The sequence below is a fragment of the Mesorhizobium sp. RCC_202 genome (genome assembly GCF_041355295.1).
GTDB lineage: Bacteria > Pseudomonadota > Alphaproteobacteria > Rhizobiales > Rhizobiaceae > Mesorhizobium.
On record NZ_JBFUPO010000022.1, the window covers coordinates 1 to 53,167 of the forward strand.

57 protein-coding genes, 1 tRNA gene and 1 pseudogene are annotated in these 53,167 nt (G+C 63.1%); 34 read left to right on the forward strand and 25 right to left on the reverse strand.

Annotation, left to right across the window (positions count from 1 at the left end):
- Positions 1–466: 466 nt before the first annotated feature.
- The gene (locus tag AB6802_RS29730; RefSeq protein ID WP_371013778.1) at positions 467–607 is read left to right on the forward strand and encodes a DUF1127 domain-containing protein; all 141 of its coding nucleotides are present in this window, start codon (positions 467–469) and stop codon (positions 605–607) included.
- Between the two features lie 361 nt (positions 608–968).
- Complete coding sequence (locus tag AB6802_RS29735; RefSeq protein ID WP_371013779.1) at positions 969–1,661, forward strand: DUF1013 domain-containing protein; 693 nt, start codon at positions 969–971, stop codon at positions 1,659–1,661.
- A gap of 47 nt (positions 1,662–1,708) precedes the next feature.
- Here AB6802_RS29735 and AB6802_RS29740 read toward each other — a convergent pair whose 3' ends face one another.
- The 3 genes from AB6802_RS29740 to AB6802_RS29750 all read right to left on the reverse strand — a co-directional run bounded on the left by AB6802_RS29740 (position 1,709) and on the right by AB6802_RS29750 (position 3,285).
- Complete coding sequence (locus AB6802_RS29740) at positions 1,709–2,428, reverse strand: YafY family protein (RefSeq protein ID WP_127865650.1); 720 nt, start codon at positions 2,426–2,428, stop codon at positions 1,709–1,711.
- A 73-nt stretch (positions 2,429–2,501) separates the two neighbouring features.
- Positions 2,502–2,912: a hypothetical protein gene (locus tag AB6802_RS29745; RefSeq protein WP_371013780.1), complete on the reverse strand. Its 411-nt coding sequence runs from the start codon at positions 2,910–2,912 to the stop codon at positions 2,502–2,504.
- 208 nt (positions 2,913–3,120) lie between these two features.
- Positions 3,121–3,285: a hypothetical protein gene (locus AB6802_RS29750; protein WP_371013781.1), complete on the reverse strand. Its 165-nt coding sequence runs from the start codon at positions 3,283–3,285 to the stop codon at positions 3,121–3,123.
- 202 nt (positions 3,286–3,487) lie between these two features.
- On the opposite strand from AB6802_RS29750, the gene AB6802_RS29755 reads away from it, so the two are divergent.
- Positions 3,488–3,649, forward strand: coding sequence for a hypothetical protein (locus AB6802_RS29755; RefSeq protein ID WP_371013782.1), 162 nt, complete (start codon positions 3,488–3,490; stop codon positions 3,647–3,649).
- Between the two features lie 316 nt (positions 3,650–3,965).
- Here AB6802_RS29755 and AB6802_RS29760 read toward each other — a convergent pair whose 3' ends face one another.
- From AB6802_RS29760 to tkt, 7 genes are all read right to left on the reverse strand, one after another.
- Entirely contained in the window at positions 3,966–4,682 is a 717-nt protein-coding gene (locus AB6802_RS29760) for an SGNH/GDSL hydrolase family protein (RefSeq protein WP_371013783.1), read from the reverse strand.
- A gap of 67 nt (positions 4,683–4,749) precedes the next feature.
- Complete coding sequence (locus tag AB6802_RS29765) at positions 4,750–5,490, reverse strand: DUF899 domain-containing protein (RefSeq protein ID WP_371013784.1); 741 nt, start codon at positions 5,488–5,490, stop codon at positions 4,750–4,752.
- 153 nt (positions 5,491–5,643) lie between these two features.
- Complete coding sequence (locus tag AB6802_RS29770; RefSeq protein ID WP_371013785.1) at positions 5,644–6,669, reverse strand: class I fructose-bisphosphate aldolase; 1,026 nt, start codon at positions 6,667–6,669, stop codon at positions 5,644–5,646.
- 117 nt (positions 6,670–6,786) lie between these two features.
- Positions 6,787–7,983 carry a phosphoglycerate kinase gene (gene pgk / locus AB6802_RS29775; protein ID WP_371013786.1) on the reverse strand — a complete coding sequence of 399 codons (1,197 nt, stop codon included), beginning with the start codon at positions 7,981–7,983 and terminating at the stop codon, positions 6,787–6,789.
- 105 nt (positions 7,984–8,088) lie between these two features.
- Positions 8,089–9,978, reverse strand: a complete 1,890-nt coding sequence (locus AB6802_RS29780; RefSeq protein ID WP_371013787.1) for a potassium/proton antiporter — start codon at positions 9,976–9,978, stop codon at positions 8,089–8,091.
- A gap of 161 nt (positions 9,979–10,139) precedes the next feature.
- Positions 10,140–11,150, reverse strand: a complete 1,011-nt coding sequence (gene gap / locus AB6802_RS29785) for a type I glyceraldehyde-3-phosphate dehydrogenase (protein ID WP_371013788.1) — start codon at positions 11,148–11,150, stop codon at positions 10,140–10,142.
- A 185-nt stretch (positions 11,151–11,335) separates the two neighbouring features.
- Positions 11,336–13,327, reverse strand: coding sequence for a transketolase (gene tkt, locus AB6802_RS29790; protein ID WP_371013789.1), 1,992 nt, complete (start codon positions 13,325–13,327; stop codon positions 11,336–11,338).
- 278 nt (positions 13,328–13,605) lie between these two features.
- Between tkt and AB6802_RS29795 the strand changes: the two genes are divergently transcribed.
- The 3 genes from AB6802_RS29795 (at position 13,606) to AB6802_RS29805 (ending at position 15,091) form a co-directional block, all read left to right on the forward strand.
- Positions 13,606–13,878, forward strand: coding sequence for a DUF4164 domain-containing protein (locus AB6802_RS29795; protein WP_023763725.1), 273 nt, complete (start codon positions 13,606–13,608; stop codon positions 13,876–13,878).
- Between the two features lie 4 nt (positions 13,879–13,882).
- On the forward strand, positions 13,883–14,248 hold the full coding sequence (locus AB6802_RS29800) for a cell division protein ZapA (protein WP_371013790.1): 366 nt from the start codon (positions 13,883–13,885) through the stop codon (positions 14,246–14,248).
- A 183-nt stretch (positions 14,249–14,431) separates the two neighbouring features.
- On the forward strand, positions 14,432–15,091 hold the full coding sequence (locus AB6802_RS29805) for a peroxiredoxin (RefSeq protein ID WP_371013791.1): 660 nt from the start codon (positions 14,432–14,434) through the stop codon (positions 15,089–15,091).
- Between the two features lie 261 nt (positions 15,092–15,352).
- Here AB6802_RS29805 and rpoH read toward each other — a convergent pair whose 3' ends face one another.
- Entirely contained in the window at positions 15,353–16,264 is a 912-nt protein-coding gene (gene rpoH, locus AB6802_RS29810; RefSeq protein WP_371013792.1) for an RNA polymerase sigma factor RpoH, read from the reverse strand.
- A gap of 218 nt (positions 16,265–16,482) precedes the next feature.
- Positions 16,483–17,553, reverse strand: a complete 1,071-nt coding sequence (locus AB6802_RS29815) for an RluA family pseudouridine synthase (RefSeq protein WP_371013793.1) — start codon at positions 17,551–17,553, stop codon at positions 16,483–16,485.
- A gap of 26 nt (positions 17,554–17,579) precedes the next feature.
- On the opposite strand from AB6802_RS29815, the gene AB6802_RS29820 reads away from it, so the two are divergent.
- The 6 genes from AB6802_RS29820 to AB6802_RS29845 all read left to right on the forward strand — a co-directional run bounded on the left by AB6802_RS29820 (position 17,580) and on the right by AB6802_RS29845 (position 21,394).
- Complete coding sequence (locus tag AB6802_RS29820) at positions 17,580–17,963, forward strand: fimbrial protein (protein WP_371013794.1); 384 nt, start codon at positions 17,580–17,582, stop codon at positions 17,961–17,963.
- 11 nt (positions 17,964–17,974) lie between these two features.
- Positions 17,975–18,388 (forward strand): VOC family protein, encoded by a 414-nt coding sequence (locus AB6802_RS29825; RefSeq protein WP_371013795.1) that lies wholly within the window; start codon positions 17,975–17,977, stop codon positions 18,386–18,388.
- 85 nt (positions 18,389–18,473) lie between these two features.
- A tRNA-Glu gene (locus tag AB6802_RS29830) sits at positions 18,474–18,548 on the forward strand.
- 681 nt (positions 18,549–19,229) lie between these two features.
- Entirely contained in the window at positions 19,230–19,811 is a 582-nt protein-coding gene (locus AB6802_RS29835; RefSeq protein ID WP_371013796.1) for a VOC family protein, read from the forward strand.
- Positions 19,812–19,836: 25 nt separating this feature from the next.
- A complete protein-coding gene (locus AB6802_RS29840; RefSeq protein WP_371013797.1) occupies positions 19,837–20,664 on the forward strand; it encodes a glutathione S-transferase family protein in 828 nt (275 codons plus the stop codon).
- 361 nt (positions 20,665–21,025) lie between these two features.
- Positions 21,026–21,394, forward strand: a complete 369-nt coding sequence (locus AB6802_RS29845; protein ID WP_371013798.1) for a hypothetical protein — start codon at positions 21,026–21,028, stop codon at positions 21,392–21,394.
- A gap of 19 nt (positions 21,395–21,413) precedes the next feature.
- Here AB6802_RS29845 and AB6802_RS29850 read toward each other — a convergent pair whose 3' ends face one another.
- Both AB6802_RS29850 and AB6802_RS29855 read right to left on the reverse strand, forming a co-directional pair.
- Entirely contained in the window at positions 21,414–21,635 is a 222-nt protein-coding gene (locus tag AB6802_RS29850) for a hypothetical protein (RefSeq protein WP_371013799.1), read from the reverse strand.
- Positions 21,636–21,746: 111 nt separating this feature from the next.
- Complete coding sequence (locus tag AB6802_RS29855; protein ID WP_371013800.1) at positions 21,747–22,088, reverse strand: hypothetical protein; 342 nt, start codon at positions 22,086–22,088, stop codon at positions 21,747–21,749.
- Between the two features lie 199 nt (positions 22,089–22,287).
- On the opposite strand from AB6802_RS29855, the gene AB6802_RS29860 reads away from it, so the two are divergent.
- The 7 genes from AB6802_RS29860 to phoB all read left to right on the forward strand — a co-directional run bounded on the left by AB6802_RS29860 (position 22,288) and on the right by phoB (position 31,247).
- The gene (locus AB6802_RS29860; RefSeq protein ID WP_371013801.1) at positions 22,288–25,560 is read left to right on the forward strand and encodes a response regulator; all 3,273 of its coding nucleotides are present in this window, start codon (positions 22,288–22,290) and stop codon (positions 25,558–25,560) included.
- A gap of 494 nt (positions 25,561–26,054) precedes the next feature.
- Entirely contained in the window at positions 26,055–27,110 is a 1,056-nt protein-coding gene (gene pstS / locus AB6802_RS29865; protein ID WP_371013802.1) for a phosphate ABC transporter substrate-binding protein PstS, read from the forward strand.
- A gap of 65 nt (positions 27,111–27,175) precedes the next feature.
- A complete protein-coding gene (gene pstC / locus AB6802_RS29870; RefSeq protein WP_371013803.1) occupies positions 27,176–28,159 on the forward strand; it encodes a phosphate ABC transporter permease subunit PstC in 984 nt (327 codons plus the stop codon).
- Positions 28,160–28,162: 3 nt separating this feature from the next.
- On the forward strand, positions 28,163–29,014 hold the full coding sequence (gene pstA, locus AB6802_RS29875) for a phosphate ABC transporter permease PstA (protein WP_371013804.1): 852 nt from the start codon (positions 28,163–28,165) through the stop codon (positions 29,012–29,014).
- A complete protein-coding gene (gene pstB / locus AB6802_RS29880; RefSeq protein WP_371013805.1) occupies positions 29,011–29,814 on the forward strand; it encodes a phosphate ABC transporter ATP-binding protein PstB in 804 nt (267 codons plus the stop codon). The genes pstA and pstB overlap by 4 nt, the downstream gene beginning before the upstream one ends.
- Before the next feature lie 20 nt (positions 29,815–29,834).
- A complete protein-coding gene (gene phoU / locus AB6802_RS29885; protein WP_371013806.1) occupies positions 29,835–30,542 on the forward strand; it encodes a phosphate signaling complex protein PhoU in 708 nt (235 codons plus the stop codon).
- A 15-nt stretch (positions 30,543–30,557) separates the two neighbouring features.
- A complete protein-coding gene (phoB, locus tag AB6802_RS29890) occupies positions 30,558–31,247 on the forward strand; it encodes a phosphate regulon transcriptional regulator PhoB (protein WP_371013807.1) in 690 nt (229 codons plus the stop codon).
- Between the two features lie 162 nt (positions 31,248–31,409).
- On the opposite strand, the gene AB6802_RS29895 is transcribed toward phoB, so the two are convergent.
- Complete coding sequence (locus AB6802_RS29895; protein ID WP_371013808.1) at positions 31,410–32,645, reverse strand: ROK family protein; 1,236 nt, start codon at positions 32,643–32,645, stop codon at positions 31,410–31,412.
- A 267-nt stretch (positions 32,646–32,912) separates the two neighbouring features.
- On the opposite strand from AB6802_RS29895, the gene xylF reads away from it, so the two are divergent.
- From xylF to AB6802_RS29915, 4 genes and pseudogenes are all read left to right on the forward strand, one after another.
- Positions 32,913–33,953, forward strand: a complete 1,041-nt coding sequence (xylF, locus tag AB6802_RS29900) for a D-xylose ABC transporter substrate-binding protein (protein ID WP_371013809.1) — start codon at positions 32,913–32,915, stop codon at positions 33,951–33,953.
- A gap of 145 nt (positions 33,954–34,098) precedes the next feature.
- On the forward strand, positions 34,099–35,451 hold the full coding sequence (locus tag AB6802_RS29905; RefSeq protein ID WP_371013810.1) for a sugar ABC transporter permease: 1,353 nt from the start codon (positions 34,099–34,101) through the stop codon (positions 35,449–35,451).
- A 77-nt stretch (positions 35,452–35,528) separates the two neighbouring features.
- On the forward strand, positions 35,529–36,329 hold the full coding sequence (locus tag AB6802_RS29910; protein WP_371013811.1) for an ATP-binding cassette domain-containing protein: 801 nt from the start codon (positions 35,529–35,531) through the stop codon (positions 36,327–36,329).
- A 166-nt stretch (positions 36,330–36,495) separates the two neighbouring features.
- A pseudogene (locus tag AB6802_RS29915) lies at positions 36,496–38,117 on the forward strand (CHASE domain-containing protein).
- Between the two features lie 151 nt (positions 38,118–38,268).
- Here AB6802_RS29915 and AB6802_RS29920 read toward each other — a convergent pair.
- The 4 genes from AB6802_RS29920 to AB6802_RS29935 all read right to left on the reverse strand — a co-directional run bounded on the left by AB6802_RS29920 (position 38,269) and on the right by AB6802_RS29935 (position 40,364).
- The gene (locus tag AB6802_RS29920; RefSeq protein ID WP_371013812.1) at positions 38,269–38,514 is read right to left on the reverse strand and encodes a YMGG-like glycine zipper-containing protein; all 246 of its coding nucleotides are present in this window, start codon (positions 38,512–38,514) and stop codon (positions 38,269–38,271) included.
- Between the two features lie 83 nt (positions 38,515–38,597).
- Positions 38,598–38,924: a hypothetical protein gene (locus AB6802_RS29925; protein ID WP_371013813.1), complete on the reverse strand. Its 327-nt coding sequence runs from the start codon at positions 38,922–38,924 to the stop codon at positions 38,598–38,600.
- Between the two features lie 90 nt (positions 38,925–39,014).
- Positions 39,015–39,185 carry a hypothetical protein gene (locus AB6802_RS29930; RefSeq protein ID WP_371013814.1) on the reverse strand — a complete coding sequence of 57 codons (171 nt, stop codon included), beginning with the start codon at positions 39,183–39,185 and terminating at the stop codon, positions 39,015–39,017.
- A gap of 129 nt (positions 39,186–39,314) precedes the next feature.
- Complete coding sequence (locus tag AB6802_RS29935) at positions 39,315–40,364, reverse strand: sensor histidine kinase (RefSeq protein WP_371013815.1); 1,050 nt, start codon at positions 40,362–40,364, stop codon at positions 39,315–39,317.
- On the opposite strand from AB6802_RS29935, the gene AB6802_RS29940 reads away from it, so the two are divergent.
- Positions 40,291–40,479: a hypothetical protein gene (locus AB6802_RS29940; protein ID WP_371013831.1), complete on the forward strand. Its 189-nt coding sequence runs from the start codon at positions 40,291–40,293 to the stop codon at positions 40,477–40,479. The two genes, AB6802_RS29935 and AB6802_RS29940, sit on opposite strands and share 74 nt — an antisense overlap.
- A gap of 65 nt (positions 40,480–40,544) precedes the next feature.
- On the opposite strand, the gene AB6802_RS29945 is transcribed toward AB6802_RS29940, so the two are convergent.
- Positions 40,545–40,709 (reverse strand): DUF1328 domain-containing protein, encoded by a 165-nt coding sequence (locus AB6802_RS29945; protein ID WP_018429836.1) that lies wholly within the window; start codon positions 40,707–40,709, stop codon positions 40,545–40,547.
- A gap of 172 nt (positions 40,710–40,881) precedes the next feature.
- Entirely contained in the window at positions 40,882–41,676 is a 795-nt protein-coding gene (locus tag AB6802_RS29950; RefSeq protein ID WP_371013816.1) for a response regulator, read from the reverse strand.
- A 218-nt stretch (positions 41,677–41,894) separates the two neighbouring features.
- Here AB6802_RS29950 and AB6802_RS29955 point away from each other — a divergent pair, with 218 nt between their 5' ends.
- Together AB6802_RS29955 and AB6802_RS29960 are read left to right on the forward strand one after the other, a co-directional pair.
- A complete protein-coding gene (locus AB6802_RS29955; RefSeq protein ID WP_371013817.1) occupies positions 41,895–42,098 on the forward strand; it encodes a NepR family anti-sigma factor in 204 nt (67 codons plus the stop codon).
- A gap of 3 nt (positions 42,099–42,101) precedes the next feature.
- Positions 42,102–42,650 (forward strand): RNA polymerase sigma factor, encoded by a 549-nt coding sequence (locus AB6802_RS29960; RefSeq protein WP_371013818.1) that lies wholly within the window; start codon positions 42,102–42,104, stop codon positions 42,648–42,650.
- Between the two features lie 9 nt (positions 42,651–42,659).
- Here AB6802_RS29960 and AB6802_RS29965 read toward each other — a convergent pair whose 3' ends face one another.
- Entirely contained in the window at positions 42,660–43,040 is a 381-nt protein-coding gene (locus AB6802_RS29965) for a response regulator (protein WP_371013819.1), read from the reverse strand.
- Between the two features lie 153 nt (positions 43,041–43,193).
- Between AB6802_RS29965 and AB6802_RS29970 the strand changes: the two genes are divergently transcribed.
- The 3 genes from AB6802_RS29970 to AB6802_RS29980 all read left to right on the forward strand — a co-directional run bounded on the left by AB6802_RS29970 (position 43,194) and on the right by AB6802_RS29980 (position 44,825).
- Positions 43,194–43,955: a Crp/Fnr family transcriptional regulator gene (locus AB6802_RS29970; protein WP_371013820.1), complete on the forward strand. Its 762-nt coding sequence runs from the start codon at positions 43,194–43,196 to the stop codon at positions 43,953–43,955.
- 75 nt (positions 43,956–44,030) lie between these two features.
- Positions 44,031–44,357, forward strand: coding sequence for a YqjD family protein (locus AB6802_RS29975; RefSeq protein WP_371013821.1), 327 nt, complete (start codon positions 44,031–44,033; stop codon positions 44,355–44,357).
- A gap of 6 nt (positions 44,358–44,363) precedes the next feature.
- Positions 44,364–44,825, forward strand: coding sequence for a phage holin family protein (locus AB6802_RS29980; RefSeq protein ID WP_371013822.1), 462 nt, complete (start codon positions 44,364–44,366; stop codon positions 44,823–44,825).
- Between the two features lie 7 nt (positions 44,826–44,832).
- On the opposite strand, the gene AB6802_RS29985 is transcribed toward AB6802_RS29980, so the two are convergent.
- Positions 44,833–46,356 (reverse strand): sensor histidine kinase, encoded by a 1,524-nt coding sequence (locus AB6802_RS29985; protein ID WP_371013823.1) that lies wholly within the window; start codon positions 46,354–46,356, stop codon positions 44,833–44,835.
- A 142-nt stretch (positions 46,357–46,498) separates the two neighbouring features.
- On the opposite strand from AB6802_RS29985, the gene AB6802_RS29990 reads away from it, so the two are divergent.
- Entirely contained in the window at positions 46,499–46,702 is a 204-nt protein-coding gene (locus AB6802_RS29990) for a hypothetical protein (RefSeq protein ID WP_371013824.1), read from the forward strand.
- Positions 46,703–46,710: 8 nt separating this feature from the next.
- On the opposite strand, the gene AB6802_RS29995 is transcribed toward AB6802_RS29990, so the two are convergent.
- On the reverse strand, positions 46,711–47,631 hold the full coding sequence (locus AB6802_RS29995; RefSeq protein ID WP_371013825.1) for a diacylglycerol kinase family protein: 921 nt from the start codon (positions 47,629–47,631) through the stop codon (positions 46,711–46,713).
- 252 nt (positions 47,632–47,883) lie between these two features.
- On the opposite strand from AB6802_RS29995, the gene AB6802_RS30000 reads away from it, so the two are divergent.
- On the forward strand, positions 47,884–49,254 hold the full coding sequence (locus AB6802_RS30000) for a PRC-barrel domain-containing protein (protein ID WP_371013826.1): 1,371 nt from the start codon (positions 47,884–47,886) through the stop codon (positions 49,252–49,254).
- A gap of 170 nt (positions 49,255–49,424) precedes the next feature.
- On the opposite strand, the gene AB6802_RS30005 is transcribed toward AB6802_RS30000, so the two are convergent.
- Positions 49,425–51,002, reverse strand: coding sequence for an alkaline phosphatase family protein (locus tag AB6802_RS30005; RefSeq protein ID WP_371013830.1), 1,578 nt, complete (start codon positions 51,000–51,002; stop codon positions 49,425–49,427).
- 216 nt (positions 51,003–51,218) lie between these two features.
- On the opposite strand from AB6802_RS30005, the gene AB6802_RS30010 reads away from it, so the two are divergent.
- Genes AB6802_RS30010 through AB6802_RS30020 form a run of 3 tightly spaced genes read left to right on the forward strand, consistent with a single transcriptional unit; the run spans position 51,219 to position 53,083 of the window.
- Positions 51,219–52,151: a ring-cleaving dioxygenase gene (locus AB6802_RS30010; RefSeq protein ID WP_371013827.1), complete on the forward strand. Its 933-nt coding sequence runs from the start codon at positions 51,219–51,221 to the stop codon at positions 52,149–52,151.
- Positions 52,152–52,155: 4 nt separating this feature from the next.
- Positions 52,156–52,791, forward strand: a complete 636-nt coding sequence (locus AB6802_RS30015; protein ID WP_371013828.1) for an alpha/beta hydrolase — start codon at positions 52,156–52,158, stop codon at positions 52,789–52,791.
- Positions 52,784–53,083, forward strand: coding sequence for a GNAT family N-acetyltransferase (locus AB6802_RS30020; protein ID WP_371013829.1), 300 nt, complete (start codon positions 52,784–52,786; stop codon positions 53,081–53,083). Before AB6802_RS30015 ends, AB6802_RS30020 begins: the two co-directional genes overlap by 8 nt.
- Positions 53,084–53,167 lie beyond the last annotated feature (84 nt).

Sequence of the window (53,167 nt, forward strand, 5' to 3'; positions counted from 1 at the left end):
AAGGGAGTAGGGGAGTAAGGGAGTAGGGGAGTAGGGGAGTAGGGAGTAGGGAGTAGGGAGTAGGGAGTAGGGAGTAGGGAGTAGGGAGTAGGGAGTAGGGAGTAGGGAGTAGGGAGTAGGGAGTAGGGAGTAGGGAGTAGGGAGTAGGGAGTAGGGGAGTAGGGAGTAGGGAGTAGGGGAGTAGGGAGTAGGGAGTAGGGAGTAGGGAGTAGGGAGTAGGGAGTAGGGGAGTAGGGAGTAGGGAGTAGGGGAGTAGGGAGTAGGGAGTAGGGAGTAGGGAGTAGGGAGTAGGGGAGGCCGCCTTCGTTCGCCCTACTGCCCTATTCCCTTACTCCCCTACTCCCCTTTCTTTGCTGCAATGCACAAAACGCATTGCGGCCATGCAAAAGCGTCTGTTCATTTCGTGGGCAACACTGCCTATCTAAGCGTCATCGAAACGATTTTATCCAACAAATGGAGGAATACCATGAACCCGATCCGCGCTTTCCGTAACTGGCGTATGTACAACGAGACCGTGCGTGAGCTGAACAAGCTCAATGCGCGTCAGCTGAGCGACCTCGGCATCAGCCGCGCCGACATCGAGCGTATCGCCCGCCAGGCGGTTTAATCAAAAAAGGACAACCCGGCCGTAAGGCCGGGTTGCCCTGTCAAAGCAGAGCCGTCGAGACGCTTGCTTTGTCTCCGGTTCCGAGCCCGCTGGACCTCGTCCAGCGGGTTTTGTCTTTTCTGGACGGTTTAGAGTGCGTCGCGTCGAAGCAACTGCCAGCGCCGCGCTTTACGTCTTTGTTTTAGGCATGTCGTTCTTCCAAAACCGCCGCACGCTTTGGGCGGCATGCATTTTCCGGCTCGTGCCCAAAAATATTGCGAAATCCTGACGGAGCGTTTATACAGGCCGCGAATTTCCCATTTTGGTGGCTCTAAAACCACCGCCCGCGCGGGAACGCGGGCGAACGAGAAGGATTTTTGAAATGGCCAATAGTCTGCTGATGCCCAAGGCGACCGCCGTCTGGCTGGTCGACAACACCGCGCTCTCTTTCGAGCAGATCGCGCAGTTCTGCGGGTTGCATCCGCTGGAAGTCAAGGCGATCGCCGACGGCGAGTCCGCGCAAGGCATCAAGGGCATGGATCCGATCATGACCGGCCAGCTGACGCGCGACGAGATCGCGCGCGGCGAGAAGGACACCAACCACCGTCTGAAACTGTCGGACCCGAAGGTGCGTGTGCCGGAATCGAAGCGCAAGGGTCCGCGCTACACGCCGCTGTCGAAGCGCCAGGACCGCCCCAATGCCATTCTGTGGCTGGTGCGCAACCATCCCGAGCTCAAGGACGCGCAGATCTCGCGGCTCGTCGGCACCACCAAGTCGACGATCGAGCAGATCCGCGAGCGCAAGCACTGGAACTCGGCCAATCTGCAGCCGATGGACCCGGTGACGCTGGGTCTCACCTCGCAGATCGACCTCGACCTCGAAGTCAACCGCGCCTCGCGCGGCCGCGAACAGGCGCAGCCTGTCGGCGACACGCTGCTGCCGGCGGCGCTGACCGAGCGCCTGGTGCCGGCTCCGGAGAAGCCGAAGGACGAGGATGCCGAACTCGACGCCAACGCCGTCTTCGCCAAGCTCTCGGCGCTAAAGTCGAAGGACAAGGACGAAGACGAGGAGTAGGCGCGCCCTCTCCTTCTCCCACAAGGGGAGAAGGGGAAGAGCGGAGCTCACGTCCGCGCGGCGCGGTCGGGGGCCATGCCGTAATCCTCCGAGCGCTCGACCGCGCGGTAGAAATCGGCGAGCTGCTTGCCGCGTTCCGGCTTGAAGACGCGGCCGGCGATGACCACCGAGGCGATGCGGTCGATGCGGAAGGCGCGGAAATCGTCGCGCATCTCGCACCAGGCGACCAGCGTCCAGACCTTGCCCCAGAACCACAGGCCGAGCGGCCTGATGTCGCGCGCGGTGCCGCGGCCTGCCTCGTCGGAATAGTCGATGGTCAGCACCTGGCGCTTTTCGACGGCCCGCTCGATCAGGTCGATCGCCTCACGCGCGGCGTCGCTCACCACCCACATCGGCGTGTGGATCTCGGTGCGGGCGATGCGGTCCTTCTCGGTGTCGGGCAGCACCGCGCCGATCTTGACCAGCGCTTCGTCGGCGGCCCTTGCCATCGCCGCGCCGCCAAAGGCGCGCACCATGCGGGCGCCGGCAACCAGCGCCACGATCTCGTCACGTGTAAACATCAGCGGCGGAAGGTCGAAACCCTCCCTCATCATGTAGCCGACGCCTGCTTCTCCGTCGATCGGCACGCCGGTCGACTGCAGGTCGGCAATGTCGCGGTAAATGGTCCGCTCGGAAACCTCGAGCCAGGTCCCGAGCTTCTGCGCGGTGACCAGCCGGCCACCGCGCAGATGCTGCACGATCTGGAATAGCCTGTCGGCGCGGCGCATGGATTTCTCCCCTGATTCCGGTTCTATGCATGTCGTGACCCCAAAACCGGTTCCCACTTTTGGGCGACATGCATTATGGCTTCAGCCCTTCGCGCTTGCGCTGCGTGGCAACGAATTTGGCGCCGAAGGACAGTCTGCCCGTCGTCGGCGTGCTTGCATCCAGGACGCGCCAGAACGGCGCCACGTCGCTCAGCGCCATGCCGCGTTCGAAATCCTCGTGAGCAGCCTCGGCAATTGTGCGCAGATGATAGCCGATGGTGACCGGACATGTCACTTCCGCGCCGTGTTCCACGGCAAGTGCTGTTCGTAGCGCGCGGACGTCCATCTCCACGCCTTCGGGAATGGAGCGGATGAAATCGTCGACCTGCCGCGCCGTCGGCACCAGCATCGGCTGGCCCTCGACGACATCACCGACCGTCCGCGGCGACGGCTTGATGCCGTTGATGCCGGGCGTGTTCAGCTTGTCGTTCCAGCTTTTCACCATGCCAAAAAAACTCTCAAGGGCGACCAGAAACAGTCGCCATCAGGGTCCGAGCTGCGTTCATTACCGCAGGCCTCCTGACAACATACTGTCAGGAGGCTGCGGCAGGGCGGCCGGGAGGACGGCAGCATTTTCCTGAAACTTGGATTTCCCATCGCCATTACATCTGGGCGCGACATGGTCTCTATCCAAGTCGTGCCCTTGAAAAATTTCAGTGCCTGCTCACGCGGCCATCATAAAGGTCCGGCCAGCCGATGTCCTTGCGGATGTCCGCAGGCAAAGTGTTCAAGAAACGCTGCGTGCGGATTTCGTTGCGCACCGTGCGGATCTTGCCGACATAATTCTGTACGCTGCGCAGGATGGTAGAACCGTTCATGACCTTGCTCCTCTTCTTTGATGAGAGGAGTATCGCACACCCCTCCTGACAGCAGTCTGTCAGGAGGGTGGCAGGTGGTTCCAGAAAGTGTGGCAGGCTTTCTCAGAGGCTCAAGCACCCGGCGTCTGTCAGGAGGGCAGCGTCCGGATGTCAGCGCGACAAACCGCTTTGACAGCCGACCGCGATGCTGGTCAAAGGCGGCATGACGAAACTTCTCGCCCTTGTCATTTGCGGCATCATGCTGATCCAGGTCATCAAGCCGATCGGCTGGCCCGGCTTGAAGCGGCGCGGCGATTTCTGGAAGCTGGCGATCCTGGCCATGGCGGCGATTTCGCTGGCGGCTATCCTCGGACATTGGACCTAGACCGTTTCACCGTTTCACGGAAACGGCGAACCGCTCTATCTCTTTGTTTTGACGCAATTCCGGGCGGAAAACCGATCACACTTTTCCTGGAATTGCTCTAAGGCTCGTTGATATTCAGGTGACGACGGCCTGCAAATGCCGGTTCCCTCCGCCTTCGGTGCTCACGTATTCAAGTACGCTCCGCTCCGGCCTTCGCCGGCCGAAGCTCTCACAAGGTCTCCGCTCTATGAAGGCTATGGCCGGCGTAGGCCGGTTCTCGGTAACCAACATTTTCGGCTCGTCCTGACCTGAATCTCAACGAGCCTTCCCCCGAGCTTCAGTGCCCCAACACAGACTCCAACAGATGCTCGGCCCAGGCGCGATAGCCCGCTTCGGAAGCGTGGAAGCCGTCGGAAGCAAAACCGGCCTCGGGATTGGTGATCGGCAGACGTGGGGCGGGCACGGCGCCGCGCTCATTGCAAAGCCGCACACCCATCTTGTTCATCTCGGCGGCGCGGATTTCGAGGATCTTGCCGAGCAAGGACGGCATGGCCGGCGCGCGGGTGAATTCCAGCACCGGCGACCAGACCACGCGCGCCTCCGGCCACTTGGCGCGCAGCGCATAGAGCAGGCCGCCGAACTCCTTCTTGAAGCGCGGCACGGAATGGAAGTTCTTGGTGTCATTGGTACCGATGGCGAGAACGATATGCGTCCACGGATCGGCCGACAGGTTGGGCAGGACGTAATCGCGGATCTGTCCTGACGTCGCCGAATTGAAGCCGGCGGCGCGCCAGCGCACGGCTTGGCCGGTACGTTCGGCAATCAGCCCGGCGAGTTGCGCGGCAAGCCCATATTCGGATTGCTCGATGCCGACGGAGGCGGCTGAAGAATCGCCCAGGACCAGCAGTGAGACCGCGGGCGCCGTGCCGGCGATCTCATGCATGACCGGGCCTTGCGCCGGCAGCATGCGGCTGGTGCGGCGGCGCACGCCAAGGCCCTGCCAGACATAGACCGGGAAGGCGAGCCAGGTGAGAAGGGCAAGCAGGCGCTGCATGGCGTTTCCGTACGAGTATCGCAAAATCCATTAGCGCATGTTTGAACCGGCGTGAACGACCCGCCGTCTACGCGCAGCAGTCCTGCCGATCCTTGCCTTTGTCCTGATATTCGTCGTGGAGGCGAACCCAGTCCATCAGCCCATGATAGGGGCCGGTCTCGTCGCGGCCCTTCGGCGTCATGTCGAGATAATGATAGGCGCCGATCAGTGCGTCGCCGCCGCGGGCGCGCGACAGGAAGGTGAGGAAGATGTCGCCGCACTCATTGCGATAGAAAATGCTGGTGCCCGGCAAGTCCTTCGAGCGCAGCGGACGCTTCTCGAAATTGTAGGTCGTGTCGCCCGCCGCGATCTGCTTGTCGGTGAAGGAGACCTGCAAGTCGAAGTTGAAGTCGGACGCGTAGGACGACAGCCAGTCGAACTTCCAGCCCATGCGCTGCTTGTAGGGCAGGATCTCGGCCAATGGCGCGCGCGCGATGACGACCAGCGAAACGTCATGATGCTTCAGATGCTGGTTGGCGCCGTCGATATGGTCGGCCAGGAACGAGCAGCCCTCGCAGCGGTGATCGGAGCCCGGCGTCATCATGAAGTGGTAGACGATGAGCTGGCTCTTGCCGGCAAACAGCTCGGCAAGGCGCTTCGGACCCTGCTCGCTGTCGAAGACATAGTCCTTGCGGAGCTTGAACCAGGGCAATTGCCGCCGCTCGGCGGCAACGCAATCGCGCAGCCGCGTCAGTTCCTTTTCGCGTTCGAGATGCTTCCGGTGGGCCTCGAACCAGTCCTCGCGCGAAACCACGGCGTTGCGATGCATGATCATCTCCTGTCCTCTCCTGCCAAGGACGTTCGACATGGGCGCGATCCGACATCATCGCCGCCGTTTCGATGCTTCAAGTGGGAATGTCGTCGGCAAAAAGCAAAACCCGGGCTTCAGGCCCGGGTTTTCAGGTCCAGAAGAACGATGGCTTCAGGCCGCCTTTTCCAGCGCCGGCTTCCATTGCCCGAGCGCCGCGAGATGGTTCATGTAGGCGCGGTGGGTGAAGGCGGCCTGGCCAGCGGCGACGTTCGACGCCTTGCCGCTCCACGCCTTCTGCGGGGCTGCCTGCAGCGCGCGGCCATAGGAGAAGGTCAGCTTCCAGGGATGCGGGCCGATGGCGTTGATGGCGTTGAGATTGGCGGTCGCCTCCTCGTCTTCCTGGCCGCCGGAGAGGAAAGCAATGCCCGGCACCGCCGACGGCACCACTTGGCGGAACAGCTTGATCGTCTTTTCGGCGATTTCTTCGGGGCTGTCGGTCTTGCCCGACTTCTTGCCCGAGATCACCATGTTCGGTTTCAGGATCGAGCCTTCCAGCACGACGCGCGCGGCGTAAAGCTCGTCATAGAGCTTGACCAGCGTCGCCTTGGAGACCTCGTAGCAGGTGTCGATCGAATGGGCGCCGTCCATCAGCACTTCCGGCTCGACGATCGGCACGATGCCGGCCTCCTGGCAAAGCGCGGCATAGCGCGCCAGGGCATGGGTGTTGGAGGCAATCGAATTGGCCGAGGGCACGCCCTTGGCGGTGTCGATGTCGATCACCGCGCGCCACTTGGCGAAACGGGCGCCGAGCTTGTAATAGTCCGCCAGCCGCTCGCGCAGGCCGTCGAGGCCTTCGGTGATGGTGTCGCCGGGAAAGCCGGCCAGCGGCTTCGCGCCGACGTCGACCTTGATGCCCGGAATGGAACCGGACGCCTTGATGATGTCGACGAGCGACGTGCCGTCGGCGGCCTTCTGGCGGATCGTCTCGTCATAGAGGATGACGCCGGAGATGTACTTGGACATCGCGTCCTTGGCGCGGAACATCATCTCGCGATAGTCGCGCCGGCTGTCGGCGGTCGATTCGACGCCGATGACGTCGAAGCGCTTCTTGATGGTGCCGGAGCTTTCATCGGCTGCCAACAGGCCTTTGCCGCCGGCCACGATCGCGGCGGCAATATCTTCGAGACGTTCGCTCATGGGTGCTCTCCTTGACGGGGTTGGTTCCGCGCTTGGCGGAACTCTACCGCCAAAGGAATGGCGTCGAAAAGCGCGAATCGATGGAAAGCCGACCTGGCTTGTCCGTTCTCGAACTCTTTACCGCTTCAGCACCTCGACGCCGGGCAGCGGCTTGCCTTCCATCCATTCGAGGAAGGCGCCGCCGGCGGTCGAGACATACGTGAAGTCGTCGGCGACGCCGGCATGGTTGAGCGCGGCCACCGTGTCGCCGCCGCCGGCGACGGAGACCAGCTTGCCTGCCTTGGTGCGGGCCGCCGCGTGCCTGGCCGCCGCCACCGTCGCGCGGTCGAAGGGCTCGATCTCGAACGCGCCGAGCGGGCCGTTCCAGACCAATGTCGCGGCGCGGTCGATCCAGTCGTTGACGCTCTGCACGGTCTTCTCGCCGACATCGAGGATCATGCCGTCGGCGGGCACGTCGGCGATGGCGACGGTCTGGCTCGCCGCGCCCGCCTTGAATTCCTTGGCCACGACGCCGTCGGTGGGCAGGATGATGGCGCAACCGGCTTCGGCCGCCTCGATCATGATCTGCTTGGCGGTGCCGGCAAGGTCATGCTCACAGAGCGACTTGCCGACATCGGTGCCGCGCGCGGCAAGGAAGGTGTTGGCCATGCCGCCGCCGATGACCAGCGCGTCGACCTTCTTCACCAGGTTCATCAACAGGTCGATCTTGCTCGACACCTTGGCGCCGCCGACAATGGCGACCACCGGCCGCGCCGGATTGCCGAGGCCCTTTTCCAGCGCGTCGAGCTCGGCCTGCATGGTGCGGCCGGCATAGGCGGGCAGGTGACGCGCCAGGCCTTCGGTCGAGGCATGCGCGCGGTGCGCGGCGGAAAACGCGTCGTTGACATAGATATCGCCATTGGCGGCGAGCTTTTCTGTGAAGGCCGGCTCGTTCTTCTCCTCGGCCTTATAGAAGCGGGTGTTTTCCAGAAGCAGGACGTCGCCGTCCTGCATGGCGGAAACCGCCTCGGCTGCTTTGTCACCGACGCAGTCGGCGGCGAAGCCGACCGGGCGGCCAAGCACCTCGGCCGTGGCTTTGGCGATCGGCGCCAGCGAGAACTCGGCTGAAGGCCCGTCCTTCGGGCGGCCGAAATGCGCCAGCAGGATAACCTTGGCGCCCTTGCCGGAGAGCTCTGCGATGGTCGGCGCGATGCGCTCGATGCGGGTGGCGTCGGTGACCTTGCCGTCGGCGACGGGAACGTTGAGGTCGACGCGCACCAGGACACGCTTGCCCGCGACGGCGCCGATATCGTCGAGTGTCTTGAAGCCGGCCATGCGCTGATCCCTTTCCATAGAAAATCGCGGGGACCATACCCGGCACCGGCAACGATGCAAGACCCGTGCTGTTCGCACGCGCAAAAATGATGCGCCCGTGCTCGTTCAGCCTTCGCCGGCCGCCTTTGGCGCAATCGGCTCCGGCACCGGGTCGTCAGGCATCCCGGCCCCGGGCGTGGGCTCGTTCGCCGGCTTGCGCCAGTTGCGGATGAGGGCAGCGATGCGGTCGCCGATTTCGCCGGCGCTGAGGAAGACCGGCACGCGGGCTACCGGCGCGGTCGGCTCGAAGGACAGGCCCAGACCAATGATCTTGCCCTTGTCGTCGACGTCGCGCACGATCAGTTCGATCGGGCCGATCATGACGCGATCGGCGTATTCGGCGTGGCCGCCGAGCCGCTCGGCAACCAGCGCGCCGACGCTGAGCTTGCGTTCAGCCTCGGTGAGGCCTGGCGCGTAGGCGGCCTCCAGCTCTTCGGCCGAGCGGGCCGGATCGACGGCGAAGGCGCCGAAGAAGTCGGCGTCCTCGGGATCGACCACGGCGCGGCTGGCAAACAGCTTGTCGAGCAGGCGTGGGTAGCGGTCGGGAACGAAGATGTAGACCTGGTCGCCGGCGGCGAGCCGGCCCATGTCCTGGAAGCGCATCGAGCGGCCGTCGCGCAGCACCAGTGAAGGCCTCGCCCAGCGCGGAATGCGCTCGCCGCGCGCCACCGGACTGCCGGGCGCGACGCGATAGGCAAGCAGCTCGTGATGGGCCGAACCCGGCAATTCGAGCTCGACCTTGTCGAGCGGCCCGAGGCGAGCCGGCACGATCAGGCCAAGACGGCGCGCCAGCGGGCCGACCGTCCAACCCTGCACCACCAGCGATACCAGCACGATGATGAAGGCGACGTTGAAGATCAGGCGGCCGTGTTCGAGGCCGCCGAGCAGGGGCGTGATGGCGAGCAGGATCGAGACCGCGCCGCGCAAGCCGACCCAGGAGATAAAGGCGATCTCCGGGCGCGGCAGGCGAAACGGGATCAGGCAGAGCCAGACGGCGAGCGGCCGCGCCACGAAGATCAGGAACAGGCCAAGCAGGATAGCCGGCACCAGGATCACCGGAAACTGCGACGGCGTGGCGAACAGGCCGAGGATCAGGAACATGATGATCTGCGCCAGCCACGACATGCCGTCTTGGAAGCGCTTCAGGATGGTGACGGCGCGGATGTCGGAATTGCCGGCCACGAGGCCGGCGAGATAGACGGCGAGGAAGCCCGAGCCGCCAATGGCGCCAGCCGCCGCGAACACCATCAGCGAGAGCGTCAGCACGAAGATCGGCAGCAGGCCGTGGTCGAGGTTGAGCCGCTCGACCAGGCGCACGATGGCGAGGCCGCCGAGCAGGCCGACGACGGCGCCGACCCCCATGTTGATGAGGAAGCCGATGACCAGACTGGTGGCCAGCACATCGGCCTCCGGATTGGCGTGCGCGGCGATGATCTCGACCAAGGTGATGGTCAGGAAGATGGCGATCGGGTCGTTGGTGCCGGACTCCACTTCCAGTGTGGCGCGCACGCGCTCGCGCAGATTGATCTCGCCGGCGCGCAGCAGGAAGAACACAGCCGCGGCGTCGGTCGAGGCGACGGCGGCACCGAGCAGCGCGGATTCCAGCCAGCTGAGATTGAGCAGGTAGTAGGCAGCGACGCCGAACACGGCGGTGGTGAGGATCACGCCAACGGTCGCCAGCGACAGCGCCGGCCCGGCTGCCTGGCGGAGTGCGTTGAGCGGCGTGCCGAAACCGGAATCGAACAGGATGACGGCCAGAGCCAGTGAGCCGGCAAAATAAGCCAGCCGCGCATTGTCGAATTCGATGCCGAGGCCATCGACGCCTGTGGCCAGACCGATGCACAGAAAGAGGAGCAGCAAGGGAGCGCCGAAGCGGAAGGCGATCAGGCTCGAAAACGCGGCGGCGACTATGAGCGCCGTGCCGACCAGCGTCACGAGATAGATCGCATGCTCCATCCGCTCTTGCCCCTCCAAATCCCTCTGTCTGTCGCTTGACCAGAGAGTGGGGCGAAGACATGACCAGTGCAAGGCAACGGCGTGGTTTTTGGCCGAAGCCGGCCAATAAAAAACGCCCGGCCGGAGCCGGGCGTTTCCGATACTAGGAAGACAGGTCTGCGTCAGGCGATGGTCTTGCCGAAGGCGACGGCGGTGTCGCCCATGCGGTTGGAGAAGCCCCACTCATTGTCGTACCAGGACAGCACCGAGACGAAATTGCCGTCCATGACCTTGGTCTGGTCGAGCGCCACGATCGAGGAATGCGGGTCGTGGTTGAAGTCGATCGAGACATTCGGGTGGTGGGTGACCGAGAGCACGCCCTTGAGCTTGCCGTTGGAAGCGGCGATCAAGGCTTCGTTAATCTCTTGCGGGGTGGTCGAGCGCTTGGCGATGAACTTCAGGTCGACGACCGAGACGTTCGGCGTCGGCACGCGGATCGAGATGCCGTCGAGCTTGCCCTTGAGCTCGGGCAGCACCAGGCCGATCGCCTTGGCAGCACCCGTCGAGGTCGGGATCTGCGAGAGCGCCGCGGCGCGGGCGCGGTAGAGATCCTTGTGCATGGTGTCCAGCGTCGGCTGGTCGCCGGTGTAGGAATGGATCGTCGTCATCATGCCTTTTTCGATACCCACCGTTTCGTGCAACACGGCGGCGAGCGGCGCCAGGCAGTTGGTAGTGCAGGACGCGTTCGAGATGACGATGTGGTCCTTGGTCAGCTTGTCGTGGTTGATGCCGTAGACGACGGTGAGGTCGGCGCCTTCGGCAGGCGCCGAGACGATGACGCGCTTGGCGCCGGCGGTCAGGTGCGCGGCAGCCTTGTCGCGGGCGGTGAAGATGCCGGTGCATTCGAGCGCGATGTCGACGCCGAGCTCCTTCCACGGCAGCTGGGTTGGATCCTTGATCGCGGTGACCTTGAACTTTTCCTTGCCGACGGTGATCTGGTCGCCATCGACGCTCACCTCATGCGGAAAGCGGCCATGGACGCTGTCGTAGCGCAAAAGATGCGCGTTGGTCTCGACCGGGCCGAGATCGTTGACGGCGACGACGTCGATGTCCTTGCGGCCGGATTCATGGATGGCGCGCAGGATGTTGCGGCCGATGCGGCCAAATCCGTTGATGGCAACTCTGACGGTCATTGTTTTCTCCCTAGGGACTGGGGGCGATGGGGTCCGCTGCTTCATAGCGGCGGACGGCGCAAGAATCCAGCCGCAGAAGGCCGAATTTAAATCGATTAGTTTGGTCCAGCAAGGCGGAACCGCACGAGCGGTTCCGCAAAGTTGTCTTGTTTGAGGCATGTGGCCAAAGCGATATGCCCAAGGCCTTACTTGGCGTGCAAGCGGGCTTCCACGGCCTTGGCCGTCGCATCTGCGGTGATGCCGAAATGCGGATAGAGCTGGTCGATGGTGCCGGAAGCGCCGAAGCCGTGCATGCCGATGAAGATGCCGTCGGTGCCGATCAGGTGGTCCCAGCCCTGGCGGATGCCGGCCTCGATGGCGACCTTGATCTTGGCATTGCCGATGGTCTTTGCGCGGTAATCCTCGCTCTGCTGGTCGAACAACTCGAAACAGGGCACCGAGACGACGCGCGTCGGGTGGCCGTGTTTTTCGATCAGCTCGCGGGCAGCGAGCGCAATCTCGACCTCGGAGCCGGTGGCGAAGATCGTCACCGCCGCCTCGCCATTTGCCGCGGCGAGCTCGTAAGCGCCCTGGCTGCTCAGGTTCTTGGCCGAATACTCGGTGCGCACGGTCGGCAGGTTCTGGCGGGTCAGCGCCAGGGTCGACGGCGTCTTTTCGGATTCGAGAGCGATCTGCCAGCATTCGGCGGTCTCGACCGCGTCGGCCGGCCGGAAGACATTGTGGTTCGGGATGGCTCGCAGCGCCGCCAGATGCTCGACCGGCTGGTGGGTCGGGCCGTCCTCGCCGAGGCCGATCGAGTCATGCGTCATGACGAAGATCGAGCGGATGCCCATGAGCGAGGCCAGCCGCATCGACGGGCGGGCATAGTCGGAGAAGCACAGGAAGGTGCCGCCATAGGCGATCAGGCCGCCATGCAGCGTCAGGCCGTTGATCGCCGCCGCCATGCCGTGCTCGCGGATGCCGTAATGGACATAGCGCTGGCCGTAATCGTCGGGCGTGATGTTCTTGGTCTGGCTGGTCTTGGTGTTGTTGGAGCCGGTCAAGTCGGCCGAGCCGCCGATGGTTTCCGGCACGATGCCGTTGATGACTTCCAGCGCCATTTCCGACGATTTACGGGTGGCGACCTTCGGCTTGTCGACCGAGAGCTTCTTCTTGTAGTCGGCGATGACGGCGTCGAAGTTGGACGGCAGCTTGCCAGCGATGCGGCGTTCGAACTCGGCCTTCAGCTTCGGCTCGGCCTTGGCCAAACGGCCTTCCCAATCGGCGCGCGCCTTGGCGCCGCCCTTGCCGATGGCGCGCCATGCATCGAGGATGTCAGCGGGAATCTCGAAGGGGGGCGAGCCCCAATTGAAGAATTTGCGCGCGCCGGCAATCTCCTCCGCGCCGAGCGCCGAACCATGTGCCTTGTTGGTGCCGGCCTTGGTCGGGGCGCCGAAGCCGATGGTGGTCTTGCAGGCGATCATCGTCGGCTTGTCGGAATGGCGCGCCGCCTCGATGGCGTAGGCGATCGCTTCCGGATCCATGCCGTCAATGTGGCTGGCGTTCCAGCCCGAGGCCTGGAAGCGGGCGACCTGGTCGGTGTTGTCGGACAGCGAGACCGGGCCGTCGATCGAGATATTGTTGTTGTCCCAGAAGACGATCAGCTTGTTGAGCTTCAAATGCCCGGCAAGCGCGATGGCTTCCTGGGAGACGCCTTCCATCAGGCAGCCGTCGCCCGCCAGCACATAGGTGTAGTGGCTGACGAGGTCGTTGCCGAAGGCGGCGTTCATGATGCGCTCGCCGAGCGCAAAGCCGACCGAGTTGGCAAGGCCCTGGCCGAGCGGACCGGTGGTGGTCTCGATGCCGGTGGCATGGCCGTATTCGGGATGCCCCGCGGTCTTGGAACCGAGCTGGCGGAAATGTTTGATCTGGTCGATCGTCATGTCCTCATATCCGGTCAAATAGAGGAGCGAGTAGAGCAGCATCGAGCCGTGGCCGGCCGACAGGATGAAACGGTCGCGGTCGGGCCAGTGCGGGGCCTTGGCGTCGAATTTCAGGAACTGGCTGAACAACACCGTGGCGATGTCGGCGCAGCCCATCGGCAGGCCGGGGTGGCCGGAGTTTGCCTTCTCGACGGCGTCCATGGCGAGAAAACGGATCGCATTGGCCATCCGGTCATGTTGTTCGCGCGAGCTCATGTTTCCTCCGGGAAAATCGGGTTGAGGGCCTTGGGAAAAGCCTAGGAAAGGGTTGCGCGACACATAGCAGGCACGGGCTTTTAGTCAACAAATCGGGGCGGCTTTTGCCGGGCTTGTGATGCAGTCTTTTCCACGTGTCGGGCGGTTTACATTAGCGATAGCGGGGGACAGTCGCGAGAGCTTTGTTGACGCGCGCTTCACCCGGTGCCTAATCTTTCCAAGGTAACGCGTTCTGAACGCGAGCGATTCGGTGATGGGCAGGGCATAGGACGAAGGCCATGACCGGGGAAACGACCCTCAAGGAAGTCATTGCCAGGCTGGGCAAGGCCATGGAAGGCCTGGAAAACGCCGTGGCGGCGAAGCTTGAGCACGAGCGCGACTATTCGGAAGCCGAGGCCGAGGTGCAGCGCATGAATGCCGACCGCTCGCGGCTGGCGCAGGAGCTCGACAATTCCGAAGCGCGGGCCGAGCGGCTGGAAGACGCCAACAAGGAAGTCTCGCGCCGGCTGGTGACCGCCATGGAAACCATCCGGGCGGTGTTGGACAGGTAAGCCAATGGCACAGGTCACGGTCTCCATCGACGGCAAGCAGTACCGCATGGCCTGCGACGAAGGCCAGGAAGAGCATCTGATCGATCTTGCGGAGCGCTTCGATCGCTATGTCTCGCATCTGAAGGATTCCTTCGGCGAGATCGGCGACCAGCGGCTGACGGTGATGGCCGGCATCATGGTGATGGACGAGCTCTCCGAACTCACCAAGCGCGTCAAAGGCATGGAGAGCGAGGTGCTTACGCTGCGCAAGACGCGCGACGAGGCGCTGACCAAGGCCGACAAGAGCGATAATGTGCTGACCACGGCGCTCGACGCGCTGGCGCAGCGCATGGAAGACCTCGCCATAACGCTGGCGATAAAGAAAGCCTGACCGGCTTTCGTTTCCCGCAATCGGAAAATCCAGTTCCGAATTGCCCCCACTTGCGGAAAAATTTGGCTCGGTGGCGGCCCGGACCGTGGTTCGCGGCGTTTGACCGCCAGGGCGATGGTGCTAGCTTAGCATTGCGGCCGGCCGTACCGGCCACAGTCTCACAAAAAGGGGTAGGGACAGGTCATGAGTCTTCGTATCAACGACGTCGCGCCGGATTTCACGGCCGAGACCACGCAAGGCACCATCAACTTCCACGAATGGATCGGCGACGGCTGGGCGGTGCTGTTCAGCCACCCCAAGAACTTCACGCCGGTCTGCACCACCGAGCTCGGCACCATGGCCGGCCTTGAGGGCGAATTCAAAAAGCGCAACGTCAAGGTCGTCGGCATTTCGGTCGACCCGGTGGCGAGCCACGACAAATGGCAGGCCGACATCAAGACGGCCACCGGCCACACCGTGAACTATCCGCTGATCGGCGACAAAGACCTCAAGGTCGCCAAGCTCTATGAAATGCTGCCGGCAGGCGCCGGCGAGAGCTCGGAAGGCCGCACGCCGGCCGACAACGCCACGGTGCGCTCGGTTTATGTGATTGGCCCGGACAAGAAGATCAAGCTGGTGCTGACCTATCCGATGACCACCGGTCGCAACTTCGACGAGATCCTGCGCGTCATCGATTCCATCCAGCTGACCGCCAAGCACCAGGTGGCGACGCCGGCCAACTGGAAGCAGGGCGACGACGTCATCATCACCGCCGCCGTCTCCAACGAGGACGCGATCAAACGCTTCGGCGCCTACGAGACGGTGTTGCCGTATCTGAGGAAGACGAAACAGCCGACGGCGTGAGCTTTCCTTCGCCCCGTTTGCGGGGAGAAGGTGCCCGAAGGGCGGATGAGGGGCGGCGCGGCGTTCGAGGAAAATAACGCCCCGGCTCTATCCGGTGATTGTTGCCTCGAACGATAACCTTGCGGCGCCGGCGCTGCCCCTCATTGCCCTGCCGGGCATTTCTCCCCGTACAGAGACGGGGAGAAATCGCTGGCTCGCCGCCTTCGCCCAATAAAAAAGGCGGCGCCGAAGCGCCGCCTTTTCATGTCTCTGCCTTGAAGCTTAAGCTGCAGGCTGCGCGTCGATGGTGCGCAGCGCCTGGTTCTGGCGCCTGGCCGCGGCCTTGACCGCGTCCTGCACCTTCTCGAAGGCGCGCACCTCGATCTGCCGCACGCGCTCGCGGCTGATGTCGAACTCGGCCGACAGCTCTTCCAGCGTCAGCGGCTCTTCGGCGAGGCGACGGGCCTCGAAGATGCGCCGCTCGCGATCGTTGAGCACCGAAAGCGCGCCCGACAGCATGCCGCGCCGGTTCTCCAGCTCGTCCTGCTCGATCAGCATGTCTTCCTGGCTTTCGTGATCGTCGACCAGCCAATCCTGCCATTCTCCGGACTCGCCTTCGCTCGCCCGGATCGGGGCGTTGAGCGACGCGTCGCCCGACAGGCGGCGGTTCATCGATACCACTTCGGCCTCGGACACATTCAGGCGGGTGGCGATCTCGGCGATCTGGTCGGGCTTGAGGTCGCCGTCATCCAAAGCCTGGATCTTGCCCTTCACCTTGCGCAGGTTGAAGAACAGGCGCTTCTGGTTGGCGGTGGTACCCATCTTGACCAGGCTCCACGAGCGCAGGATGTACTCCTGGATCGAGGCCTTGATCCACCACATGGCGTAAGTGGCAAGGCGGAAGCCACGCTCGGGTTCGAATTTCTTGACGGCCTGCATGAGGCCGACATTGCCTTCCGAGATCACTTCGCCGATCGGCAAGCCGTAGCCGCGATAGCCCATGGCGATCTTGGCGACGAGCCGCAAATGGCTGGTGACGAGCTTGTGCGCAGCCGTGGTGTCTTCATGCTCGGCATAACGCTTGGCGAGCATATACTCTTCCTGCGGCTGAAGCATCGGAAAGCGACGGATTTCTTCCAGGTAACGGCTGAGGCCGCCTTCACCGGAAACGATACTGGGTAATGATTGGGCCATGATAGCGCCCCCTCTCTATTGGAGTGATGCATGTCCCCTGAACGCGGCGGACATGTATTGCGGATGCCAAAGGCTCATCCGCTACAACCGGTATATATAGGAACAAAACCAGAAAAGACAGGCAATTGTTCAACACGAAACAGTGTGTCACTCATAAGTGAACAACGCCAGTCAGGTTTTTTGAAGGCTGGTTTGAAGCGTCTTGATGGCAGGTCTTTTCAGAGCTTGCGGAAGCCGCCGACGATTTCCTCCATGTCCCTTGGTATCGGCGCCTCGAACCTCATCGTTAGATGGGTGGTCGGGTGCCGGAATTCAAGGAGCCAGGCATGCAGGGCCTGCCTGGGAAATGCATTGACCCGGCTTTTCAAGGGTTCCGCCAGCCGGTTGGCCTTGGTGCGGAAGGCAAGGCCGTAATCCGGGTCACCGATGACCGGATGGCCGATATGGGCCATGTGGACGCGGATCTGGTGGGTTCGGCCGGTTTCCAGCCGGCATTCGACCAGGCTGGCGGTGGCGAATTCTCTCTGCGCCTCGCCGAAGCGCTCGACGACCGTGAAATGCGTGATGGCATGGCGGGCATCGTCGCGGCCCTCGGGGACGACGGCGCGGCGCACACGGTCGGCGGCGCGGCCAAGCGACGTTTCGATGGTGCCGGTCGGGCGGGTCGGAATGCCCCAGACCAGCGCCAGATAGGCGCGCTCGAGATCGCCGGTGCGGCCGTGGTCGGCGAAGGCTTCCGACAGCGTCTTGTGGGCGCGGTCGGTCTTGGCCACCACCATGACGCCGCTGGTTTCCTTGTCGAGCCGATGGACGATGCCGGGACGCCTGACGCCGCCGATGCCGGAGAGGCTGTCGCCGCAATGGTGGATCAGCGCGTTGACCAACGTGCCGGTCCAGTTGCCGGCGCCGGGGTGCACGACCAGCCCGGCCGGCTTGTTGATGACGATCAGCTCGTCGTCCTCATAGAGGATGTCGAGCGGGATGTTCTCGCCCTGCGGTTCGGCAGGCTCCGGCGCTGGAACGACGACCGAGACGCGTTCGCCGGCCGCCAGCTTGCGCTTGGCCTCCAGCACCGCCTTGCCGGCGATGGTGACGGCGCCTTGTTTGATCAGCGCCTGGACGCGGCTGCGTGAGAGCTCCGGCCCGAGCTTTGCGGCAAGCCATTGGTCGAGGCGTTGGCCGGCCGCGTCCGCGCCGGTTTCCAGCACGGTGGCTTCGCTGGCGGTCGATTCCTCGTCCGCCAATTCGTCCTCTATCAATATCGGGGTCTCTTCGTTATGAGCGCTCATCGAAACCCGTTGCGGATTGTTTAGCCATGGCCCGGCCCGTCGCCGAAGAAGAAGAGGAAAAGCCGCTGGACCCGGCTGCCGAAAATGTGCGCCGGAAGCTCGTCCGCTTCATGATGATCAATCTCGGCATTCTGTTTCTCGCGGTTATGGTGGTGATCGCGGCGCTTGTCTACAAAATGAACAGGTTGCCGGGCACGGCATCCGCGCCGGTCGCCGACCTACAGGTGCCGGCCGGCGTTGCCTTGAGCGGCGATATCGTGCTGCCGGTCGGCGCCAAGGTGATCAGCCAGTCGCTCTCCGGCAATCGCCTGTCGATCGACGCCGAGCTCGCCGACGGCAGTCGCGCCATCTTCCTCTACGACATCGCCGAACGCCGCGTTATCGGGCAGTTCCCAATCCGCAACAAATGAGCACGCAACAAATGAGCGGCTTTGCCGGGCATCGCAGCGTTGCCACCGTCGCGCTCGTCGTCGGCAACTATGACGAGGCGATTGCCTGGTATGTCTGTCGTCTCGGCTTTGTGCTGACCGACGACGTCGACCTCGGCGGCGGCAAGCGCTGGGTCACGGTCACGCCGGCGGCAGGGCAGGGTGCGCGGCTGCTTCTGGCCGAAGCTTCCGGCGAAGAGCAGTCAAGCCGCATCGGCAATCAGACCGGCGGCCGCGTGTTCCTCTTCCTCGAAACCGACGATTTTGCCCGCGACCATCACGCGATGCTGGCAAACGGCATCGAATTTCGCGAAGCGCCACGCCAAGAGCCCTATGGCACGGTGGCGGTGTTCGCCGACCTCTACGGCAATCTCTGGGACCTGATCGAGCCTAAACGGCAGGCTTGAGGACATGCCTTCGGCAAAGTCGGCGCGGCGTCCAAAACCCCGTTGCTTTTTGCCGGCCGCCAGCCTATGTAGCGCCTTCTTGAGCGCGCCCATCGTCTAGCGGTCAGGACACCGCCCTCTCACGGCGGGAACAGGGGTTCGATTCCCCTTGGGCGTACCAAGCATAGGCTCCTCCCACATTATCGGCAATTTTCAGGCAGCCGCCGTGTGGATTGCGTTTGATTGCGAGCGGCGGCGGCATCGGCGAAAACCCTGCAGATCCGTGTACCCCGATACACCCAATTTAAGTCAGGCCGCCACGCTTGAAAGCGTAGCAATCTCTGTTACTTGCGGTGCGGGGATAGCATCTGCGGCAACGCGGATTTGGGTCGGGTAGAGTAGGTAATGACCTCAGTGAAAATGACGTGCCCGCACTGCCACGGCAGCGGGAAAGTTTTCGATTGCTCCAGGTGGTGTGCGTCAAAAGGCCATTGCTGCCCGCAAGGAACACACCGGGCCGGTTGCCCGGGACAGACCATGGCGTGCGCCGAATGCGCGGGCCTGGGCACGATGGCCGACGCCGAGTTTAGAGCCGTTGCGTAGCAGACAGCTGCAGCCTTAAACGCCACCGATCTTTCACAGCCTTGTACCGGCGTCGCTTCTGGCGCGTCGCTGCCAATTGCACTAACATCCTGGTACGAAAGCCTTCCAAAGGGCTCGTTACGGCGCTGAGAACGCTGGGGAACAGACTGGGAAAAGCCGCCAGGCGTGCACATCCGCCGCGCACATGACGTGGGGCGATGGCATGACGTGGCAGCATCCAGGCTCGCCGAGATGGCGAGGGGTCGGCGAGGAGAGATCGATGCAGAAACTGCAGTCGCAGGGCGTCCATCACATCACGCTGGTCGGCGCGGGGCGCCAGACCTCCATCGATTTCTGGGAAGGCGTGCTCGGCATGCCGTTCATCTTCGAGCAGCCCAATCTCGACAAGGCGAGCGAAAGCCATCTCTATTTCGATCCGGGTGACGGAAGGCTGATCACCGTCTTCACCGATGAGAGCCGTGACTCGGTCAAGCGGCGCACGCCGACCGAAACGGGCTGCGTGCACCACATCGCGTTTTCGGTGTCGCGGGTGACCTTCCTGCAGGCTGTCGCCCGGCTCGACGAGCGCGGCATCAAACATAGCGGCGTCAAGGATCGCGGCTTCATGGATTCGATCTATTTCGAGGACCCGCTCGGGCTGCTGATCGAGCTCGCTTCGTATCGTTTCGAGCCGCCCGCCGGCTTTACCCATGCCGATGTCTTGATGGAGGCGCACAAGATCCGTGTCGCGCGCGGCGATTACAACATCGCCGAAGCGCACCTTGCCGACGCGATCCAGACGCTTGTCGAGCGTTCACGCGAGACATTGTCGCAGAGCAGGGCGCCGAGGAATCCATACTGACGGCAACAAAAAGGGGAGGACGACAATGGCAAAGACAGTGAAGAGCGCAAAGAAACCCGCGGCCAAGGCAATGCCGAAAGCTGCCGCAAAGCCAGCCGCGAAAGCCGCGGCAAAGCCCGCCGCCAAAAAGCTGGCGCCGAAGGCCAAGGCCACGAAAAAGCCGGCGCTGAAGCTCAGCATGCTGAAGCCCAGCGTCAACAACATGACCGTTCGCGTGTTTGCCCGCGCGGCCGGCTTCGACGCCGCCGAGACCGACGCCTGGGGAAGCACGCGTTCGCCCGAATATATGGCGCGCAACCCCGCGCATCTGACGCCGATGATCGAAGACAAGGGGCTGCCGCGCGGCGTGCTGTGGGAAAGCTGCGCCATCATGCAGTATCTCGCCAACAAGCACGGGCTGGAAAAATTCTATCCCAAGGCGCCGGCCAAGCGGGCGATGGTCGACAGCGCCATGTTCTACCTGATCGGCACGCTCTATCCCTATGTCGCTCGAGCCACCTATCCGGCGCTCGGCTTTCCGCATTATGCCGGCGAGGTCGGCCACAGCGACGCCCATCCGGACAAGAAGTCGGAAGCCCAGAAGGCAGCCATGGCGGCGATCGCCGAGCCGCTCGAGGTGTTCCACTCCTTCTTCAGGGATGGCAAACCGTTCATCGGCGGCAAGCATCCGTCGATCGCCGACATACGCCTGGCGTCGACACTCGAATTCCTGGCCGTCATCGACTACCCGCTGCCCAAATGGGCGAAGGAGTATGTGGCGGCGATCGAGAAGAAACTCGGCAAGGCCTACGCCGAGCCGGCCGGCGATGTGCGCGGCTACATCGCGTATGTGAGGTCGCAAGCCAAAGCCTGAGAAGCCGCCGTTAGGGATTCGTTTACCCAAACTCTGTCTACTGGTCCCAGTCCTCGCCGCGACCACGGATGTACTGGCGCCATGACGAGGCAAGGGAAAGGTCGGCTCCGTGCCGGCCTTTTGCTTTTCCAATGCATGTCGCCCAAAAGCGCACAGGGGTTTTGGGAGAACGACATGCATCAAACAAAGATTAAAGCGCGTCGCCTGAATGCGTTTTAACGCGACGCGCTTTCAGCCATCGCGCGGCAATCACGACAGTATGAATTTTGCCGACGCCGAACCGACTGAAATGCTATTGTCATACGCGTCGGCGATCGTACCATTGTTTTCGGTCGACGGGGAGAAAAGCGACGAGGACGCGATGACGAAAGCAATGAAATTCCCGGCGATCGCAGCAGCCGTGCTGACGATGTCCTTTCCCGCCGGAGCGGCAACGCTCAACACCATGAACGAGGTCGGCGCCGCCCTGCAGACCTGCTGGACACCGCCGGCCAATTCCGACAAATCCTCGGTGACGCTGAGCTTCAGCTTCAAGCGCGACGGCACGCTGATCGGGCCTCCGAAAGCTACCGCTATCCATGTCACGGGTGACGACAAGGCGCGCAAGGCCTATGTCGATGCGGCCACCAAAGCGCTAAACGACTGCCTGCCGGTCAGCTTTTCGCCTTCCCTGGCGCAGGGCGTTGCGGGCACCGTCTTTACCTTGCAGTTCAATTCGCCGAAGACATAACGAGCAACCGGCGCCTCGTTCACGTCACGGCGCGGCCGCGCCGTGCGCTGAGATGTTTTCCCAGTTCCGGCATCTCGAACACATAGTCGCTCCACGCCGATTCCGGGATTTGTCCGGCCAGATAGCATTCGAGCAGCAAGTTTTGTTCGGGTGTCAAATGCCTCGGCGCCCAGTCGTGGTCCAGCCCAAGCGAATGGATCAGGTTCCTGGTCAGGCCAGAGACAGTGAAGTGAATGGACATCTTCAGTCTCCCCTTGCACTGCGCTGGTTACGTCAGCCTCAACAACGCCGGGAATAGGCAAAAGGTTTCATGAACAGCGATCGATCACGCGGGCTTACCGCCTAAGGGCGATCAGTCGCACACGACGCGGAAACGCCGGCCCTGTTCGCCGACATTGCGGCAGGCAAGCGACTTTTCCGGTTCGGACGGATCCCCGGACAGTTGCGAGGCCATCGACGGCGTTGCCGGCCGGGAATACCTGCGAGCCGCTGGTCCAGGCGGCATATGCGGCGGCGGGGGAAAGACTTCCGATTCCAGTTGCCGGGAGGACGCCGTTCCCGGTGGAGTTTTGTCCCACACACGCCTGACGTCCATGCGACTGGGCACGATCACCGTGCCGTCGTCGCTGCGCACGCAGCCCGCCGCCGCAAGCAGCGCCGGACACAGGACAAAAGCCGCGATTCGACCAAACATTAGCAACCCCCAATACGTCTTATAGTACCTGATGTCCCGATCGCCAACGGACGGATTACCGCAGCCGGTGCCAGGACCGGAATTGCATTCAACGGCACCGGCTGCGCGTGGTTGCAAATCGTTAAGGTTAGCGGATCATTAATGCTTGTCGGGCACATTCCGCCGACGAACCCCGCGCGGTTCGGCGTAGGGGGTAGGGATGGCGGATACGGACGGGACTTCCGAAGCGCTCGGCAATCTTCGGATGATGGTCGATTCGATGCCGATCGGCGTCATCGTTCTCGATGCCGATCTGCGGACCGAGGTTGTCAACCGCGCCTTCTATGATTTCTGGAGCATTGATCCGCGCCGCGCCGCGGTGGGTTGCTCGTTCCGTGAGCTGATGGAGGCCAGCCGCGGCGCCGATCCCTACGGCGCCGACGAGGCGAACTGGCAACGTCACATCGCCCAGCGCGAAGCTGAAATCATCGTTGGCATCGCCAGTTCCAGGCAATTGCCACGCAGTGACGGCCGCACGCTTATCGCCTCGCTGGCGTCGCTTCCAGGCGGTAAACGGCTGATCTCCTATGTCGACATCACCGACATGAAACAGCGCGAGATGGAGGCGGAGGACGCGCGCAAGAACCTCGCCACCGTGTTGGAGTCGCTGCCGGCGGGCGTCATCATCTACGACCGCGACGACAAGTTCCTCTTCGCCAACCGCAAGCTGCAGGACACGCTGCCTGCGCTGAAGCCAGCCTGGCAGCCGGGCTGCAGCTTCCGCGAGGCGCTCGCTCTAGGCCATTCCGTGGGCTACTTCCGGTCGAGCGGCGACCCCGGAATCGACAAGCTGTACGGCGCCGATACCGAACGCTGGCTCGATGCCATGCTGGAACGCTACCGTCTGCCCAACTCGTCCTATGAGCGGGTCAACCCCGACGGCAGCTGGCACCAGGTCTATGACATGCGCACCAGCGACGGCACGTTCATCGGCGTGCGTGTCGACATCACCGGCATCAAGGCGCGCGAGAAGGCGCTGCGCGATTCCATGCGCCAGATCGACCTCTATCGCCACGTCATGGACGAACTGCCGGTGGCCGCGTTCATCAAGGCCGACGACCTCACCATCGAATTCGTCAATAAGGCCTGGTCCACGCTGACCGGCCTTGCCAAGGAAGATGTCATCGGCAAGACGGATCGCGAGCTGTTCGCCACCGACGAGGCCGACGGCTTCAGCAGCGACGACACCGAGGTGGTGGCGACCGGCGCCGGGCGCGAGGTCGAGGAGGCCGTCACCAGCCGCGACGGCACGGTGCGGCAATTGATGACGCGTAAAAGCCGGCTGGTGGCCATCGACGGCTCGGTCCATCTGGTCGGCTCCAGCACCGACATCACCGAGGTCAAGGCGCGCGAGCAGGCGCTCAAGGTAAGCATGAGCGAGAACGAGGTGTTTCGCAGCCTCATCGACAACGTGCCGGTGTCGATCTACGCCAAACGCTCGGATCTCAGGCAATTCTACGTCAACAAGGGCTGGTGCGATCTTACCGGCTTCAGCAAGGAAGAGGCGGTCGGCAAGACCGATGTCGAGATCTTCGGCGCCGACGGCGAAGCCTTTGTCGCCGGTGACCTTGCCGTGCTGCGCACCGGCGAGACGCAGGAGATCGAAGAGACCGTGACGATGCCCGACGGCAGCGTGCGGCACCAGTTCGCGCGCAAGGGCGCGATGATCGCCTCCGATGGCTCGCTCTATCTGATCGGCTCGACCACCGACATCACAGAGCTCAAGCAGCGCGAGGCCGAGCTTTCCGAAGCGCGCCAGCGCGCCGTTCTTGCCGATCGGGCCAAGTCGGAATTCCTGGCCAATATGAGCCACGAGATCCGCACGCCGATGAACGGGGTTCTTGGGATGGCCGAACTGCTCGCCAAATCCGAGCTCGACCCGAAGCAAAAGACGTTCACCGACATCATCGTGAAGTCGGGCAACGCGCTGCTCACCATCATCAACGACATCCTCGACTTCTCCAAGATCGACGCTGGTCAGCTCGTGCTCGACCCGGCGCCCTTCAACCTCGCCGAGGCGATCGAGGACGTGGCGACCCTGGTGTCGACGCGCGCCAAGGAAAAGGATCTCGAGCTCATCGTGCGCGTGCAGCCGGGGCTCGACGGTCAGTTCGTCGGCGACGTCGGCCGCATAAGGCAGATCGTCACCAACCTGCTCGGCAATGCGGTGAAATTCACCGATGAAGGCCACGTCCTGGTCGACGTCACCGGCGAGCGGGTCCCCGCGGGCACCAGGCTCACCATTTCGGTGACCGACACAGGCATCGGCATTGCGGAAGAGAAGCTGAAGCTGGTGTTCGAGAAGTTCAGCCAGGTCGACACCTCTTCGACAAGACGCCACGAAGGCACCGGGCTCGGCCTGGCCATCACCTCGCGGCTGGTCGAGCTGATGAAGGGCGAGATCGGTGTCGACAGCGCCGAGGGCAAAGGCTCTACCTTCTGGTTCAGCGTGACGCTGCCCAAGGCCGAACAGGGCGGACAGCGCATCATGCCGGTCGACGTCACCGGCGCGCGTGTGCTGATCGTCGACGACAATGCGGTCAACCGCTCGATCCTGAGCGAGCAGATGGCGTCGTGGACGTTCGATTCCTGCGCGGCCGAAAGCGGCGCCGAAGGGTTGAAGGTGCTGATTGCCGCCGCCGCCTATGGCGTGCCGGTCGATTGTGTGGTTCTCGACTATCAGATGCCCGGCATGACCGGGGCCGAGATGGCGCGCATCGTGCGCAACACGGCGGGCCTGGCGCATACCCCGATCATCATGCTGACGTCGGTCGACCAGTCGCTCTCCAACACCGGCTATCGCGACCTCGGCATCGACGCGCAGCTGATCAAGCCGGCGCGCTCCTCCATCCTGCTCGAGACGCTGGTCGCCACCATCCAGCGCCACCGTCACAGCGCGGCGGTTCAGCCGCCGGTGACCGTCAGCGCCGATGCCGGCGTGGCGGCGCCGGCCGTCCGGTCCTCAGTCTCGGATCGCGCCATGCTGCAGCCGCCGCCGGCGCGCGCGCGCCCAAGGCCGGCCGGTGACGAGCGCGGGCTCGACATCCTCGTTGCCGAGGACAACGAAGTGAACCAGCTGGTGTTCACCCAGATCCTCGGCGAGACCGGCTACCGCTTCGAAATCGTCGGCAATGGCCGCAAGGCGCTCGATGCCTTCGGCAAGCTCAATCCGCGCATGATCCTGATGGATGTGTCGATGCCGGAAATGAACGGATTGGAGGCGACGGGCGCCATTCGCCGGCTGGAAGAGGAGATGGGCACCCATGTGCCGATCGTCGGCGTCACCGCGCATGCGCTGAAAGGCGACCGCGAACGCTGTATCGAGGCCGGCATGGACGATTACCTGCCGAAGCCGATCAGCCCGCGGGCACTGCTCGAAAAGCTCGAGCGCTGGTTGGGCACGGACGCCGAAATCCGGCGCAACGCCGGCTGACAGGATGCTTTTTAAAGGTCGGCGTTGCACTCGAAGTTGACGTATACGTATGGTGCGATCGCACCATATCAAACATGCGCCAAGTCCGGACAATGGTCGTAATTGATTCCGCCCTTCGGTTACGGGCGGGGGCAGCGACCGCCAAACAAGAAACAGCGTCAAATCTACCCCAACGGACCTGTTTTCGGCGATGGCCATGCCATGATCCGCTCTGGCATTCAGGCAACGCACTCTCGTCCGGATTTTATTTCCCGGCGGCCGCAACCAGGCCGCCGGGATAAATTTTGGCCCAAAAGTCAGACAAGTCGCTGATTCCGGCGACAAACTCCCGCCGCCCGTCAAAGGCCGCGAAAGGCTTGTTCGGACAGGCCTGTCCAGCCGTTACCGGGCTGACATGAAACTGTCATGCGACTGTTATAATCGAAGGCTATGCCCCTCCCGGGCGCCGACAGAAATGGTGCCGAGAGACCATCTTCCGAACAGGAGCAGGCCATATGAGACATTTCATCCGCTCGGCGGCCGTTGCGATTGCAATGGCTGCGGCATCCACCGTTACGCTCACCGCGGCCATGGCCGCTGATCTTTCCGGCGCCGGCTCGACCTTCATCTATCCGGTGTTCGCCAAATGGGCCGACACCTACAAGAAGGACACCGGCACCGGCCTCAACTATCAGTCGATCGGCTCCGGCGGCGGCATCAAGCAGGTCATAGCCAAGACCGTGACCTTCGGCGCCACCGACAAGCCGATGTCCGACGCCGACCTCGAAAAGAACGGCCTCGTGCAGTTCCCGATGGTGATGGGCGGCATCGTGCCGATCGTCAACCTCCAGGGCGTGAAGCCGGGCGAACTCGTGCTCGACGGCAAGACGCTGGCCCAGATCTATCTCGGCGCCATCACCACCTGGGATGACGCCGCGATCAAGGCGCTGAACCCGAACCTCACCCTGCCGTCGACCGCGATTGCCGTCGTCCACCGTTCGGATGGCTCGGGCACCACCTTCAACTTCACCAACTATCTGGTGAAGCTCTCGCCGGACTGGAAGGACAAGGTCGGTTCGGACACCGCCGTCGAATGGCCCACGGGCGTCGGCGCCAAGGGTTCGGAAGGCGTCGCCAACACCGTCAAGCAGACCGACGGCGGCATCGGCTACGTCGAATACGCCTACGCCAAGCAGAACAGCCTTTCCTACTCCAAGCTGGTGAATGCCGCCGGCAAGGTGGTCGAGCCGTCGCTCGAGTCGTTTGGCGCGGCTGCTTCGAATGCCGATTTCAAGAATGCCAAGAACTTCAACGTCATCATCACCAACGAGCCCGGCGACACCACCTGGCCGATCGCCGCCTCGACCTGGGTGCTGATCCATAAGACCCCGGATGACGCCGCCGCCACCGGCGAGGCACTTAAGTTCTTCGCCTGGGCCTACAAGGACGGCAAGGAAACCGCCAAGGCGCTCGACTATGTGTCGATCCCCGACAGCGTTGTCGATCTGATCAAGACCTCGTGGAAGGCCGACATCCAGGCCGACGGCAAGCCCGTCTACGCTGGCGAGTAAGACCATCGAAGGAGCGCCGTACCCGCGGCGCTCCTTTCCTCCTCGAGCCAAAGAGCAGACTTGACATGAGTGCTGTCCAGGAAGCCATGCCGGCCGGCCGCGGTTCGCGCGATGCCACGGTCAGGCGCTTCGCCCTCACCGATGCGATCTTCAGCGGGTTGACCAAGGCCGCAGCGATACTGGTCCTGGTGCTGCTCGGCGGCGTCGCCGTGTCGCTGGTTGCCGGCTCGTGGCCGGCGCTTTCCACTTTCGGCTTCTCCTTCGTGACCTCGGAGTCCTGGAACCCGGTCACGGAGAAATTCGGCGCGCTCGCGCCTATCTACGGCACCATCGTCACGTCGGCGATCGCCATCATCGTCGCAGTGCCGCTCGGCATCGGCATCGCCATTTTTCTCACCGAACTTTGCCCACGTCCGCTGCGGCGCCCGATCGGCATGGCGGTGGAACTGCTGGCCGGTATTCCCTCGATCATCTACGGCATCTGGGGCCTGTTCGTGCTGGCGCCGTTCCTGCAGACGACGGTGCAGCCCTTTATCATCTGGCTGTTCCACGGCGTTCCCGGCCTCAACAGCCTGTTTGCCGGTCCGCCTTACGGCATCGGCCTGCTGACGTCCTCGCTTATCCTGGCCATCATGGTGCTGCCCTTCATCACCTCGATCACCAAGGACGTGTTCGACACGGTGCCGGCGGTTCTCAAGGAATCGGCCTATGGCATCGGCTGCACGACCTGGGAAGTGACGCGGCGCGTGGTTATTCCCTATACCCGCGTCGGCATCATGGGCGGCGTCATGCTCGGCCTCGGCCGCGCGCTCGGCGAAACCATGGCTGTCACCTTTGTCATCGGCAATGCGCACCGCATCAGCGCCTCGCTGTTTGCGCCGGCAACGACCATCTCGGCGACCATCGCCAACGAATTCACCGAAGCTGTCGGCGACCTCTACACCTCGTCGCTGGTGGCGCTCGGCCTTCTCCTCTTCCTCATCACCTTCGTCATCCTTGCCATCGCACGCTACATGCTGCTGCGTATCGATAGCCGCGCGGGAGCCTGATCCATGTCGACAGCCTCGTCCCTCCACCAGAGCCGCAAGCGCAGGAACGGCGTGATGATGGCGCTGTGCGTCATCGCCGCCGGCATCGGTCTCGCCTGGCTGGCGCTGATCCTCGGCGCGCTGCTCTACAAGGGCCTGTCCGGCGTATCGCTGGCGGTGTTCACCGAGATGACACCGCCGCCCGGCGATGCCGGCGGCCTGCTCAACGCCATCTACGGCAGCATCGTGATGACCATCATCGGCATTCTCGTCGGCACGCCGATCGGCGTTCTGGCCGGCACCTACATGGCCGAGTATGGGCGGTTCTCGAAGCTGACCACCGTGGTGCGTTTCATCAACGACATCCTTTTGTCGGCGCCTTCGATCATCGTCGGCCTGTTCGTCTATGAGCTGATGGTGCGGCCGATGGGCCATTTCTCGGCGATCGCCGGCGCCGTCGCGCTGTCGATCCTGGTGATCCCCGTCGTGGTGCGCACCACCGAGGACATGCTGAACCTTGTGCCCAACGCGCTGCGCGAGGCAGGCACCGCCATCGGCGCGCCGCGCTGGGTGGTCATCCGCTCGGTCGCCTATCGCGCGGCAATGTCGGGTATCGTCACCGGCATCCTGCTGGCGATCGCCCGCATCTCCGGCGAGACAGCACCCCTGCTCTTCACCGCGCTCAACAACCAGTTCTGGTCGAGCAATCTCAATGCCCCGATGGCCAGCCTGCCGGTGACCATCTTCCAGTTCGCGCTCAGCCCCTATGAGGAATGGCAGCAACTGGCCTGGACGGGCGCACTCATAATCACCCTGACGGTTCTCGCGCTGAGCATTGTTGCCCGCAGCCTGACCGGACGCAGAGAGGACAGATGAAACCGATGTTGTCCACCGATCTGAACGCAGTCGACACGACCGTCGAGAAGGCCAAGATCGAGGTCAAGGACCTCAACTTCTACTATGGCCAGTCGAAGGCGCTGAAGAACATCAACCTGTCGTTGCCCGAGCGCAGCGTCACCGCCTTCATCGGCCCGTCGGGCTGCGGCAAGTCGACGCTGCTGCGCGTCTTGAACCGCATCTACGAGCTCTATCCGAAGCAGAGCGCGGAAGGGCAGGTGCTGCTCGACGGCAAGAACATCCTCGATCGCTCGCAGGACTTGAACCTGCTTCGCACCAAGATCGGCATGGTGTTCCAGAAACCGACGCCGTTCCCCATGTCGATCTATGAGAACATCGCCTTCGGCGTCAGGCTGTATGAGAAGATCAGCAAGGCCGAGATGGACAACCGCGTCGAGCTGGCGCTGAAGCGCGCGGCGCTGTGGAACGAGGTCAAGGACAAGCTCAACGCGAGCGGCCTCAGCCTCTCCGGCGGCCAGCAGCAGCGCCTGTGCATCGCCCGCACGGTGGCGGTGAAGCCCGAGGTCATCCTGCTCGACGAGCCGGCCTCGGCGCTCGACCCGCTGTCGACCGCCAAGATCGAGGAACTGATCGACGAGTTGCAGGCCGAGTATACGATCGTCATCGTCACCCACAACATGCAGCAGGCGGCGCGCGTGTCGCGGCAGACGGCGTTCATGTATCTGGGCGAGCTGATCGAGTTCGACCGTACCGAGAAGATCTTCACCTCGCCGCGTGAGAAGCGCACGCAGGATTACATCACCGGCCGCTTCGGCTGAGTTCATACGAGGACATCATTATGGCCGAACATACCGTCGCTTCCTTCGACGAGGATCTGAGGCAGATAAGCCGGCTGATCATCGATATGGGCGATCTTGCCGGTTCCATGGTCGGTGCTTCGACCAGGGCCCTGCTTGAATCCGACAACGCGATGGCGCAGCGTGTCGTCTCCGACGATGCGATCATGGACGCGCGGCAGCGCGAACTGGACGACCGCGCCATAACGCTGATTGCCAAGCGCCAGCCGATGGCCGACGACCTGCGCAGCGTTGTCGGCGCTATCCGCATGGCCGGCGACCTCGAGCGCATCGGCGATCTCGCCAAGAACATCGCCAAGCGAGTCGGCTCCGTCGGCGTCAGCGCCGCGCCACGCGACCTCTCGCATTCGATCGACGGCATGGCGCAGATGGTGCTGATCCAGGTCCAGGCCGTTATCCAGGAATATACGGCTGGCGATGCCACTGCGCTCGCCAAGCTTCGCAACGACGACGAGCGCATCGACGTCAAATACACCTCCGTCTTCCGCGAGCTCCTGACCTATATGATGGAAGATCCGCGCAACATCACCGCTTGCACGCACCTCTTGTTCTGCGCCAAGAACCTGGAGCGTATCGGCGACCACGTGACCAACATCGCCGAAAACGCTTATTATGTCCTGACCGGCACGCAATTGCCCGCCAACCGTCCGAAGCAGGACGAGACGGCGATGCCAGCACCGGCGGCCTGACGAAAAGGTTACCCAATGATCGCGCCACGCATCATGGTGGTGGAGGATGAGGAGCCGCTAGGGGTGCTGCTCCGCTACAACCTCGAATCCGAAGGTTATCACGTCGAGGTGGTGAGCCGCGGCGACGAGGCCGAGATCCGCCTGCAAGAGAATGTGCCAGACCTGCTCGTCCTCGACTGGATGGTGCCGGCGGTTTCCGGCATCGAGCTTTGCCGCCGGCTCAGGATGCGGCCGGAGACCGAGCGGCTGCCGATCATCATGCTGACCGCGCGCGGCGAGGAAAGCGACCGCGTGCGGGGCCTCTCCACCGGCGCCGACGATTATCTGGTCAAGCCGTTCTCGACGCCGGAATTCATGGCCCGTGTGAAGGCGTTGCTGCGGCGCGCCAAGCCGGAAGTGCTGTCCAGCGTGCTCAAGGTCGGCGACATCGTGCTCGATCGTGAATCGCACCGCGTCTATCGCAAGAAGAGCGAGATCCGGCTCGGGCCGACCGAGTTCCGGCTGCTCGAATTCATGATGCGTCACCCCGGCCGCGTGTTCTCGCGCAGCCAGTTGCTCGACAATGTCTGGGGCGAGACGATCTACATCGACGAACGCACGGTCGACGTGCATGTCGGCCGCCTGCGCAAGGCGGTCAACAATGGCCGCATGCCGGACGTCATTAGAACCATACGCGGGGCGGGCTACGCGATCAGGGAAGACTAGGGGATATGCTGATATTCAGGTGAGGCCGGCCTGCGAATGGCAGCTTCCTGCGCTTCCGGTACTCACGTACCTAAAGTACGCTCCGTTCCGGTTCTCGGAACCTACCATTCTCGACTCGGCCTGACCTGAATCTCAGCATATCCCCGCGCCTGCACTCGCGCCCTATGCGACGTGCTTGCCTGCCCGCGCCTGCCCGCCCGGCGCGAAGATCTCCTGGTCGACGAAGGTCAGCGCGCGCATGGCGCAGCCTTCGCGGATCAGCGGCAATTCGTTGGGCTCGGTGTCGAAGGAAATCGACCTGGAATGCTGGCCGCCGGCGGTCTGGGCGATCGTCTCACGCAGGGCGGGCTCGATCAGGTCGAAAGCGGCGGCGCTGACGCCGACCATGGCGACAGGCGCCGGATCGATCAGCGCGAACAGGCTGCCGAGACCGAAGCCAAGCGCTTCGCCGGCGCGCCGGTAGGCTTCACGTTCCGGACCGTCCTCGAGCCGCGCCTTTGCCGCGAGCGCCCGCATTTCGGGGTCGCCGACATCGGTCGGCTCGGCGTCTTCGCTCGCTCCCATGGCGGCGCGCCAGATGGCATAGTTGCCGGCATAGGCTTCGACGCAACCGCGCCGGCCGCAGCGGCAGAGCGCGCCGCCGGGACGGTGGATCATGTGGCCGAACTCGCCGCCGGAGGAATGCGTGCCGGTGAACAATTCACCCTTCAGCACCAAGCCCATGCCGATGCCATGCGATAAAAGGATAGCGATGAAATTGTCGCGGTAGCGGGCCGGGTCACGCCACTGCAGGGCGATGGCCATCATGTTGCAGTCGTTCTCCATGGTCGCGGGAATGCCGAATTCCTTTTCCAGAATGTCGGCAAAGGCAATGTCGGTCAGCGGCGTGATCGGCGACCACAGCATGGCGCGGGCGTGGGAATCGGTGATGCCTTGAATGCCCATGGCGATGCGGGCGACGCTGCCGACATCAAGGTCGGGGTCTTCCAGCCTGCGCCGCACGATTGCCACGCATTCGCCGACCAGCTCGTCGCGCGGCATGGTCAGCGTGTCGACCCGCCGCTGTTCCTCGGCAACGACATGGCCGGAATAGTCGATGACGGCGACGGAGAGGAAATTCAGCGACAGCACCACCGTTACCACGGCCGCCGCCTCGGGGCTCAGCGCCAGGCCGATCTGTGGCCGGCCGCGTTTCAGCGATGTGGTTTCGCTGGCCTTGCTTTCGGTCAGGATGCCTTCGCCGATCAGGTCGGAGGAGATCGCCGAAATGGTGGAGTGGCTCAGCCCGGTGGTGGCGGCGATCTCGGTTCGTGACGGCTGGCCGGCCCTGCGCACAGCCGAGATCACCATGGCGCGGTTGCGCCGGCGCAGGTCGTCGTGGCGGATCCCGACCGACATCGTTCTCTCAATCCTCCCGGTCATCGCGGCCTTGTGATCATGCCATGGGCCGTCGTTGACGCGCTAGGGATAGTGGCAGAAGCGCGAAGTCGTGTCATTATTTATTGCGGGCCTCGAAAAAATTAGCATGCGCCATCAGATCCCATCAGAATCGCTGTTGACAGCACCTCATCGCTGCATCAGTATTTTTTTGAGGCTCGAAAAAAAGGGCCTTTGTGCCGGCCTTCGGGCTAGTCTGGTCGCGCCGCACGGCGCAGGGAGGATATTATGAAGAAATTCACAGCCGCCATTCTGGCGGGTGTCGCCATGTCGCTGACGCTGGCGTCGGTCGCCGAGGCGAAGGACAAGGTGATCGGCGTTTCGTGGTCCAACTTCCAGGAAGAGCGCTGGAAGACCGACGAAGCCGCGATGAAGGCAGCGATCGAAGCCGCCGGCGACAAGTACATTTCGGCCGACGCGCAGTCCAATCCGGGCAAGCAGCTGACCGACGTCGAAAGCCTGATCTCGCAGGGTGCCAACTCGCTGATCATCCTGGCGCAGGATGCCTCCGCCATCGGCCCGGCGGTGCAGAAGGCTCTGGACGAAGGCATTCCGGTCGTCGGCTACGACCGCCTGATCGAGAACAAGGACGTCTTCTACCTGACCTTCGACAACAAGGAAGTGGGCCGCATGCAGGCTCGCGAAGTGTTCAAGGCGAAGCCCGAAGGCAATTATGTCTTCATCAAGGGCTCGGGCTCCGACCCGAACGCCGACTTCCTGTTCTCGGGTTCGATGGAAGTGCTGAAGGCGGCTATCGACTCGGGCAAGATCAAGAATGTCGGCGAAGCCTATACGGACGGCTGGCTGCCGGCCAACGCGCAGAAGAACATGGAACAGTTCCTGACCGCCAACGACAACAAGGTCGACGCGGTCGTCGCGGCCAATGACGGCACTGCCGGCGGCGTCGTCGCGGCGCTGACGGCGCAGGGTCTCGCCGGCACCGTGCCGGTCTCGGGCCAGGATGGCGACCACGCCGCGCTGAACCGCATCGCGCTCGGCACGCAGACCGTGTCGGTGTGGAAGGACGCGCGCGAACTCGGCAAGAACGCCGCCGAGATCGCGTCGCAGCTGGCCGGCGGCAAGAAGATGACCGACATCGCCGGTGTGAAGGACTTCACGACGCCCGGCGGCAACACCGTCAAGTCGCTGTTCCTGACCCCGGTCGCCATCACCAAGGACAATCTCAACGTCGTCATCGACGCCGGCTGGATCAAGAAGGACGAAGTCTGCGCGGGCGTCGCCGCCGGCAGCGTCGCGGCCTGCAAGTAAGTTTGCCGACGTTCGATCAAATCCTGGCGCCGCGGCCTGAAAGCCGCGGCGTTTTCTCAAAGATTTGTGTTTCCGCTTCACGCGGATAGCTTCTAGGCTCGGTTCCGGCATCCGCGTCAGACGGGCAAGCCGGCGGGAGGAAATCATGACCGACACGACGTCCAACCCCCAGGCGGACACGGCGCGCGCGTCGGAACTCGGCATGCTTGCCCGGTTCCTCAAGGCGACCGAGATCGACACCCGCATGCTCGGCATGGTCGGTGCCCTTTTGATCATCTGGATCGGGCTGCATGTCATTTCCAGCCTGCGCCTCGGCGTCAATCCGCTCGATTTCGACAGCCGCACTTTTCTCACGCCACGCAATCTGTGGAACCTGTCGGTGCAGACATCCGCCGTCGCCATCATGGCGTCGGGCATGGTGCTGGTCATCGTCATGCGCAACATCGACCTGTCCGTCGGCTCCGCCGAAGGCGTGATCGGCATGATCATGGGCTTTGCGCAAGTGCATTTCCTGGTCCGGTTCGTCGGGCTCGGACTCGGCAATCCGTGGATATGGGTCCTGGCGCTGCTCATCGGCCTTGCGCTCGGGCTGCTGATCGGAGCCTTCCAGGGTTTCATCATCGCCTATCTCGAAGTGCCGGCTTTCATCGTCACGCTGGGCGGCCTGCTGATCTGGCGCGGCGCCGCGTGGTGGGTCACCAGCGGCCAGACCGTTGCGCCGCTCGATGCGACATTCCAGCTGATGGGCGGCGGGCCGGCCGGATCGATCGGCGCAACATGGAGCTGGGTCGTCGGCATCGTCGCTTGCCTCGCCGTGGTGTTCGCGCTGTCCAACGGCCGCGTGCAGCGCAAGCGTTTCCGCTTCCCGCTGCGTCCGATCTGGGCCGAGACGCTGCTCGGCGCGGTCACCTGCGCGGTTATCATGGGCGCGGTGTGGCTCGCCAATTCCTACCCCTGGCCGGTCGGCATCGTGAACCGCTATGCCGCCGCCAACAACATCACCGTGCCCGAGGGCGGCCTGTTCATCGCGCATGGCATCGCGATCCCGGTGCTGATGGCGATCGCCGTCGGACTGATCATGACCTTCGTCAGCAACCGAACCCGTTTCGGCCGCTATGTCTTTGCCATCGGCGGCAATCCGGAGGCCGCCAACCTTGCCGGCATCAACACGCGCTGGATCACCATGAAAGTGTTCATGATCATGGGCGTGCTGGCCACAATCGCGGCGGCGATCTCGTCGGCCCGGCAGAACTCGTCCACCAACGTGCTTGGAACGCTCGATGAGCTGCTGGTCATAGCCGCGGCCGTCATCGGCGGCACGTCGCTCGCCGGCGGCTCGGGAACGATCATCGGCGCCATGCTCGGCGCCCTTTTGATGCAATCGCTGCAGTCCGGCATGGTGCTGCTCGGTGTCGACTCGCCGCTGCAAAGCATCGTCGTCGGCGCCGTGCTGGTCATCGCGGTGTGGCTCGACACCATGTATCGCAAGCGCGTCTGAGCATGATCCCGAAAAGTGGACCCCGGTTTTCGGACAAGATCATGCTCGAGCATAATTTTTAGGGAGGAGAACGTCTCATGGCTGAACAAACCGCTCCCGCAGGCGTGCCGCTGGTCGACATGCGCAACGTCTCGATCGCCTTCGGCGGCATCCGCGCCGTCGACGACGCGTCCGTCGATCTCTTTCCCGGGGAAGTGATGGCGCTGCTCGGTCACAACGGCGCCGGCAAGTCGACGCTGATCAAGATCCTGTCCGGCGCCTACAAACGCGATGCTGGCCAGATCTTCATCAACGGCGAGGAGGCTTCGATCTCCAATCCGCGTGACGCCAAGAAATACGGCGTCGAGACGATCTACCAGACGCTGGCGCTGGCCGACAACGTCGATGCCGCAGCCAACCTCTTCCTCGGGCGTGAGCTGATGACGGCCTGGGGGACGCTCGATGACGTCGCCATGGAGGCCGAGGCACGCAAGGTCATGGGCCGGCTCAACCCGCGCTTCCAGCGCTTCAAGGAGCCGGTGGTGAAGCTGTCGGGCGGCCAGCGGCAATCCGTGGCGATCGCGCGCGCCATCCTGTTCAATGCCCGCATCCTGATCATGGACGAGCCGACCGCTGCGCTCGGGCCGCAAGAGACGGCGCAGGTCGGCGAGCTGGTCAAGCAGCTCAAGGCCGACGGCATCGGCATCTTCCTGATCAGCCACGACATCCATGACGTGTTCGAGCTCGCCGACCGGGTCTGCGTGATGAAGAACGGTCAGGTGGTCGGCACCGCCCGCACCAGCGACGTCACTCAGGACGAGGTGCTTGGCATGATCATCCTCGGCAAAGTTCCGCCTGGCGCCATTCCTGGTCCCGGCGCGCTGAAAATCGCCGCGTAGCGAGCTGAAGACAGCCGCATTAGCGAGCTGAAGGCAGCCGCATAGCGATAAGTTAGCCGGCTACTTTTCAGCGTGCAGATAGGCCAGGCGCCGAGATGGTTTGACCCCGCCATTGTGTTGTTGGCCGGACTTGCCCATAAAGGCCCGACCTTTCTGGACTCGGCTGTTGAAAAGATTCTTCCCTATCGTCGCGTTCATCGCCGTCGCGCTGATCAGCCTCACGATGGCGGGGTTTGCCTATTTCGCGACGCAGGAAGCGGCGCGGATCAAGTTCGAGGGCACCGCCGACGACGCGCTCAACCGCATCGAAAGCCGCATCGACCTGCATCTGTCGCTGCTGCGTTCGACGCAGGCGCTGTTCGATGCCCGCAATGGCGATATCACGCGCGGCGAATTCAAGGCCTTCTTCACCGCGCTCGATATCGAAGACAATTTCGCGGGCCTGCGCGGCATCGGCTTCCTCAGGCTCGCCAAGACCGGCGACGAGGCGGCGGTCGAACGCGACATCCTGCACGATCATGGCTCCGCCCACCCGATCTTTCCCGCCACCACCGAACAATGGCGCACGCCGATCGTGCTGTTCGAGCCGCTCGATACGTCCAACCAGTCGATCCTCGGCTTTGACATGTTCAGCGAGCCGGTCCGGCGGGCGGCGATCGAAAAGGCAATGGGCGACGACCAGCAGCATGCGAGCGGCCTGGTCCAGCTTGGCCAGGGCGTCGGCGTGACGCAAACTTTCACGGGATTCCTGGTTTTCGTGCGGCTGAACGTGGAGACCGCTCCCGACGTCATCAACGCAAGCCGCTCCTCCACCGCCGGCTTTCTTTATGCTGCGTTCCGGGCCAGCGACCTGTTCCAGGTCGCGCTCAGCCGATCACCCCTGCTGCCGGTCAATGTCGAGGTTTATGACGGCAAACCAGAGGCGGGTAAGCTGCTGTTCCGGTCGGAGGCACCACCGGTCGAAGCCATCGGCGGAAAGCTTGTGGCGCGGCGCGATATTGTCGTGGCCGGTCGGCCGTGGACCCTGCTTTTCCGGCCAACAAGCGCCTTCTCTGCGCCGTCCTCGCGCTTCATCCCTGTGATGCTCGGGCTGCTGGGCCTGCTGCTTGCTGGCACCATCGCCCTGGTGGCGCGCTATCAGGAGCGCGCCTATGACGCAAAATCGGCGCTGCACGAGGCGACCGAGAAGAGCCTGCTGGAAAAGGACCTGATCCTGCAGGAGATGAAGCATCGTATCAAGAATTCGATCACGCGCGTGCTGGCGATCGCGCGCCAGACGGCCTCCCATGCCACCGATGTGAAGGAGTTTTCAGGTCATTCTCGGCGCGTCTCCAGGCGATGGCGGCCTCGCAGGACATGCTGACGCGCTCGCGCTGGCAGAAGGCGGACCTGGGCGATCTGCTGCGCATCGAGCTCGGGCAGGTGTTCGGCAAGGATCTTCCAGAAGGGGTATTGTCCGGGGCGCAGGTACTGCTCGACGAGACGACGACGCAGGCGCTCGGACTGACCTTCCATGAACTCGCGACCAACGCGCTGAAATACGGCGAAGCCGGTAACGCCGTCGGTGCGCTCAAGGTGGACTGGCGGGTTGAAGGCCGGGACAAAGAGCGCCTATTGGTGCTCAACTGGCGCGAGGCAGGGCAGAAAAACCTTGAGGCGCCGACCAAGACCGGTTTCGGCACCAAGCTGATCGACCTCAACGTCACGCGCGAATTGCGCGGCACGATCAAGCGCGATTTTCAGGCCGACGGGCTGACAGTGGAGATCAGAATTCCGCTGAGCGGCTGAGCTCTAACTCTTTGACGCAATTCTGGACGGAAAACCGATCACACTTTTCCTGGAATTGCTCTGGAGAACCCGATGGTGGGCGAAAAGGCTCGAATCAAAAGGAAAGGCTCGAGGGTCGGCAACCGTCCCTCGAGCCTTTCCCGATGCTGAATTAATTGCAGCGAGCCCAGTGGATCGTACCGTCACGGCGGCGATACTTGCAGCGGCCAGTCTGCACGTTACGGTACAACAAACCAGAGCCGGCTCCGACAGCCGCGCCGACCAGCGCACCCTTGCCGCCGCCGACCAGGCCGCCGATGCCGGCGCCGATCAGGCCGCCGCCGACGACGTCCTGCTCGGTGCTGGTGCAGCCGCTGACAGCGACCACGGCAACCATCGCAATCATCATTTTCCGCATAGAATTGCTCCTCACTTTTGTCCTCACTTTTGGCAACGCCAGCAACCATTTAGCATGAAAAAGCGGCCTTTGCCCAACCTATCTTATTGTTGACTAAGATAGTCTTTTTCGGGGCGCATGCTTGCAGAAGCGAGCAGCGTTCCGGAAACCTCAAGCGACGCGTCGAGCATGCCATCTGGCCGCACGTTCCAGACGATCTGGTCGTAGTCGTCTTCAAGCGCGGGGTCGACAGCAAGGCACTCGCCCACGATGCGGGGCGCCCGACCTTGCAGATCGCCCAGCGCGAAGGGTCTTTCGGCTGTGCAGGCTTCCTGGGTCTCGAAGACGCTCACAGGCACGTTGAGCTCGCGACAATCGGTCATGGCATTTGAGCAGCCGACGACAAACAGCAGTGCGGCGATATGTTCCATGGCGGCAGTCCTCTCGCCGCCAACAACGAGCCGTGCCTGCTAAAAGTTCCTCTGCCGAACTTTAGTCGAAACAAAGCAGGATGGCAGGGATCAAAACAGCTGCCAGACGGCCGTCAGCGCTACGGCCGCAAGAAGCGCCACCGCCGCCAGACGAAGCGAAAGATGAGATGATCGCGGCGCCGGCGGTGGCTCGGGATCCTGGAAGCCGCTCATCGAGACGCGGGCAGCCTGCTCCAGCCTGTTCATGTCGGCAACCATCATCTTCAGCTCCCAGGTCGCGCAGCGGGGCGCGGATGGGTTTCCGGCGCACCGTTGTCAGCCGGGAACATAGGATCGGACTTTATGGTGAACAGCCGGTTAAAGGCCTTCGCCGGCAAGCCTGGCAAGGGATCAATCGGTCTCGAAATTGCCGCGTGGGACGGTCAGGCGATACTGCAGACGGCTTGCGCCGATTTCGAGCGTCGCGGAGCCATTCAGCGATAGCGGCACGACCCGCTCCAGCGCCACGCTGCCAAAGCGCTTTTCGTGGGGTGGCGCGTCGCCGATCGCTTCGGTCCAGGTCAGCAAAAGGCTGGGCGAAATCACGCCATCGGCCTCAAGCTTCGCGCTGACCTCGACATGGCCATCGGGCTGTGACAGCGCCCCGTAGGCCACGGAGTTCACGGCCAACTCATGCATCGCCAGACCGACATGCAAGGCGGCGTTGGGATTGAGATAGGGATTTTCGCCGGCAAGCCGCAGGCTGCGCGCCGGGTCGCTACTATAGCGACCGACCTGACCGGATACGAGTTCCTGGAACGCTGCTCCCCGCCAGTTGGAAGAAGTGACGAGATCCTGCGAGGATGCCAGCGACTGCAGCCGACCTCGAAACCGCGCCAGGAACTCATCGAGCGTTTCGGTGTAGCGTCCAGTCTGGGTGGCAATGCTTTGGATGATCGCCAGCAGATTCTTCGACCGGTGGCTGACTTCGCGCAGCAAGGTCTTGAGTGTCTGCTCGCGGCGCTTCTGCTCCGTCGTCTCGACCATGGTGGTGACAACGCCAAGCACGTCTCCCGCATCGCCGCGATCGGCGTCGACCCATAGCTGGAACCAGCGCACGCCATGGCTGCCTGGAATGCTGAGTTCGAGCTGCTCGGCATTGCCGGATTCGACCACCTGGCGTTTGACGGCGCTTATGCGTTGGAACTGCGCCGGCGCAAGCAGGTCGTCGCGGTCGGCGGTTTCGGCCGCCCAGCGCGCGCGCATGTTGCGCGCCCAGACAGTCTTCAACTCCCGGTCCTGATAGAGAACGGAAATTCCAGCGTTGTGAAGCGCATGAAGCAACGCCCGTCCGACTTGCATTCCATTTTCAGCCGGATGCATTGCGATGACGTCGCCGTCGGGGACGGTGTCGCCATCCTTCTTTTCGGATTCATCTTCCTTTGAGGCCTTGGAACGCATCGAACACTTCCTGCACTCAGGCTGGAACGGCTCTCTCCAGAAGAAGTTCCTGATCCGGTTCGACGGCTCGGAATTGCAAGCCCTAAAAACGGTCCGCCGGACGGCGCCCTTTTGAGGCACCGCCCGGCGGTGGCTGGAAACCGTTTGAGGGGTGCGGCTTCCAGTGTTCGATGTCTGATGTCAGGCTCTCCTGAAGAGGCCGGCGATCAGAGAGATGACCAGGAAGGCCAGGAAGATGAAGAACAATATCTGCGCGATGCCGGCCGAGGTGCCGGCTATGCCGCCGAAGCCAAGCGCGCCGGCAATGATCGCGACTACGAGAAATACGAGCGCCCAGTACAGCATGATGCGTCTCCTTCTTCTGTCCGGAAAAGAACGTGGCTCGGTGGCGTTTGTTCCACCATTCGCCGAAAAAGACGATCCCCCGGAAGCAGGCTTTTTCAGGGTAGGGGTACGCATGACGTCGTGCGAGGCACAAGGCCTCGCACCGGATTTTCAATGGTAGTGGCGGGACCGATCAGGCTGCGGCCTTGGCTTGCCGATCAAAGAAAAGCGCCTGGCTGATCAGGGCCTTGACCATGTCGGGATTGAACGGCTTGGTCACCAGAAAGGCCGGTTCCGGCCGCTCGCCCGTCAAAAGGCGCTCGGGGAAGGCGGTGATGAAGATCACCGGCACCGGCGTCGAGGACAGGATCTCGTTCACGGCCTCGATGCCGGAACTGCCATCGGCCAGCTGGATGTCGGCCAGAACCATTTTTGGACGCGTCTTGCCGAACATGGCTACCGCTTCGGCGTGCGTGCGCGCCGTGCCGACCACACGGTGACCGAGGCTTTCGACCATCTCCTCGATGTCCATGGCAATCAGCGGCTCGTCCTCGATGATCAGGACATCGGTCGCGACCTGGCGGGAAATCTCGTTGCTCGCCTGGGCAAGCAGCTCGGAGAACTCATCCTCTTCGACATCGAGGATTTCAGCCGCCTCGTCCTCGCTGAAGCCCTCGACGGCGACCAGGAGGAAGGCCTGCCGGGGCTGCGGCGCGATCGCATTGAGATTGGCGGCCGCGCGCTGTTCCCACGCGGTCTGCGCGTGTTCCTGTGGCACGCGGATGGCTACGGACGTGAACAGCTTGGCGAACACCTTATACAGCGCGATGCGGTCACTGGAGGCAGTGGGGAAAATATCGATATCGGCGATGATGGCTTCCAGCATTGCGGCGACCAGCGCGTCACCGCTCTCCTGGGACCCTGACACGGCGCGCGAGAAGCGGCGCAGGAATGGCAGGTGCGGAGCGATGGTTGCGGACAAACTCATATTTTACGTCTCCCTCAGATGACGTTGTTGCTCTGACAGGCCAGACTGATTGCAAGCCCCTGCAAACCAACGCCGGCTTTCAGAAAAAGTTCCGCCGGCTGTGGAACTAAATTAGCAGGCGAGCGTTTCGGGGGTCGGGATGGGCAACCAGACGAAGGTTCCGCTTGCGTTGTGGTTTGAAGTCGAAGAGCGGTTCGATGCTGGAAACTAGGGCGACTATGAAAGAAATGTCAAAAGATACCACGGCTGGCGCCGCAAACAGGCACCGGATCGCCGAAGGCAATCCGCTCGGCGCGAATTCAGAAATCGCCCGCAAGCTCAAGCAATATTATGACGAACTGGTCTCGGACAATGTGCCGGACCGTTTCGCTCAGTTGCTCAGTCAGCTGGAGCAGACCGAACCTGCCCAGAAAAAGGATTGAGGCATGGCGGTTTCCCAGAGCTTCAAGACCGAGTTGCTCGGCGCGATACCGAGCCTGCGCGCTTTCGCGGTGTCGCTGACCCAGAATGCCGACAAGGCCGACGACCTCGTCCAGGAGACGCTGGTCAAGGCCTGGGACAAGCACGAGAGCTTCCAGCCGGGCACCAACCTCAAGGCCTGGCTGTTCACCATCCTGCGCAACGAATTCTATTCGCAGATGCGCAAGCGCGGCCGCGAGGTGCAGGACAGCGACGGCATCATGACCGCCCGGCTCGCTGTTCACCCGGCACAGCACGGCCAGCTCGACCTCAAGGATTTTCGCGGCGCGCTCGAGCAACTGCCCGAGGATCAGCGCGAAGCTATCATCCTGATCGGCGCGTCCGGCTTCTCCTATGAAGAGGCAGCTGAAATCTGCGGCTGCGCAGTCGGCACGATCAAGAGCCGGGTCAGCCGGGCGCGCAGCAGGCTGCAGGAGATCCTCAAGATTTCGGGGGAGGACGAATTCGGGCCGGACGCGATTTCGGCGCAGGTGACCGGGTCGAACGCCGCCTGAGCCGGCCTGTCAGGCCGCCTTCGCGCGCCCGCAGGCTATGGCCACCGCTTCGATCAGATCGTCGCCCGAGTAGGGCTTGGTCACTAGCCTGACGTCCGGGAACGAAACGTTGACTTCGTCGGAATCCGAATAACCCGATGCGAACACAAACGGCACGGCTTCGCTGCGCAACCGCGCGGCGAAGTCCAATGTCGAGACGCCGCCGAGCATCAGATCGACAACGGCCGCATCGAAGCGTGATGACAGCGCCTGGCCATCGACCTCGCCGATCTCGCGCGCGATCGTCACGTCGCTGGCGCCATGGTCGCGGCAAAGCTGCTCGACATCCATCGCGATCAGAAATTCGTCTTCCAGGACGAGGATGCGCAGTCCGTCAAGCAATGCTGGCAATTTGTTGGTGTCTCCGCGGCGGGCCGCACTCATGCGCGGAATCTGGCGCCGTGTCATTTAAAAAAGACATGGGCTCCCTGCCTTGCGGAACCTGGATCGGTCTCGAACGTTCCTGTGCGCCCAGAAGGGCAGGGATTTCGAAGAGGGGTCGAAATGTCCAGTCAAAACGCACGTTCCGTCGCCACTCGTCAATACCCCTGCGAAAAGTGCCCGCTTCGGCCTTTGCCGGCTTTTCGCGCGTTTGAAAAGCAGGAATTGTCGTTCGTCAGCACCTTCAAGAAAGGCGAGCTTGCCGTCGACAAGGGCGCGACGGTGCTGGTCGAAGGCAGTCATAGCGCTCACCTCTACACCGTGCTTTCCGGCTGGGCTTTCCGCTACAAGCTTTTGTCCGACGGGCGCCGGCAGATCCTCAATTATTCCATGCCTGGCGATCTCATCGGCCTGCAAGGCAGCCTGATGGGCGAGATGCAGCACTCGGTCGAAGCCCTGTCGCCGATGCTATTGTGCGTGTTCGAACGCGAGCAGTTGCCCGAACTCTATCGCAATCATCCCGGGCTCGCCTACGACATCACATGGCTGGCATCCCGCGAGGAACGCATGCTGGACGAGAATCTGCTCAGCATCGGCCGGCGCACAGCGCTGGAGCGTGCCGCGTACCTCATCGCCTTCATCGTCAGCCGTGCCCGCAGCGCCGGCCTCAACGGCAAGACGCCAGTGCAAATCCCGATCACGCAGCAGCATATTGCCGACACGCTCGGCCTGTCGCTCGTCCACACCAACAAGACGATCCGCAAGCTGATGGACCGCAAGCTGCTTGTCTGGCGCGATGGCGGCTGCGAGGTCATTAATTATGATGGGCTCAAGGCTCTCGCCCGATGGGAAGGCATGGGCGAGGACCGCAGGCCGCTGATCTAGGCATTAGACTTGGGCGTACCGGAACCTTGGCATGGGTCCGGCGTTGAAATTGAAGCAAACGCAAGGAGTTAGAGAATGGCAACCGCTGCTGGCAAATCCGCGACCGCAGACCCCAACACCGCCGACCTCGAGGCCGACATCCAGCAATTGAAGGCCGATATCGAAAAGCTGACCAAGCAGCTCGCCAAGACCGGCGAGCATGGCTATGGCGCGGCGCGACGCGCGGCAGCCGAGGGTGTCGAGCAGTTGCGTGCCCAAGGCGAAGCGGCTTTCGAGAATGTGCGCGGCAGCGCCGAGGATATCGAAGCGCAGATCATCGCAAGAGTGCGCGAAAAGCCGGTGACGTCGTTGGCGATCGCGGCGGGCGTGGGCTTCCTTTTCGCGCTTCTTACCCGACGCTGATCTGAGATGGGGTCGCTGATTTCGCTGATTTCGGGCCTTGCATCGGGGGAGGCCATGGCTGCCGTGCAAAGAGCGCGGACAACAGCAATCCTCTACGGACTTGCCGGCCTGTTCGCGCTGTGCGGTGTCGGTTTCCTCATCGGCGCTGCCTATATCTGGCTGACGGCGCGCTATGGACCGTTGGCGACCAGCCTCGGCTTCGGCGTCGGTTTCCTGGTAATTGCCGGGCTGATCCTTGTTATCCGCAAGCTGGTGGTCAGCATGCGCAGCAGGCGCCGGGCACGACGGCGACAGGCCGATATGACGGCAATGGGGATTACCGCGGCGCTTGCGCTGCTTCCGGTCCTTGCCAAAAGCAAAGGCGGGCTCGGCGTTCTCGCCGCGCCGGCGCTGGCGGCGCTCGCCTACGCCGTCTATCGCGAGAATACCAAACCCAGGCCGCCTAAGCGCGATCCTGACGAAACGTAAAAGCGCCTTACTTCAAGGCGTGTTCGAGCGACATCGATATTTCGGCAAAGACACCGCCTGGCCGAAATTCGTGCGTGACCTCGCTGTCGATGACCTTGGCCAGGCTGCGGCGGATCAGGATCGAGCCGAAGCCGTGACGGTCGGGGGGCGCGACCTGTGGCCCGCCGCTTTCGCGCCAGGTGAGCACCAGCCGCCGCGCCCCTTTGCGGCTCTGCGTCTTCCAGTCGAGATCGACCTTGCCGGATGGCGACGTCAGCGAGCCGTATTTCAGCGCATTGCTGGCAAGCTCGTGCAGGATCAGGCCAAGCCCTACCGCTTGATCCGGCGAGAGCAGGAGATCGGGGCCTGAAATCGCGATGCGCGGCTTGTCGCCGGTTTCGAAAGGTTTCACCTCTGTGCGCGCCAGCTCGCTGATGCCGATGCCGCGCCATTCGCGGTCGGAAAGCATGCTGTGGGCGGCGCCAAGCGCCTGCAGCCTGGCGCTGAAGGCCTCGAGGAATTCGCTTGGCTGGCGGGCGTGGCGCACCGTCTGTGTCGCCAGCGCCTGCACGGTCGCGAGTGTATTCTTGACGCGATGGTTGAGCTCGCGAAGCAGCAGACGCTGCCGCTCGTCGCCCAGCTTGCGCTCGGTAATGTCGTAGTTGACGCCGAAGATCAGGGTCGGCTTGCCATCGCTGTCGCGTTCGACGACACGTCCGCGCGTGGCGATCCAGCGCGGAGGGTCGAATCCCGTCACCCGATATTCGCCAAAGTAATCGTCGCTGCCGCTCAGTGCATCGCGGAAGCGCGTCTCGGTCTGGTAGACGTCGCGCGGATCGATGGCGCGCAGGATGTCGCGCGCCTTGAGCCGGTTCGACGGCGGCAGGTTGAAAAGCTCGGCCATCAGCACGTCGCAGTCGATGATATCGGTGCGGACATCCCACACCCAGCTCGCCAGCGAAGCGGCATCGAGCGCGATGGCGCGACGCTTTTCCTCGCGCGCCAGCTCGGCCTTGGCGATGGCGCCGTTGCGGTTGGCGTCCTTGAGGGTGAACAGGCTGGCCGCCAGGTCGGCGAGTGTCTTCAACTGCGCGAGCCTGTCGGCGGGCGGGGCCGCCTTCATCTCCCGATCGAGCACGCAAAGCGTGCCGATCCTGGCGCCAGCGACCACTATCGGCACGCCGGCGTAGAAACGGATATGCTCCGGGCCGGTCACCAACGGACTGCGGACAAAACGGGGGTCCAGCGTCGCGTCGGTCACCACCATCGCGTCGTCGCCGGCGGCGATGGCATGGGCGCAGAACGAGATGTCGGTTGCGGTTTCCTTGGCGTCGAGGCCGATCCGCGATTTGAACCACTGCCGATCGGTATCGAGCAAGGTCACCAGGGCGACAGGCGCTTCGATGATGGCCGCCGCAAGCGCGGTGATGCGGTCGAAATCGGCATCGGCCGCCGTATCAATGGCATCGAGGCCGCGCAGCACGGCAAGCCGGTCCGCATCCTCGACAACCTGACTGACATCGGCCGGCAGTCTTTGCGCCTTGCTGCTCACTGTTCCCTCAAACGCCACGTTCCCCGATCGCGGACGACCGCTTGAACGTCGCCAGCCGGGTCCGGAACCTTCGCGGACAGGATCCGTTACCCCAACGTGTCGGGTTCAAATCGCCCACCGCGCCGCAGTATAGAGGCCAAGAATGACCAAGATCGTACCTGAAGACAAAGCCCGCCAGGGGCATTGGGGCTGGCATGCGCTCAGGATACTCATTGCCGGGCTGTTGCTGGCCTTCATTGCATGGGGCGGGGTGGAGATTTACGGCGAACTCATCAAATCCCCGAGGACCCAGCAGACCATGCCGCAAGCGCCGCCTGCCGAACAAAAACCCACCCAGGGCGGCTGATCGTTGCATCATGCCGCCTTTGCCTGCGTATTGCTTGCGGGAACGAGCACGTTCAGAGCGCCGGGGTGAATTTCTATCGTCGTTTCGCGCTCCAGCCGGATCAGTTCGCCATCCATGACGGCACTGAACTTCCTGGTCGGCGAATGGATCTTCAACACCACCTTGTCGGCTTGATGAACTTCAATATGGGCGCTTTGGCGCCAACGGCCGCGCAGCATGTCAAGCAACAGCTGCGCGAGGTGGTGGCGTTTGCGCGCGACGCTGACATAGATGCCAAGCACGCCGCCGGCGGGGTTGTCGGCATAAGGCAGGTGGCCTTCGCCGAACAGATTGTTGGAGATGCCGATGCCGGTCGTGCGGGTGACGATCTCGGCCTTGCCGACGGTGAGGCTCACTCTAAGCGCCGGCGGACGCTTGATCGTCGCCCATGCGGCGCGAACCGACGCATGAATCTTGCCGAGGCGGGAGGCGAAGTCCATTTTCTCGCGCAGTTGAACCATCCTGGCATGCATGCCGATCGAAAACTGATGCACGAAGGGCTGGCCGTTGGCGGTCGCCATGTCTACGGCCATCACTTGGCCGTCGGCGAAAGATTTCAGAGCTGCGTCAAGCGTCTGCGGGATACTCAAGCCGCGCGCGAAGAGATTCATCGTACCGGCAGGCAATATGGCCAAGGCCTTCTTCTTGTTCATTAGAAGCGCTGCCGCAGTGGAAATCGTACCATCGCCGCCTCCGGCGAGAACCACGTCGACGTTGCGCCTGGCGATCGCTTTTTCCAACGCTGCCGCAACCTCACGGCCAGCAACTATGTCGACCTGGACGGAATGTCCGGTCGCTTCAAGCGTCTGGCGGATCCGTTCGGAAAAGGCGGCGATATCGATCGTGCGCAACGTGCCGCCGTCCTGGTTCAGCACCGCAGCAAACCGCATGCCCACCCGCCTTCCTTCTCAATCCCTTTGGGCTTTGAGACAAAATACCGCTCAGCCGCAGGCTGCAACGAAGACAGCGGTGCAAAGGTTCCATGGAAGGTCAGGTGTCCAGAGCGGCGGCAAGGTCCGGGCTTTTTGGGAACAAGGCCATTGTCACGACGTTGTGAACCTGTCGAACGCGCCGCGTCGGCCTGCCCTTTCCGTTGGGATCGATGCACGGCGCGCATGAATAAGGCACGAGGAGAGACAGTCATGATCCGCACGCTTTTCGCCACGACCGCCCTTGCAACCCTGCTTGCAACCGGCGCTTTTGCCCAGACCGCAACACCGGCGCCGGCTGATGCGCCGGCGGCGACAAACCCCGCACCCGTAACGCCCGCCGAGGGCGCATTGATGACCAATATCATCGGCGAGTCGGTCTACAACGGCACCGGCAACGATGCCCAGAACATCGGCAAGGTCGACGACATCGTCTTCGACGGCGGCGGCAAAGCCAAGTCCGCCATCATCGGCGTCGGCGGTTTTCTTGGCGTCGGCAAGAAGGATGTGGCCTTCGAGTACGCCAAGCTGCAGTGGGCCGAAAAGAACGGCGACCGTTGGCTGGTGGCGACGACCACCAAGGACGAGCTGACCGCGCAGCCTGCTTTCGACCGCAAGCCGTACGATCCGGCGCCGGCACAGGCCACCGATGCGACGCAGCCTGCGGCGACCGATACGACGGGAACCCAGAAGCAAGCGGCTGCGCAGCCGGCAGAGCCGATGAAGAAAGCCGATGGCAACCTCGCTTCCAATATCATGGGCGAGGAGGTCTATAACGGCACGGCGGACGATGCCCAGAAGATCGGCGACGTCAAGGACATCGTGCTTGCCAAGGACGGTAAGGCGGACTCGCTGGTGATCGGCGTCGGCGGCTTCCTCGGCATCGGCACGAAGAATGTCACCTATGACTTCGCCAAGGCCAAGTGGGCGGAGAAGAACGGTAACCGCTGGCTGGTGGCCGAGACCACCAAGGAGGAACTGCAGGCGCAGCCTGAGTTCAACCGCAAGGCCTATGATCCCGCTCCGGGCTCGACGACGGCAGGGAATGAGGCCCCGGCCACGACCACGCCGGCCGTGGCGGCATCCGATGCCACTTCGGACAAGGGCGCCAAGCCTGTCGAGCCAGCAAAGTCGACGGCCGAGGCCAAGCCAGCAACGCCGCCGGCTCAAACCACGGCTGAAAACAAGCCTGCCGATACCAGCGCTTCCGCCACGGACCAAACCAAGACCGCTTCGATCGACAAGTCGACGCTGACCGAGATGCCAATGGGCAATATCAGGGGCGATGATCTGAAGGGCACGACGGTCTATGGCGCCAACGACGCCAAGATCGGGTCCATCGGTGACGTCGTGCTGACGCCCGACAATAAGCCGGACGCGGTGGTCATCGATGTCGGCGGCTTCCTCGGCATCGGGGCCAAGGAAGTGGCGGTCGGCATGGACAAGCTCAAGTTCATGACCGACAAGAACGGCAAGAGGTACCTGTATACCAACTTCACCAAGGAGCAACTGCAGGCGCAAACCGCCTATGACAAGAGCAGTTACGCCGCCAACCGCGACCAGCAGCGGATGATGTTGAAGTAAGGGAATAGGGGAATAGGGGAATAGGGGAATAGGGGAGTAGGGGAATAGGGGAATAGGGGAGTAGGGGAGTAGGGGAGTAGGGGAGTAGGGGAGTAAGGGAGTAGGGGAGTAAGGGAAGAGATGCTGGCCAAGCATCGAATCGGCCGTTGTCTCTTCCTACTTCCTACTTCCTACTTCCTACTTCCTACTCCCTTACTCCCCCTACTCACATATCCAACCACCCCATCCTCCGTCAGCTCCGCCAAGGCCAGCGACTGGTCGAGATGGCGGGCGCGCCAGGCAAGCAGCCTTTCGGCGAATTCCAGCCGCGCTGGCAGATATGCAGGATCATTCGCGACATTGTTGAGTTCGCCGGGATCCTTATTCAGATCGAACAACAACGACGGCAGGCCGCCGCCGAAATGGACGTATTTGAAATCGCCGGAGCGGATGACGGCAAGGTTGCATTGCCGCGAGTCGATGCCGAAATAGCGTTCTGCCTCGCCCGCGGCGACAGAGCGAAAATCGAATTCCCAATGTGCGGCGTCGCGCCAGTCGGTTGGTTTCTCGCCATCCAGCCATGGCGTGAGCGACCTGCCGTCGAGATGCGGTTGCGGCTTGGCGCCGATCAAGTCGAGCAAGGTCGGGAAGATGTCGACAGCTTCGGAGAAGCGGTCAACGGATGAGCCCGCCGTTGCCTTGCGCCTTGGATCGCGGATGACCAACGGAATGTGGTAGCTGGCGTCGAAGAAGCCGCCTTTGCCGAGCATGAAGTGGTCGCCCATCATCTCGGCATGGTCGGAGGTGAGCACGACCACCGTGTCGTCCCAGGCGCCGGCGGTTTTGATCGCCTGCCAGATGCGGCCGAGCTGGGCGTCGACCTCCGAAATCATGCCGTAATAGATTGCGCGGATGCGGCGGAAGTTTTCCTCGCTCCAGTCGGGCACCTTATCCTCGATACCTGGAACGAATTTGGTCCGTTTCTGCCGCCCCATATCGTAGGCGAGGTAGGGATGGCCGGCGGCCTCCGCCTGCCAATCCGCCGCGCGTTTGAACGCCGGACCGTCGGCCGGATCATACATCGTGTTGTAGGGCGCAGGCACGATGAAGGGGGGGTGCGGGCTGATGAAGGAGATATGCGCGAACCATGGCGCGCCTTGTTCCTGCTCGCCGAGCCAGCGGATGAACTCGCCAGCGAGAAACGCCGTCGGCGTCTGATCTTTCGAATAGACTGGCGGCGCGTTGGTCACATCGCTCTTGGCTTGCCCGGCGGCTGGACGATGGATGTCCGGGCTGCCCGCGCTGGTGTCGGTGCCTTGCGCGCGCAGCCAGGACAGCCATTGTTTCTGATGTTCCGGCAGAGCCTGCCGCACGGTGAAACCGGGCAGCACGCCTTCGTAGCTGCGCAGGCGTGGGTCATTGTCGGCGAGCAGGCGCGGATCGAGCGAGACATCGGTGTAGCCGAATAGCGTCGGATCGTAACCTGCCGCCCGCGCGGCGAGCGCGATGTTGCCGTGGCGGGAATCGAGCGGTGTGCCGTTGCGGCAGACGCGATTGTTCATCTGGTAGAGGCCGGTATAGAGACAGGCGCGGGCCGGCGAGCAGGGCGCGGCGCCGCCATAGTGCCGGCGAAACAGAACGCCCTCGGCGGCAAGCACGTCCGCATTCGGCGTTTTCACCACAGGATGGCCGGCGGCCGAGAGGCAATCGCCGCGCCACTGGTCGCAGGTGACGAGGAGAACATTCGGCCGGCCGTGCAGGTTCAAGATCGTCTCCTCATGGATGCGCGGCCGCAGATGGAGCGGAAAATTGCCGGTTTTGCAAGGCAAGCTCGATCATCGAATGGTGAACGGGTCCGGCCCATTCGTTCACTTTTACTGCACAGTCCATTCTGTGTTTGCCCGCTTTGCCGCGGCCGTCACTATCCTCATATTGGCGTGGAGAGCGGCAAGGGGCCGCAGAAAGACAAAGGAAGGAGCACCATCATGCTCAATCAGATCCAGGGGCTGCATCACGTCACCTCGATGGCCAGCGATGCGCGCCGCAACAATGAGTTCTTCACCCAAAAGCTCGGCCTGCGCCGGGTCAAGAAGACGGTCAATTTCGACGCGCCGGACGTCTACCATCTCTACTATGCCGATGAGTTCGGCACGCCGGGCTCGGTCATGACCTATTTCCCGTTCCCCGATATCGCCAAGGGCCGGCATGGGGTCGGCGAGGTCGGCACGACGGTGTTCTCGGTGCCCGAGGGCACGCTCGGCTATTGGGAAAAGCGCTTCACCGACGAGGGTGTCGGCAATGTCGCCCGTGCGGAGAGCTTCGGCGAGAAGCGGCTGACTTTCACCGGTCCCGACGGCGACAGTTTCGCGCTGGTCGAGGACAAGGCCGACATCCGGGCGCCCTGGGTCAAGGGCGGCGTTCCCGGCGACGAGGCGATCCGCGGCTTCCACTCGGTTTCGCTCAGGCTGAAGGACGGCGGCGCCACCGAGGAACTGCTGAAGTTCATGGGCTATGAGGAAGTCGACAAATCAGGCAACACGCGCCGGCTGGCGATCAAGAACGGCAACGGCGCCGATGTCGTCGACATCGAATCGCTGCCCGGCGCCGGTTTTGCCAATCTCGGCGCCGGCTCGGTGCATCACGTCGCCTTCGCCGTCGAGGATCGCGCCAAGCAACTGGAAGTTCGCAAGGCGCTGATCGATACAGGCTACGGCGTGACGCCGGTCATCGATCGCGACTATTTCTGGGCGATCTATTTCCGCACGCCGGGCGGCGTGCTGTTCGAAGTGTCGACCAACGAGCCGGGCTTCAACCGCGACGAAGATACCGCGCATCTGGGCGAGGCGCTGAAGCTGCCCATGCAGCACCAGCATCTGCGGCCCTATCTCGAAGAGCACCTGCAGAAGCTGGAAGGCTAAGGCGATGAACAGGGACGCCTACATCCACAAAGTGCTGCCCGGCTCGCCGGGCGGCCCGCTGCTGTTCGTCTTCCACGGCACCGGGGCCGACGAAAATCAGCTCCTGACTTTTGGGCGCGAGCTGCTGCCGGCGGCGACCATCGTGTCGCCGCGTGGCGACGTGTCCGAATATGGCGCGGCGCGTTTCTTCCGCCGCACCGGCGAGGGCGTCTACGACATGGACGATCTGGCACGGGCGACGGAAAAGATGGCCGGCTTCGTCAAGACGCATGTCGAGGCGGCAAAGCCGTCGGCGGTGTTCGGGCTAGGCTATTCCAACGGCGCCAACATCCTGGCATCGGTGGTGTTCGCGCAGCCGACTATGTTCGATGCCACGGCGTTGATGCATCCGCTGATCCCGTTCGAGCCGCAGGTTCAGGGCAGCCTCGCCGGCCGGCATATGCTGATCACGGCGGGCAGGCGCGACCCGATCTGCCCGCCGAACCTGACCTCGCGTCTGGAAGCCTATTTGCGCGCCGACGGCGCCGATGTCACAGTGGAATGGCACGATGGCGGGCACGAGGTGCAGCCGAATGAAATCGAAGCGGCACGGCGGCTTTTTGCCCTCGCGCCCGCTGAAGGAGGCAAAGACAATGGCTGACCAGCTGCCCGAGATCGAATTGGAAGACCGTGGCTCCAAGGGACGCTACGTGATACGCGGCCCGGGCGGCGCCGAGGCCGAGATGACCTTCACCAAGATCGGCGAGCACCAGCTCATCATCGATCACACCGAGGTGCCGGACGCGTTTCGCGGCCAGGGTGCGGGGCTTCGCCTCGTCACCCGCGCGGTCGGGGACGCGCGCGCCGCCGGCAAGAAGATCATCCCGCTCTGCCCCTTCGCCAACGCGCAGTTCCGCCGCCACCCGGAGTGGGCGGATGTGCTGAAGCAGTAAGCTTTCACCTTCTCCCCTTGTGGGAGAAGCGCAACCATTAGCTCAGGCGGTGTGGTTTGCTGGCGGACTTTTGCTCCACGGAGT

Coding starts and splice junctions, on each gene's coding strand:
- AB6802_RS29960 (WP_371013818.1), top strand. CDS start 42,102: ATGGCGGTTTCCCAGAGCTTCAAGACCGAGTTGCTCGGCGCGATACCG.
- AB6802_RS29925 (WP_371013813.1), bottom strand. CDS start 38,924: ATGGAACATATCGCCGCACTGCTGTTTGTCGTCGGCTGCTCAAATGCC.
- AB6802_RS29975 (WP_371013821.1), top strand. CDS start 44,031: ATGGCAACCGCTGCTGGCAAATCCGCGACCGCAGACCCCAACACCGCC.
- AB6802_RS29730 (WP_371013778.1), top strand. CDS start 467: ATGAACCCGATCCGCGCTTTCCGTAACTGGCGTATGTACAACGAGACC.
- tkt (WP_371013789.1), bottom strand. CDS start 13,327: ATGAGCTCGCGCGAACAACATGACCGGATGGCCAATGCGATCCGTTTT.
- AB6802_RS29770 (WP_371013785.1), bottom strand. CDS start 6,669: ATGAGCGAACGTCTCGAAGATATTGCCGCCGCGATCGTGGCCGGCGGC.
- AB6802_RS29910 (WP_371013811.1), top strand. CDS start 35,529: ATGGCTGAACAAACCGCTCCCGCAGGCGTGCCGCTGGTCGACATGCGC.
- AB6802_RS29955 (WP_371013817.1), top strand. CDS start 41,895: ATGAAAGAAATGTCAAAAGATACCACGGCTGGCGCCGCAAACAGGCAC.
- AB6802_RS29750 (WP_371013781.1), bottom strand. CDS start 3,285: ATGAACGGTTCTACCATCCTGCGCAGCGTACAGAATTATGTCGGCAAG.
- AB6802_RS29920 (WP_371013812.1), bottom strand. CDS start 38,514: ATGCGGAAAATGATGATTGCGATGGTTGCCGTGGTCGCTGTCAGCGGC.
- gap (WP_371013788.1), bottom strand. CDS start 11,150: ATGACCGTCAGAGTTGCCATCAACGGATTTGGCCGCATCGGCCGCAAC.
- AB6802_RS29835 (WP_371013796.1), top strand. CDS start 19,230: ATGCAGAAACTGCAGTCGCAGGGCGTCCATCACATCACGCTGGTCGGC.
- AB6802_RS30000 (WP_371013826.1), top strand. CDS start 47,884: ATGATCCGCACGCTTTTCGCCACGACCGCCCTTGCAACCCTGCTTGCA.
- AB6802_RS29990 (WP_371013824.1), top strand. CDS start 46,499: ATGACCAAGATCGTACCTGAAGACAAAGCCCGCCAGGGGCATTGGGGC.
- AB6802_RS30015 (WP_371013828.1), top strand. CDS start 52,156: ATGAACAGGGACGCCTACATCCACAAAGTGCTGCCCGGCTCGCCGGGC.
- AB6802_RS29820 (WP_371013794.1), top strand. CDS start 17,580: ATGGCCCGGCCCGTCGCCGAAGAAGAAGAGGAAAAGCCGCTGGACCCG.
- pstC (WP_371013803.1), top strand. CDS start 27,176: ATGAGTGCTGTCCAGGAAGCCATGCCGGCCGGCCGCGGTTCGCGCGAT.
- phoU (WP_371013806.1), top strand. CDS start 29,835: ATGGCCGAACATACCGTCGCTTCCTTCGACGAGGATCTGAGGCAGATA.
- AB6802_RS29935 (WP_371013815.1), bottom strand. CDS start 40,364: ATGCGTTCCAAGGCCTCAAAGGAAGATGAATCCGAAAAGAAGGATGGC.
- pstB (WP_371013805.1), top strand. CDS start 29,011: ATGAAACCGATGTTGTCCACCGATCTGAACGCAGTCGACACGACCGTC.
- pgk (WP_371013786.1), bottom strand. CDS start 7,983: ATGGCCGGCTTCAAGACACTCGACGATATCGGCGCCGTCGCGGGCAAG.
- AB6802_RS29995 (WP_371013825.1), bottom strand. CDS start 47,631: ATGCGGTTTGCTGCGGTGCTGAACCAGGACGGCGGCACGTTGCGCACG.
- xylF (WP_371013809.1), top strand. CDS start 32,913: ATGAAGAAATTCACAGCCGCCATTCTGGCGGGTGTCGCCATGTCGCTG.
- AB6802_RS29905 (WP_371013810.1), top strand. CDS start 34,099: ATGACCGACACGACGTCCAACCCCCAGGCGGACACGGCGCGCGCGTCG.
- pstS (WP_371013802.1), top strand. CDS start 26,055: ATGAGACATTTCATCCGCTCGGCGGCCGTTGCGATTGCAATGGCTGCG.
- AB6802_RS29735 (WP_371013779.1), top strand. CDS start 969: ATGGCCAATAGTCTGCTGATGCCCAAGGCGACCGCCGTCTGGCTGGTC.
- AB6802_RS29780 (WP_371013787.1), bottom strand. CDS start 9,978: ATGGAGCATGCGATCTATCTCGTGACGCTGGTCGGCACGGCGCTCATA.
- AB6802_RS29795 (WP_023763725.1), top strand. CDS start 13,606: ATGACCGGGGAAACGACCCTCAAGGAAGTCATTGCCAGGCTGGGCAAG.
- AB6802_RS29950 (WP_371013816.1), bottom strand. CDS start 41,676: ATGAGTTTGTCCGCAACCATCGCTCCGCACCTGCCATTCCTGCGCCGC.
- AB6802_RS29825 (WP_371013795.1), top strand. CDS start 17,975: ATGAGCGGCTTTGCCGGGCATCGCAGCGTTGCCACCGTCGCGCTCGTC.
- rpoH (WP_371013792.1), bottom strand. CDS start 16,264: ATGGCCCAATCATTACCCAGTATCGTTTCCGGTGAAGGCGGCCTCAGC.
- AB6802_RS29860 (WP_371013801.1), top strand. CDS start 22,288: ATGGCGGATACGGACGGGACTTCCGAAGCGCTCGGCAATCTTCGGATG.
- phoB (WP_371013807.1), top strand. CDS start 30,558: ATGATCGCGCCACGCATCATGGTGGTGGAGGATGAGGAGCCGCTAGGG.
- AB6802_RS30010 (WP_371013827.1), top strand. CDS start 51,219: ATGCTCAATCAGATCCAGGGGCTGCATCACGTCACCTCGATGGCCAGC.
- AB6802_RS29845 (WP_371013798.1), top strand. CDS start 21,026: ATGACGAAAGCAATGAAATTCCCGGCGATCGCAGCAGCCGTGCTGACG.
- AB6802_RS29895 (WP_371013808.1), bottom strand. CDS start 32,645: ATGTCGGTCGGGATCCGCCACGACGACCTGCGCCGGCGCAACCGCGCC.
- AB6802_RS29815 (WP_371013793.1), bottom strand. CDS start 17,553: ATGAGCGCTCATAACGAAGAGACCCCGATATTGATAGAGGACGAATTG.
- AB6802_RS29840 (WP_371013797.1), top strand. CDS start 19,837: ATGGCAAAGACAGTGAAGAGCGCAAAGAAACCCGCGGCCAAGGCAATG.
- AB6802_RS29805 (WP_371013791.1), top strand. CDS start 14,432: ATGAGTCTTCGTATCAACGACGTCGCGCCGGATTTCACGGCCGAGACC.
- AB6802_RS29940 (WP_371013831.1), top strand. CDS start 40,291: ATGACGTCGCCGTCGGGGACGGTGTCGCCATCCTTCTTTTCGGATTCA.
- AB6802_RS29945 (WP_018429836.1), bottom strand. CDS start 40,709: ATGCTGTACTGGGCGCTCGTATTTCTCGTAGTCGCGATCATTGCCGGC.
- AB6802_RS29765 (WP_371013784.1), bottom strand. CDS start 5,490: ATGCATCGCAACGCCGTGGTTTCGCGCGAGGACTGGTTCGAGGCCCAC.
- AB6802_RS29850 (WP_371013799.1), bottom strand. CDS start 21,635: ATGTCCATTCACTTCACTGTCTCTGGCCTGACCAGGAACCTGATCCAT.
- AB6802_RS29800 (WP_371013790.1), top strand. CDS start 13,883: ATGGCACAGGTCACGGTCTCCATCGACGGCAAGCAGTACCGCATGGCC.
- AB6802_RS30020 (WP_371013829.1), top strand. CDS start 52,784: ATGGCTGACCAGCTGCCCGAGATCGAATTGGAAGACCGTGGCTCCAAG.
- AB6802_RS29930 (WP_371013814.1), bottom strand. CDS start 39,185: ATGATGGTTGCCGACATGAACAGGCTGGAGCAGGCTGCCCGCGTCTCG.
- AB6802_RS29760 (WP_371013783.1), bottom strand. CDS start 4,682: ATGCAGCGCCTGCTTGCCCTTCTCACCTGGCTCGCCTTCCCGGTCTAT.
- AB6802_RS29980 (WP_371013822.1), top strand. CDS start 44,364: ATGGGGTCGCTGATTTCGCTGATTTCGGGCCTTGCATCGGGGGAGGCC.
- pstA (WP_371013804.1), top strand. CDS start 28,163: ATGTCGACAGCCTCGTCCCTCCACCAGAGCCGCAAGCGCAGGAACGGC.
- AB6802_RS29755 (WP_371013782.1), top strand. CDS start 3,488: ATGACGAAACTTCTCGCCCTTGTCATTTGCGGCATCATGCTGATCCAG.
- AB6802_RS29970 (WP_371013820.1), top strand. CDS start 43,194: ATGTCCAGTCAAAACGCACGTTCCGTCGCCACTCGTCAATACCCCTGC.
- AB6802_RS29740 (WP_127865650.1), bottom strand. CDS start 2,428: ATGCGCCGCGCCGACAGGCTATTCCAGATCGTGCAGCATCTGCGCGGT.
- AB6802_RS29855 (WP_371013800.1), bottom strand. CDS start 22,088: ATGTTTGGTCGAATCGCGGCTTTTGTCCTGTGTCCGGCGCTGCTTGCG.
- AB6802_RS29745 (WP_371013780.1), bottom strand. CDS start 2,912: ATGGTGAAAAGCTGGAACGACAAGCTGAACACGCCCGGCATCAACGGC.